Here is a 57147-nt window from a genome sequence, read left to right as displayed (position 1 = left end):
CGAAGATCGTCGAGCCGGTGGAGTCGACGCCGATGAGGCGCAGCGCGGGCCAGTGCCGGCGCAGCGGGCCGATGATGCCCGCGCTGTGGCCGCCGGTGCCGACACTGCACACCAGGATGTCCAAGTGATCGAGCTGTACGGCGAGTTCGGCGGCGAGCGAGGCGTATCCGGCGGTGTTGTCGGGGTTGTTGTACTGGTCGGGCCAGTACGCCCCCGGTAGGACGGCGAGCAGTTCCCGCAGCCGGGCGAGGCGTGCCGCCTGCCAGCCGCCCCGTGCCGCCGGGCGGTCCACCAGCTCCAGCCGTACCCCGTGCGAACGCAGCAACTGTCGCATGGACGGCTCCAGTTCGCTGTCGCCGACCAGCACGACCGGGTGGCCGAGGGCCTGCCCGGCGAAGGCGAGCCCGATGCCCAGCGTGCCGGACGTGGACTCCACCACCGGTGCGCCGGGCCGCAGTTCACCGCGCTCCCGGGCGCCCAGCAACATCGACACGGCCGCCCGTGCCTTCATCCCGCCGGCCGCGAGCCCTTCCAGCTTGGCCCAGAACCCCGGCTGCGGGCCGGGCAGATCGGCGGTGATGCGCGCCAGCGGTGTCCGTCCGACGAGGGACAGCAGCTCCGGCCGGGCGACGGTGCGCAGGACGGTCGAGGAGGTCACCGGCCGTCCCCCGATCCCGGGCTCTGCGCGCGGTAGCGGTGCAGCGTGCCAGCGCCCGCGTCCAGCCAGAAGAAGGGGTACGGCTCCGCGCACACCGCGCTCACCCCGTGCCCGAGGAACCGGGGCAGCACCGCGCTGCCCGTCTGCGCGAACATCACCAACTGCTTGCCGTACGACAGGGCGTGTCGCCGCAGCGGCTCGAAGGAACCGTTGCTCAGTGTCATCCCGGAGACCAGCAGCGCGTCACAGCGCTCTGCCGCGTCGAGCGCGTCGGTGACGACCTCCTCGCCCCACTCGGTGACCCCGCCCTTGAGATCGCAGGGCACATAGCGCAGTCCGCGTGAACGCAGCGCCTCCAGAAGGGAGTTGACGACCCCGACCACGAGCACGGTCGCGCCCGACGGCAGGTCGAGCAGCTCGACGACGGCCCGCGCCCGCGCCTGAGACTTCTCCAGCGACGTACCGGCCGGGAGGGGGAACGGCCGTGCCCCGTTCTCGGGGGTGTGCGGGCCGACGTGCATCAGATAGGCGTCCAGCGCGGCCACCCGCACCGGCGGCAGCGGATGCTCCAGGAGCCGGGCGACATCGGCGCCGACACAGTCGTCGATCGCCGCGTCCGGCAGGGCACCGGGCTCGACCGCGCAGGACCCCACGGCACCGGCGAGACGCAGACTGAGCACCTCGTTGCGGTAGCCGGTGCCCCGCCCGTCGTGGCGCACGGCCTGCCGGGTCACGAACGCCACCGCGATGCGCAGCGTTGCGGGGTCCGGCCCGAGCCGGCCGGCCCGGGCCCGCTCCAGCAGGTCTTCGTAGGTGACCGTCCCGGCCACCGGCGCGACGGCGCTCACCGGATCACCAGCCCGGCGCTCAACTCGCCCAACAGCGCCTCGACCCGCTCGCGCGCGCCCAGCCCGCCGGGGTCGCCCATCATGACGTGGCCGAGGTACTCGTTGTTGCTGCCGGCCGACTTGACCTGCCGACCCGGCTCGGCGAGCTGCACCTCCAGCACGTTCTCGGCGTCGGCGAGGTCACCGCCGTCCAGCGACGCGAGGGTCCCCGAGGTCTCCGGCACGAGGAACCCGACGGCCGCGCTGCGCAGGCCGGTCTCCCGCCGGCGCAGATCGGGTGCGCGGCCGAGGGCGACGTCCACGGCGGCCGCGGCGAGGTCGATGGCGGTGACGTGGCGGACCAGTTCGGTGATGCGGTTCCCGGCGGGCCGGGGGTTCACCTCGACCACACGCGGACCGGCCGGGGTCAGTTTGATCTCGGTGTGGGCGACGACGCCGTCGGTCAGCCCGAGCGCCTTGAGCGCGCTCAGCGCGGTCTGTTCGGCCGCCTCGGTGTCGGCGCCCGTCAGCGCCGCGGGGAACATGTGCCCGGTCTCGATGAACGCGGGCGCCCCGCCGATGCTCTTGTCGGTCACCCCCACGACGTGCACCGCTCCCGCGTGGGACACGGTCTCGACGCTCACCTCGGGTCCGGTCAGCAGCTCTTCGAGGAGGACGGCGGGCACCCGGCGCTGCCCGCGCGCGTTCAGCGGGAAGTCGCCCAACGCCCTTACGGCGGCGGCGAGTTCGCTTTCGTCGTCCACCCTCCGCACATACATGCCCGCGCACAGGTCGACGGGTTTGACAACCAGGGGGTAGCCGATCTCCCGTGCCGCGCGGGCGATGTCGGCCCACTCCTCGTGCAGGGCGAAGCGGGGGCCGGGCACGCCGGCGTCGGCGAGGACGCGGCGGGTGGCGTCCTTGCGGCAGGCGTCCGCGACGGCCTGCGGACCGGGCCCGGGGAGTCCGAGGTGCCCGGCGATCCGGGCCACGGTCGGCAGGTAGTAGTCGCAGGACGAGATCACCCCGTCGAAGCCGAACACCGAGTGCAGGCGCTCGGTCTCCGGCAGCAGGGTGTCGAGGTCGTTGGTGTCGGCCGTGACCACGTTCCGCGCGCCCAGCAGCGGATGGGACGTGCCCTCGGGGGCCGAGCGCAGGTAGTGGTGCAGGTCGCGGGTGAGGAACGTGAACTCGTGACCGCCCTCCCGGATGGCCCGTGGGAGCAGCCTGCTCATCGATCCGACCCAGCTCTCGACCACCAACAGATGAGCCACAGCTCCCCTTTTCGTGCGGTGCGTTCAGGCGTCAGGGCAGCCCGACGACACCTCGACAAGGAGGTGCCCGGCTTGACATGTGCACCTTATCGATAATCGTTTTCATTGTCATGGGGGCATTGTGAAGATGGTCGCGAGCGGATGACGAGGCGGCGGCGACGCGTGTCCGGCCTAACCGATGTGGACCACGCGGGCCCAGTCGGGCGGGGAGTCCGGTACGTAGTCGGGGTCGTCCTCGTCCCATGTGGTGTGGTCGTGGTGCCGGGGGAACAGGCCGACCACCGTCCGGCACGGCGGCCGGGAGCTGGGCCAGGGGGTCTGGCCGTCGGTCAGGACCACGACGACATCGGGCCGGGGGTGGCCGCGGAGCGCCCTGGCGAACCCCGCGCGCAGGTCCGTTCCGCCGCCGCCCAGCAGCGGGATGCCCTCCGCCCGGCACAGCGGGTGCGCGATCCGGGCCGCCGCGTCGCACGGGACGACGGTGACCAGGTCACGGCGCCCACCCACGGCCCGGGAGATCGCGGCGACCTCCAGCAACGCGCTGCCCAGTTCCGCGTCACTGACCGACCCCGAGGTGTCGATGATCACGGAGACATGGGGCGGGCGCCGCCGCAGGCTCGGCAGCACCGCGCCCGGCACACCGGCGGAGCGCCGCGACGGCCGGCCGTAGCTGTAGTCCTCACCGGCGCCCGGCGCGGAAGCCGCCGACCGGACCGCCGCACCCAGCAACGCCCGCCACGGCTGCGGCGGATGGAACGCCTCCTCCGCCCAGCGCTTCCAGCCCTCGGGCGCGGACCCCGGACGGCCCTTGATGCCCTGGGCCACCCGGAACCGCACCGCGTCCCGCTCCTGCTCGCTCAGGGCGTGCGCCCCGTCCGGACCCAGCTCCCACCCCCGCTCCAGGCCGTCGGCACCGCTGCCGCAGTCCAGCCACGCCAACTCCCTGGTGCGGGGCCCGAGCCGGAACTCCCACAGGTACTCCTCCATCAGCTGTCCCGCGGGCAGCTTCAGGGACGACGGCAGCACGGCCCCCGAGGGCGTGACCAGCCCGTCGCCGAACGCGTCGTCGTTGATCTCGCAGTCGGCGGCGATGTTCATCCGCAGCCGGTCCCCGGGGCCGGTCAGGTCCCGTTCCTTCGCGACCCGGTCGCTGCGCCCGTGATGGTCCCGCAGCAGATGCGACACCTCGTGCACCCACACCGAGGCCAGCTCCTCCACCGGAGTACGGTCCACGAAGTCCGGCGAGACGTAGCACCGCCAGTACCGGTCCACGCCCATGGTGGGCACCTGCCGGGTCTCGACGGTGTGCAGCGCGAACAGCGCCGACGCCAGATACGGCCGGGCCCGCGCCGCCTGGAGCCGGGCGGTGAAGAGCTTGTCGAGGTCGAGAGCGCCCTCGGGGTTCCGGGGCGGAGTCCCCCGGCCGGTGCCGGTGCCGGTGCCGCTGCCGGTGCCCGTGTCGGTGCCGTGCTCGGTGTCCGTGCTCATCGGCGGGCCTTCGTCGCCGTCTTCGCGCGGGCCGCCGCCTCGTCCGCCCGTCGGGAGAGCAGGACGACTCCGGCGAGGTTCTCGATCTCCGTCGGCACGTCCCAGTCGTCGCGGCGCAGCGAGGCCAGGGTGGTGGCGGGGACGACCACCAGATCCGGCGCCCCCGTCTCCAGCGCCCGGACCAGCACCGCCCAGGCCGCCTCCCAGCGGGCCTTGTCCGGCCGCGACCGGACCGCCGCCACCACCCCGTCCAGCACCGCCTGGCGCAGATCACCGCGCTGAGGCAGTTCCTCCGCCATGGGGTCGGCGAGCAGCACCTCGGGATCGGGCAGGTCCAGCCGGTCCAGGGCGGCCAGCAGCTCCAGCCCAGGACCGTCGCCCACGGTGCCCCTGACCAGCAGGGACAGCACGTCGCGCGAGACACCGGCGGCGGTCGCGAAGGCGATCAGACGCAGCGTCATCTCCCAGCTGCGCGGCGACGGCCACGGACCACCACGTCGGCTCTCGCTGTTGGGCAGCTGATGCACGAGCTTGGGCCGGGCCGCCAGCAGCGTGCACACCGCGCGCCGGGCGAAGTCCACCGCCTCCGCCAGCCGCTCCGGTGCCAGCAGCGGCAGAGTTGCCCGGGGCCACGTCCCCCCGAGCCCCCGTACGACGACCTCGTGGTCGTGCGTCCACTGGAGGTGCACGAACCGGTTGGCCAGCGGTGGGCTCAGCTCCCAGCCGTCGGCCGCCGAGGACCTGGGGTTGGCGGCGGCCACGATCCGTACGTCGGGCGGCAGTTGGAGCGCGCCGATCCTGCGCTCCAGCACCAGCCGCAGCAGGGCCGCCTGGACGGCGGGCGGCGCCGTCGACAGCTCGTCCAGGAACAGCAGCCCCCGGCCGGCCCGTACCAGCCGCACCGCCCAGTCCGGCGGAGCCATCGGGACACCCTGCTCGGCCGGGTCGTCCCCCACGATCGGCAGGCCCGAGAAGTCGGACGGCTCGTGCACGCTGGCGATCACGGTCGTCAGCGGAAGATCCAGGGAGGCCGCGAGCTGGGTCAGCGCCGCGGTCTTGCCGATCCCCGGCTCTCCCCACAGCAGTACGGGCAGATCCGCGGCGACGGCCAGGGTGAGCGCCTCCAGCTGGATGTCGGGGCGCGGTTCGGTGGTCGTGGACCGCAGCATGGTCAACAGGTCTGCGGCTACGTCCAGTTGGGAGATCGGTTCGGCGTCGGCGGGCAGGGCGAAAGGAGTGCGTGTGGGCATGTGTGATCACCTTGGGGTGTAGGAGGCGGAAGTCGAACGCGCGCGGTCGGTGGCGCGCCCGGTGTGGAGCAGAACAGGGCGTGCGGTCAGAACAGGACGTGCGGTCAGAACAGGACGTGCGGTCAGAACAGGACGTGCGGTCAGAAGAGGTCGTGGGGTCAGAAGAACGTCGCCATGCGGGGGCGGCGTTGACGGGACGGGCGGCGGCCGATGTTGGAGCGGACGCGGCCGGGCAGGGGTTCGGCGAGACCGGCCCGGTACAGGCCGTAGGCGATCCGTCGGCGTGCGGCGGACTCCAACTCGTCCCGCAGAGGGCCGTCGCGCAGGATCGCCTCGGGGCCCAGAAGCCCTTCGACGACCGCCAGCGCACCGTCGACGTCCCCGTGGTCCAGGCGCTCGCGCACACCGGACAGACAGTCCGGGCGACGATGCGCCTCGTCGATGACCCGCAGACAGGGGAGCGGGGTGCCGGTCAGCGCCACCAGCAGTTCCTCGCGCCGGAGTTCGGCCGGGTCGTGGTCGAGGGCCACCAGCACTCCGTCGACCAGACCGATCCGATGGCGCTCCCCTCGGCACTCCACGATCCGCGGCTGCCCCGCCCGGTCCGGTGCCTCGGCCGCGGCCCACGGCACGTGATCCGGTACGAGCGCCGACGCGACCAGCGGATGCAACCGCCCGGGGTCGATCGCGCCGGCACGGATCAGCTCCAGGTCGGGCAGGACCCAGGTCGCGGCGTCCGGCAGCACCGGCAGCGCGCCCAGGGCACCGTCGTCGCCGTGCACGGCCGTGATGCCCGGCGCGGCCTGCCGGGTGCCGTCGTCCGCGTCCGGCGCGGTGTCGTCGGCTGGGCCCCCGCCCGCCACGGCGTCCGGGCCCAGGTCCAGCAGGAGCCGCCGTCGGGCGCCGCACCGTACGAGAACGGATCCGGTGGACCGCCCTTCGGCGCGCAGCACGATCGCCGCCTCCTCCGCCCACCGGTCGACGGCACAACCGTGCTCCGCCGCCCACGCCCACAACTCGTCCGAAGCCGCTGACGGAGGCAGCGGTCCGCTCCCGCACGGGCCCGCAGTTCAGGGGCCCTGCGCGCGTCCCAGAGATGGCGGTGCAGATCGAACCGGTAACGACGGCTGGGCCGTGGATGCGGATGACCACGGGCGTCGGGCCCGGACCGGGAGCCCTCCCACAGGGCGAGCCCGATCCGCTGACCGGCGTCCGCCCAGGCCGGGGGAGTGCGGGCCACCAGATGGACGGGGCCCGGCCCGACCCCCTCCGCCGCCCCGTACGTGGCCAGGGTGAGGGTCAGGCCCGGTCGCAGCAGCCCGTCGGGGGCGATCCGCGGCATGTGCCAGCGCAGCAGATCGGGCGCCAAGTGCCGTAGGTCCGCCCGGACTCGGGACGCGAGCGCCGAGCCGTGACGGCCGGCCAGGGAACGCAGGTCGAAGTCGAGGTCGACGGCTGCGGCGGCGCACGCTCCGGCCCAGTCGCCGACGGCACGGCGGGCGGTCGCCGTCTCGATCATGGAGGGGGGCACGGCGAACTCGCGCACGCGCAACCAGAAGGAAAGCCGGGGATCCCCGTTCGCGACGTCGGTGAGCATCAGCACTCACCTTGCGCGGACGGGACCCCCATTCTGCTGAGGGAATGAGTAGTCATCGCGGGGATCGTAACGCCGCCCCGCTCCCGTGCACACCCGTTTTTCGACCAGGCGCACCCGCGCACCCCCGGGCCTCGGTCGGGCCACCGTCCGCGCCTGCTCCGCCAAGTGGTGCGGGACCGGGGGGCGGCGTACGGTCGAACAGTGAACGCGGCGGTGGACGCGACCGTCCGCCGCACCCTGCCTCGGTGACCCATCACCTTGCCTTTGCGAACACGTCATGAGCGACTCGCGACCCACCTCCCCAGCGCCGACCACCACCTCGGAATCAGGTGGTGGCGGCAGCGCGATGGCGCTGTTCGTCATCGCCTCGTGTCAGTTGATGGTGGTGCTGGACATCACCATCGTGAACATCGCGCTCCCGGACATCCAGCGGTCGCTGGACTTCTCCACGACGAGCCTGGCGTGGGTGGTCAACGCCTACACGCTCACCTTCGGCGGCCTGTTGCTGCTCGGCGGACGAGCCGGCGACATCCTCGGCCGGCGGCGGGTGTTCATCTTCGGTGTGCTGCTGTTCGTGCTGGCCTCCCTGCTCGGCGGTCTCGCCCAGAACGAGGCCCAACTCCTCGCCGCCCGCGCCCTCCAGGGCGTCGGCGGCGCCATCGCGTCCCCGACCTCGCTGGCGCTGATCAGTACGACGTTCCGTGAAGGCCCCGAACGCAACCGGGCGTTCGGGGTGTTCGCGGCCGTCTCGGCGGGCGGCGGCGCGATCGGGCTGCTCGCGGGCGGCATCCTCGTGGAGTGGCTGAACTGGCGGTGGGTGCTGTTCGTCAACGTGCCCATCGGACTGCTGATCGCGCTCGCGACGCCCCGCTGGATCAAGGAGTCCGAACGCCACCCCGGCCACTTCGACATCACCGGCGCCCTGACCTCGACCCTGGGCATGGTGCTCCTGGTGTACGGCTTCATCCGGGCCGCGCAGGAGGGCTGGCGGGACGGGCTGACGCTGGCGTCGTTCGCCGGCGCCGTCGTGCTGCTCGTGGTGTTCGTGCTGGTGGAACGGCGGTCCCGGCAACCGATCACCCCGCTGCACATGTTCGCCGACCGCAATCGCGCCGGCACCTACGGGATCATGCTGTGCCTGGCCGCCGCGATCTTCGGCATGTTCTTCTTCCTGACGCTCTTCACTCAGAACGTCCTCGACTTCAGCCCGCTGGCCACGGGCTTCGCGTTCCTGCCGGTCAGCGCCGTCATCGCGGTCGGTGCCGGACTGACCTCGCGGTTCCTGCCGGTGTACGGGCCCAAGCCGTTCATGGTGGTGGGCGCGATCCTCGCGGCGGCGGGCCTGGGCTGGCTGACCCTGACCGACGTCCACTCCACCTACGCCGGCAGCGTGCTCGGCCCGATGCTCGTCTTCAGCCTGGGCATGGGCATGGAGTTCGTGGCGCTGACCCTGATGGCGCTCTCCGACGTCACCCCCGCGGAGACCGGCGCCGCCTCCGGGCTCCTCAACGCCACCCAGCAGGTCGGCGGTTCCCTGGGTCTCTCCATCCTCGTGACGATGTACGGCACGGCCAGCGCCAACGAGGAGGAGAATCAACGCTCGGACTTCGAGTCCAGGGCAACCCCGGCCGAGCAACTGGAGTTCGAGCGGACCGGGCAGCTGCCGCCGCCCTGGTCCGACGAGGTGCTCACCGCAGGGGTCTCGGCCGCCTTCGTCATGGCCGCCATCTTCACCGTGATCGCGGCCCTGATCGCCGTCCTCGCCATCCAGGTCCGGCCCTCCGACCTGGAGCGGCTCAAGGGCGGGGCGGGCCCCGGCGTGCCACCCGGCTGAGGCGCGGCACACCGGCGCGATGCGCGCAGCCCGTGCGTGTCAACTCACTGTGCAGGCAACCCCGTTGAGTGTGAACGCGGTCGGTGCCGGGTTGGAGGAACCGCGGGTCGCCGTGAAACCGAGGGTCACCGAGCCCGCCGCCGGGATGTTCGCGGTGTACGAGGCCGCCGTGACCGTCACGTCCGCGCCGGCCTGGGTCGCCGTACCGCCCCACAGGTGGGAGACGCGCTGACCGCCGGCGAAGGCCCAGCGGAGGGTCCAGCCGTTGATCGCCGAGGCGCCGGTGTTGCGGAGGACGAGTTCGCCCTGGAAACCGCCGGACCACTCGCCAGTCACCCGGTAGCCGACGGCGCAGGCCGCCGTGGAACCGCCGGAGGCCGTCGTGACGGTCACCGTGCCCGAGCGCGGCGAGCGGTTGCCGGCCGCGTCACGGGCGTAGACGGCGAAGGTGTACGCGGTCGCGGGAGTCAGGCCGGTGAGCGTGGTGGAGGTGCCCGTCGTGGTCGTCGCGGCGGACTCGGCCGTGCCGTTGACGCGGACCACGTCGTAACCGGTGACACCGGTCGCGTCGGTGGCGGCGGCCCAGGTCAGGGTCGCGGAGGTGGAGGTCACCCCGGAGGCGGTCGGGGTGCCGGGCGCGGTCGGGGGAGTGGTGTCGCCGCCGGAGGCCGAGTAGATCGCGGCCTCCTTCGACGTGGCGGCGATGCCGTTCGCGCCGTTGAAGAGGCGCCGGCCCCAGGCGGTCAGCTGGTTCGGGTCGAAGCCCGTGACCATGTCCAGGTACTCGACGCCACCGCCGTTGCCGCTCCAGGACCAGCCGAGGTAGCCGAGGCCGAGGCGCTGCGCGGTGGCGAGGATGGCGTCCTCGTCCGGATTGCCGTCGGAGTGGTCGTGCCCGAACTCGCCGATCACGAGCGGGAGTTTCGCGGCGACGAACCGGTTGAGGTAGTCACTCACCTCGGCTGCCGTGTCGAAGACGCCGTACATGTGGATGGAGAAGACCGTGTTGGCGTCCGGGTCGGCGGCGAAGACCGACGCCGCGTTGTCGCGCATCGTGAACGCCCAGTCCTGGCCCCAGTTGGGGGCGTCGACCATGAGGGTGTGGCGGAATCCGGCGGCGCGCAGCTTCTGGATCGCCGCCTTGGTGTCGGCCGTCCAGCCCGCGTAGTTGTTGTTGCCGTACGGCTCGTTGCCGATGTTGACGATGACGTGATCCTCCTGGCCGGTGAGCGCGCTCTGCACCCCGATCCAGTAGTCGGCGGCCCGCGCGAGCGTGACCGCCCCGCTCTGCTCGCCGTAGCCCGTGGTGTCGTGCACCTCCAGGACACAGATGAGCCGGTTGCGCTTGCACTGCGCCACGACGTTCGCCACGTCGGCGGTGTCGTTGCGGGCCCAGCGGTCACCGCTGGCGAGCACCACGCGCACCGTGTTCGCGCCCTTGGCCTTGATGTGGGCCAGCGCGCCGATCTGGTTCGGGTACCAGGTGTGGGCGTGGTTGACGCCCCGCATCACGAAGTCGTTCCCCGACCGCTCCAGCAGCCGACCGTTCTCGACCCGGAATCCGGCGGGGGCCGCCGAGGCCGTCTGTGCCGTCTGCGCCGCCTGCGCCGGAGCGCCCAGGACGAACAGGGGGAGCAGCATGCCGAGCAGGGCCGAGGCGAGCGCGACGGCGCGTGCGGGGCGGGCGGTGCGTGCCGTGCGCCCGGCGCGTACGGGGCGTGCGGGAGATGGGCGGGCCGGTGTGCGCGTACGGGATCTCATGGCGGCTCCAGGAGAGGGTGACGGGGTGACGGGAAGAGAGGAGGGGGCGAGCGGGGAGTCCTGCGGGATGGGGCCGAGCGGGCCGCGTCGTCGCCTACGAAGCCGTTCGTGCCGTGCAGCCGACCGTCGCCGACGGCGTCCCGGCCGTCGAGGACGTCGTCGCGACGAACCCGAACGTGGTGCTCGCGCCCGGCGCGAGCGTGCCGTTCCACGCGGCGTCGGTCACCGTGGTCGTGCCGTCGGCCGCCGTGGTCGAGGTCCCGTTCCAGACCTGGGTGAGCCGGGCCCCGGCGGCCGGTGCGACGGTCACGGTCCACCCCGACACGGTCGCCGCGGACGTGTTGGTCACGGTCACCTCGCCCTGGTAGCCGCCCTGCCAGACGTTGGTGGCCCGGAAGACCGCGGAGCAGGTGGGCCGACCGCCACCCGGGTCGCCGGGGCCGCCCGGGTCCCCGGGATCACCCGGCACCCCCGCGTCCAGCACCGCGTCCAGCGCCGGGAACCAGCGGGCGGCGATCTTCTCGTCGCCGGCCGCGTTGGGATGCACGCCGTCGTAGGTGTCGGTCGCCGTGTTGAACCCCGTCCACTGGTCCACCACGGTCACGGGTGAGTCGGCGGTGCTCGTGGCGCGCGCCCACTCGGGGACCCGCGCGTTGAAGTCGACGACGCGCTGCGCGCAGCCCGTGCAACTGGCGGGGTTCATGGGGATGAGCTGCGCGACGAGGATCCGCATGCGCGGATGGGACGCCCGCATCTGCCCGACCAGCGTGGTGTACGCGGCGAGGATGCGGTCGGGGGAGATGCTGCTCCACACGTCGTTCGTGCCGAAGTGCATGACAACGATGTCCGGACGGGTGGCGGCCAGTCGGCCCGGCAGCAGGTTCTGGTCGGCGACCTGGGTCACCAACTCGCCGCCGTGGCCCTCGTTGTCGCCGTCGTGGGCGACCCCGCAGCCCTGCGGGCCGAGCGTGCCGACGAAGTCGATGTCCGTGTGGCCGGCGCTCTGCAGGCGGTTCCAGAGCGCGGCCCGCCAGCAGCCGGGCGAGCCGGTGATCGAGTCGCCGAGCGGCATGACGCGTACGGGAGCGGCGGCCGTCCCGGCCGCGGAGGCGACCGGCGTGAAAGCCGGTCCGAAGAGGAGCAGAGCGGCCAGCAGGCCGAGAAGCGGCAGATGCCGTGAGGGGGAGTGGCGGGTGCTGCGCATGGTGGTCCCTTCCCTGGTGAGATGGGAGCGCTCCCAGTTGAACATGCCATTGTTGTCATTCACACGTCAAGACAAGCGGCACGCCCTACTGTTCGTTCATGAATGAAAACTCATTCCATGTGCATGGATATTGACGCGCCCCCGGCGACCGCCCTAGCTTCCGAGTCGGAAAGCGCTTTCCCCCACCGCTGCCCCGGGAGACGACCCATGCGTCCACAGCGATTCACCGCGTGCGTAGGCCTGTTGAGCCTCCTCGCCGGCGGGCTCCTCGCCCTGTCCGCCCCCGCCGCCCACGCCGCCACGAGCCTCTATGTGGCAACCAATGGGAACGACGGCAACGCCGGCACACTGGCGGCGCCGCTGCGGACCGTCCAGCGTGCCGTGGACCTGGCGCAGCCGGGTGACTCGATCCTCATCCGTGGTGGGACGTACGCGCCGAGCGGCAGCATCCAGCTGCTCAAGAGCGGTACGGCGAGTCAGCCGATCAGGATGGGCAACCACAACGGCGAACGCGTCGTCATCGACGGCGAGAACATGCCGTACACGCCCGGCGCGGTGGGCTCCACCATCCCCCGGGCCCAGCGGGGCGCGATCCACATCGAGGGGGACCACTGGCGGCTGAGCGGCCTGGAGATCGTCAACGGGCCGTACGGGATCTTCGGCGTGGACACCAACGGCAATGTCTTCGAGCGGCTGGTGACCCGGAACAACTACGAGTCCGGGGTGCACATCCAGGGTGCGTCGAGCGGCAACCAGTTCATCCATCTGGACAGCCATGGCAACCGGGATCCGCGCAAGAACGGTGAGAGCGCCGACGGCCTGGCCATCAAGGAGGGCTCAGGGGCGGGCAACGTGGTGCGCGGCGCCCGGCTGTGGAACAACGCCGACGACGGGCTGGACTTCTGGGAGTTCCTCTCCCCGGTGACGATCGAGGGGAGCGCCGCCCACGGGAACGGCTACAACCGCTGGAACCTGCCCGACTACACCGGCGACGGCAACGGCTTCAAGCTGGGCGGTGGTGGTGACGAGGACCTGCCCGCCGCCCATGTGGTGCGGGGCAGCATGGCCTGGGACAACTCGGCCGGCGGGTTCATCGACAACGCCAACCCGGGCGCGCTGGTCGCCGAGCGCTGCACGGCGTGGCGCAACAAGGGCACCGGGTTCGACTTCGCCGACGCCGACGGCACGCTGACGAAGAACCTCTCGGTGGCGAACGGCACGAATGTCTCGCTCGGCGCGAACTCCGGTGGCAGCGGCAACTCCTGGAACCTCGGCGGCAGTTGGTCCTTCGTGAGCACCGACGCGACCACCCTCACCGGGCCCAGGGCGGCCGACGGCTCGATCCCGCCCTCGAACTTCCTGCGGCCCGCGAACGGCGCGGACGTCGGGGCCCGCCTCTGACGCGCGCTCAGCTCGCCGTCGGTTCGGTGCGCAGGCCGTCCATGACGAGGTCGAGGAGGCGGGTGGCGCGCGGCCGCCAGTCCTCGGGGTCGATCTGCCAGAGGCCGGCGATCGCGAGGAAGAAGTCGTCCACGGTGATCTCGGGGCGGACGGTGCCGGCCTCCACGCCCGCGCGCAGCAGGAGTTCGGCGGCTTCGGTGACCGGCGTGTGCCCCGGCTTCTCGGGGGCGCCGGGGCCGCAGGTGGCCTGGCGGATCGCCTCCGCCAGGCCCGCCTTGGTCATGGCGAACAGGGCGAGGCGGTCCATCCACTCGCGCAGCGCCCGGTCCGGCTCGCGGAGGGCGAGCAGTTCGGCGGCGGCGTCGGCGACCTGTCGCATCTCGTGCCGGTAGATCTCCAGGACGAGGGCCTCCCTGGTGGGGAAGTGGCGGTAGAACGTGCCCTGTCCGACGCACGCCTCCTTGGCGATCCTGCTCAGCGGTGTGTCCGCGGCGCGCGTCAGCTCGACCAGCGCGACCGCCATGATGCGCTCGCGGTTGCGCTGGGCGTCGGAACGCAGAGAGGCGTCCTTCTTCAGTCGCACGCGACCTCCTGGCGGATCGGTGTCCGAAACCCGTTCTTGTTAAGCGGACAGCTGTCCGTTACGTTTTCCGGAGCGGACAGCTGTCCGGTTGTTTCATCGTAGCGTCGGCGCGCCCGCGCCGACGCCCTCGCGGTCCGTTCTCCTGATGCGACCGCCGGCCGGAGCGAGTCCCTTCCGCATGCCCCGGATACGCGAAAGAAGGCTGACCATGTCCCCAGCCACCTCCTCGACGTACAGCGCCATCACCCTGAACATCAACGGCGAGAAGCACACGCTCTCCGTCGACCACCGCACCACGCTGCTCGACGCCCTGCGCGAGCGCCTCGACATGACCGGCACCAAGAAGGGCTGTGACCAGGGGCAGTGCGGTGCCTGCACCGTCCTCGTCGACGGCCGCCGGGGCCTCTCCTGCCTGCAACTGGCGGTGGCGGCCGAGGGGCGCGAGATCACCACCATCGAGGGTGTCGCCGACGGGCACCAACTCCACCCCGTGCAGCAGGCGTTCCTCGATCTGGACGGCTTCCAGTGCGGCTACTGCACGCCGGGCCAGATCTGTTCGGCGATCGCGGTCATCGAGGAGCACGCGGCGGGCTGGCCCAGCGCCGCCACCGACGACGTACGCCCGGAGGCGGGAGCGCCACCGCTGACACCCGAGGAGATCCGGGAGCGGATGAGCGGCAACCTGTGCCGCTGCGGCGCCTATGTGTCGATCGTCGAGGCCGTCGCCCGCGCCGCCGCCGACAGCTCCATGAAGGCCAAGGAGGCCGTGGCGTGAGGGAGTTCGACTACCAGCGGGCCCACGACGTCTCCGGCGCGGTCGCCCTGCTCGGCGCCGACCCCGAGGCGCGCTTCCTCGGTGGCGGCACCAACCTCGTCGACCTGATGAAGACCGGCGTGGAGCGGCCCGCCCGCCTCGTCGACGTCCGCGAACTCCCGCTCGACGGGATCGAGGCGACCGAGGACGGCGGACTGCGGATCGGCGCGACCGTCACCAACAGCGACCTCGCCGCGCACGCGGAAGTTCGCCGCCGCTACCCGGCGTTGGCCGAGGCGGTGCTGGCCGGTGCCTCCGGGCAGCTGCGCAACATGGCCACCGTCGGCGGCAACCTCCTGCAGCGCACCCGCTGCGGCTACTTCGCCGACGTCACCGGGCCGTGCAACAAGCGCCTGCCTGGCAGCGGTTGCCCCGCGATCGAGGGCGAGCACCACAACCACGCGATCCTGGGCGCCTCCTCGCACTGCGTCGCCACCCATCCCTCCGACATGGGCGTGGCCCTGGCCGCCTTCGACGCCGTCGTGACGTACGAGACGCCCGACGGGCCGGGCACGTCACCCCTCGCCGACTTCTACCTCCCCGTCGGCGACGCCCCGCACATCGAGACGGCCCTGCCGCCGGGCGCCCTGATCACCGGCGTCACCCTGCCGCCCACGCCCGTCGCCGCGCACTCCCGCTACCGCAAGGTCCGCGAACGCGCTTCGTACGCCTTCGCGATCGGCTCCGTCGCCGCCGCGCTCGACGTCCGGGGCGGTGTCGTTCGGGACGTGCGGCTGGCCTTCGGCGCGGTCGCCTCGCGGCCGTGGCGTGCCCACGCGGCGGAGCGCGTGCTGACCGGCGCGCCGGCCGACGCCGCGACCTTCGCGGCCGCCGCCGACGCCGAACTGGCGGACGCGAAACCACTGCCGCACAACGCGTACAAGGTGACGCTGATGCGCAACCTCGTCGTGGCCGTCCTGTCCGAACTCGCCGCCGCAGCCCCCGAGGAGGCCACCCGATGACCACCGCCCCCACCGCACGCCAGGGCGTTGTCGGCACCGCGCACACCCGGGTCGAGGGCCGCGACAAGGTCACCGGAGCGGCCCGCTACGCCGGGGAGGTCCCGTTCGCCGGGCTCGTCCACGGCTGGCTGGCGCTGTCGACCGTGGCACGCGGCCGGATCCGTGCGATCGAGTCCGCCGACGCGCTCGCACGGCCCGGCGTGCTCGCTGTCCTGACCCACGAGAACGCCCCGCGCGTCGAGACCGACTACACGGGCCTCATGGGGATGACCCCCGACCCGACCACGGCCGTCTTCCAGCACGACAGGGTCCCCCACGTGGGCTGGCCGGTCGCGCTCGTCGTCGCCGAGACCTCCGAGCAGGCCAGGGAGGCCGCCGAGGCCCTGGTCGTGCACTACGACCAGGAGCCGCACGACGTCGCGTTCGCCGCCGAGCACCCGGCTGCCTACGACGCGGGTGCCTTCGGCCCGGCGGTGACCGGGAAGGGCGACCTGGAGGCCGAACTCGCCGCGTCCGCCGCCGTCGTGGACGCCGAGTACAGCACCCCCGAGGAACACCACAACCCGATGGAGCCGCACGCCGTGACGGCCCGCTGGGACGGGGGCCGACTCGACGTCGTCGACTCCAACCAGGGCACCATGTGGGTCGCGGGCGAACTCGCCAGCCTGTTCTCCCTCGACCCCGCCTCGGTGCACGTGCGCTCCGAGCACGTCGGCGGCGGCTTCGGCAGCAAGGGCGTCCGTGCGCACCAGGTCGCCGCCGTCATGGCCGCGACCGTCCTGCGGCGACCGGTCCGGGTGGTGATGACCCGGCGTCAGATGTTCTCCCTCGCCGGATACCGCAGCCCCACCACCCAGCGCGTCCGGCTCGGCGCCGACGCCGACGGACGGCTGCGCGCGCTCGAACACCGCTCCCAGAGCCTCACCTCGACCGTCCACCAGTTCGTCGAGTCGGGCGCCGGACCGGCCCGCGTGATGTACGACGCCGACGCCCACCACACGGCCAACCGGGTCGTCCGGCTCGATGTGCCCACCCCGACGTTCATGCGGGCGCCCGGCGAGGCCCCGGGCTCCTTCGCGCTGGAGTCGGCCCTTGACGAACTCGCCGAGAAACTGGGCATCGACCCGATCGAACTGCGCGCCCGCAACGAACCCGAGCGCGGCCCGGTCTCCGGACTGCCGTTCGCCGGCCGGAACCTGCACGCCTGCTTCCGCGAGGGCGCCCGCCGGTTCGGATGGGCCGACCGCGACCCACGTCCCGGGGTGCGCCGCGACGGCCGCTGGCTGCTCGGCACCGGCACGGCGGCGGCCTCCTTCGGCGCGGGTGCGGCACCGTCCACGGCGGCGGTGACGGCCGAGGCCGACGGCACCTTCACCGTGCGGGTCAACGCGGCGGACATCGGCACGGGCGCGCGCACCGCGCTCACCCTGGTCGCCGCCGACGCGCTGGACGTCGCCACCGACCGCGTCCAGGTACGCCTCGGGGACAGCGACTTCGGCCCGGCCATGATCGCCGGTGGCTCGATGGGCACCCGCTCCTGGTCCTGGGCGGTCACCCTCGCGGCAGAGGAACTGCGTGAACGGCTCGCCCTCGGTGGAGCCGTCCCGCCCGAGGGCCTCACCGTCCGCTCCGACACCACCGCCGCCATCGGCGCCCTCTCCCAGAAGGAACGCCACTCCTACGGTGCCCAGTTCGCCGAGGTCGCCGTCGACCCCGCCACCGGCGAGGTACGCGTCCGCCGCATGCTCGGCATCTTCGCGGCCGGCACCATCGTCAACCCGCTCACCGCGCGCAGCCAGTTCATCGGCGGCATGACCTGGGGCATCTCCATGGCCCTGCACGAGGAGGCGGTGCGCGACCGGGCGTCCGGCGGCCTCTACGGCGCCGACCTCGCCGGCTACCACGTGACCGCGCACGCCGACGTCCCCGCCGTCGAGGCCGACTGGGTGGACGACGTCGACCCCGAGGACCCCGTCGGCATCAAGGGCATCGGCGAGATCGGCATCGTGGGCGCGGCGGCCGCCGTCGCCAACGCGGTCTGGCACGCCACCGGCGTCCGCCACCGTCATCTGCCGATCCGGCCCGACCGCGTCCTGACGGCGGCCCGGAATGCTTGACCTGGCCACCGAGCTGAGCGCCTGGGCCGAGGAGGACCGCGACTTCGCCGTCGCCACCGTCGTCGCGGTCGGCGGCAGCGCACCGCGCGGCCCCGGCGCGGCCCTCGCCGTCGACGGCGACGGCACGGTCATCGGCTCCGTCTCCGGCGGATGCGTCGAGGGCGCGGTGTACGAGCTGTGCCGACAGGCCCTGGCGGACGGCGAGACCGTCCTTCAGCGCTTCGGCTACAGCGACGAGGACGCCTTCGCCGTCGGTCTGACCTGCGGCGGGCTGATCGACATCCTGGTCACCCCCGTCACCGCCCGGTCTCCCGCCCGAGCGGTCCTGCGCGCCGCGCTCTCGGCCGCCGCCGAGGGCGAGCCGACGGCCGTCGCCCGCGTCGTCCGGGGCCCGGCCGAACTCCTCGGCCAGGCCCTGCTCGTACGGACCGCCGGGGAGCCCGGCGAAGCGCACGGCAGGGCTGACGCCGAGGGTCCCGGCCGGGCGGACGGCGCGATGCGTGCGGGTGCCGTTGCCTACGACGGCGGTCTCGGCGGCCGTCGGGAGCTGGACCGGACCGCTGCCGCCGAGGCGCGGGCCATGCTGGACGCCGGACGGACCGGCACGATCGAACTCTCGCCGGACGGGTCGCACTGTCCCGACGGGCTCACCCTCCTCGTGGAGACGCGGGTGCCACCACCCCGCATGATCGTGTTCGGGGCGATCGACTTCGCGGCGGCGCTGGTACGGGCGGGCAAGTTCCTCGGCTACCACGTCACGGTGTGCGACGCCCGGCCGGTCTTCGTCACGCGGGCCCGCTTCCCCGAGGCGGACGAGATCGTCGTGGACTGGCCGCACCGCTATCTGCGGCGCACCGGCACCGACAGCCGCACCGTCCTGTGCGTGCTCACCCACGACGCCAAGTTCGACGTTCCGCTGCTCAAGGAGGCCCTGCGGATGCCGGTCGCGTTCGTGGGCGCGATGGGCTCCCGCCGCACCCACGCCGAGCGTGACCGGAGGCTGCGCGAAGTCGGCCTCAGTGAGCGGGAGTTGGCCCGGCTACGGTCCCCGATCGGGCTCGACCTCGGCGCCCGTACGCCCGAGGAGACGGCCCTGTCCATCGCGGCGGAGATCGTCGCGGCCCGGCGCGGCGGCACGGGTGTGCCGCTGACCGGTTCGGGCACGCCGATCCACCGGGAGGCCGGGGAGCGGGAGGCCGTGGCGGCGGCCTGAGTACGTCGGACGGGGCGACTGAGTATGTGGTCGGGTGCCCGGCGACCCGGCCCGGTGATGCACTGTCGTCATGGACACGCACACCCCGCGCCCGCGCCCCCTCCGCCAGGTCACCGCCACGGCCACCGCCACCGGTTCGGCCCTCGCGGTGGTGCTGCTGCCGCTGGTGGTAGGGGCGTTGGTGGCGCGGTCGGCCGGTGCCGATCCGATGGCGTCGGTCAACGCCCTGATCGCGGGCGGTGGCGAACGGGCGAAGCTCACCCGGAGCCATCTGCCCGTCCTGCGGGACATGCGTTCGGCGCCCCGCAGGGTGGGCGCGCGGTGGGCACGGCGACGCCCGCCGGAGGGTCGTCCGGCGGGCCGCCTGCCGGGTCGTCTGCCGGGCCGTCTCGCGGGGCGGCTACTGGCCGGCCGTGAGGACGTACGTGTTGAGGTTCCCGACCGTCGTGAGCGGTGACGGCGAACCCAGCTCGTAGCGGTCCACGGCGAGGTAGTTGGGCTTCTTGCGCGCGGCCGGGGTGCAGAAGTTCTGCGCCCGGTTGCCCAGCTTGGCGTTGTCCGTCTCCGCCGTGCCGCTGATGGTGTAGTCGCGGAAGTGGTTCATCACGAACAGCGGACGGAAGGCGGACGGCTCCGTGGTGAGCGGTCTGGCCGTGCCCCAGCGGCTGTAGCAGGACCAGTCGGAGCCGCCGAGGCCGCCGCCCATGGACCAGTGGTTCTCGACCGTCCACTCGCGCTGGTACATCACGCCGAACGTGTCACGGGTGACGTGGCCGGCGGAGGTGTCGCTCGCGCGGGTGCGGTCGCTGAAGATCAGCAGCTGCTTGCCCCGGGCCGCGAGGTCCGCCATCCGCGGCCAACCGCTGGTCGCCACGCCCTCCTGGTCCGGCCGGTACAGCACGTCGGACAGACCGCTCACGGAAGCCAGCGACGACTTGAGCACGTCGGAGGAGGTGTAGTCCTCCAGGAAGACGGTCACGAACTGACCCGGGTTCGCCTTGAGGAAGGTGACCATGCGCTGGAGGTCGGTGGCGAGCGGGACCGGGCTGCTCACCCCGTCACAGCTGTTGTGGCAGAGCATCGCCTGTCCCGAGACGGTGTAGGCGTCCAGCATGAACCCCCGTACTCCGTCGGTGAGTTGCTGGCTCACACCACGCGCCTGGTTGGGGAAGAGGCTGACGGGGAACGACGCGAAGTTGCCGTCGACACCGTTCGCGTACGCGTTGTGCGAGGTGAGGAACGAGACCTGGTCGAGGGTGCGGGTGTCGGCGGGGGGCATGGCCGACGTCGCGTACGAGACCGGGGTGAGGTACCAGCGGGCGTAGGAGCCGCTCGACCCGAGCTGCACGAGGGAGGAGTCGGCGGACGCCCCCGTCAGGACCTGCGAGGTTCCTGGCACGCCGATGGTGTACGTGCTGTTCGCGGCCTCGGTGACCGTCCATGTGGTGCCGTCCGCGCCGCAGGACGCGGTCACCGCGGAGGTGCCGCTGCGTCCGAGGCAGACCCCCGACTGGTCGGCGCTGCGCAGCTGGTGGCCGCCGGTGACCGCGACCGGTGTCCACTGCTGGTGGTCCTCGTTGCCCTTGGGGTTGCGCGCGGCGACCGTACCGCCGGTGTCCGCCGCGTTGAGGCCGGTGACGGAGTTCTGCAGGTACACCGAGTACGTGGGGACCGCCGCGGCGGCGGGGCCCGAGAAGGCGACGGGCACGCCCAGGGCGAGCGCGGCGACCGCGCACAGGGCGCGGGCGCGGACACGGGGGTGGGGACGGGGTCGGGGACGGATCTGGCTCACGGGGTTCCTTCCACTCCGGGCACACCGGGTTGATGTCAGAGGCATGACACACCGAGGACGGGGTCGGGCACCAGCCCTGACGCATGAAGACCTGACGAGCGCGAACGCGCCGTTCTGTGGCGGGACTTGAGTCAGCCTCGCGCGCTGGTTCGGGTTTCAAGCAAGTGTGGGGGATTCCGTGGAGAAGATCTGTTTAAATTCTGAAACCCGTTCGAAGAGAGACCACGCGTGAGTGAACCGACAGCCCCCGTCTGCCCGCGATGCGCAACGCCCCGGGCGACGGACGGCACCCCGGCCTGCTCCTGCGGCCGCCTCGCCTCCGACGCTCACCGGGACGTCCGCGCGGCGCAGGCCGAGGCCGCGGAGGACTTCGACCCGGTGCGCATACGCCCGTTCGTGCAGGTCGGCGACGACAGCGAGCCGCACGGCACACCGCCGGTGGAGGAGGGGCGGGCCGCGGTCGAGGACGGGGACGGAGACGGGGCCGCTGTGCAGAGCGCGGAACAGGCCGTGGTCGAGGAACCGGACGCGGGCGGCGACGCGCACCTCGCGGGTGACGCTCGACGTCCGGACGGGCGTGACGGGGGCGGTCGGCGGCGGCGCAAAGTGGCGCTGGCCGCGGGGGCGGGGGGCCTCGCGGCCGCCGTCCTGCTGACGGGCGGGATCATCGGCGGCCTCTTCTCGTACGAAACCCCGTCGCGGGACGGCTCGGGCCCCGACGACATCCGGGCCGGCCTCCCGGAGGGGGCGGCCGCCCAGGAGGCGTCGCGGTCGGCGACCCCGTCCCCCACGGGGCCCACGGCGTCCACGGCGTTCCCGTCCGGCACCGCGGCCACCTCGCCCGAGGCGACGCCCACCGCGACCCGGGCCACCTCCACCCCGTCGGCTGCCCCGACCAGGGACCCCGCCGGGAGCGACGCCACCGTGCCGACGGCCCCCGCGCCGACCGTCTCCGACGGGCCGCCGCCCGTCCTCGGTCTCGGCGACCAGGGCGCGGAGGTCACCGAACTCCAACTGCGTCTTCGCCAGCTCGGCCTCTACAACGGCGATGCCGACGGCGACTTCGACCGTGAGGTCGAGAGCGCGGTCCGCGGCTACCAGCTGACCCGCGTCCTCCTGGAGGACGAGTCGGGCGTCTACGGCGAGCCCACGCGCACGGCACTCGAGTCTGAGACCTCGGAACCGTGATCGCGGCACCGTGAACTTGGAACCGTGACCCGCCCGGGAATTTCACCCCCGCCGCCCCTACCCGTCCCATCCCCAGGGGCTGCGCCCCTTCGACCCCCATGCGCGGGTCCGGTGGGGGCTTCTCGCGCAGTTCCCCGCGCCCCTGAAAGGCCTGCGGCCATTTCATAGGGGCGCGCAGCCCTACCAGTAGTCGGGCAGGCTGTAGCGGTCGGTGTTCGTGGCGTGCCATTCGTGGTTGCCCGCCACCCAGGCGGCGAGACCGGCGGCGTAGCGTCCGACCGGCGGCGAGGTCGCGGAGAGCGCCGCGGACTCCTCCTCGAACGCCTCCATGATCCGGTTGTGGATCTCGACGGCCTCCAGATAGGCCGCCTTCAGCCCGCGCCGCTCGCTCGCGGCGATGACGACGGGCAGATTGAGATGGCCAGGATGGGACAGCTCCTTCGTGAAGGAGTAAAGGTCGTTGACGATCGTGGCCGCGTTCCCGGCCAGCGCGGTGATCCGCTGCACCTCGGGCCGGGCGTAGAGGGCCTCCGGCAGCTCCCAGCCGTCCACGGCGTCGACCACCGACAGACAGGGCCGGAAGTTGTTGAACTGCCGCATCACCAGGTACTCCCAGACCTGCGGCATGTGGTCCGTCTCGGCCCAGGCCGCCTCACCGAGGTAGCCCAGGTGCAGCCGGGCGAGGTCGTGCACGAGCCGGTCCGTCTGGCTGGGCGTGGCGAGGGCGGCGTAGTCGCGCAGCGCGAAGTGGTAGGACCGCAGCGGCCCGTCGGCCCGTACGCCCCGCCCCCATCGCTCCTCCGTCCCCGGCGTGGAATGCAGCGGGTCGAGCGCCGACTGGGCCATCAGCAGCCGGCCCCCGAGGCCACGCGGCGAACCGCCCTTGCCCTCGTCGACCTCGCAGTAGACGTTGTCGACCAGATGCTCGGCCAGCAGCAGCTTCCCGGCGGCGGCGAGGTGGTCGAGGCCGGCCCCGCCCGGATGCGCCAGCACGATGGCCCGGCCCAGGCCGAAGCGGGCGAACTGCCCCCGCCACTCCCGGGGGAACAGATCGAGGCGCTCCGCCCACGCCTCCAGCCGCCGGTCCACCTCCGCCGCCCGCGCCGGATCCGCGGGCACGGCGGGCCGGTACAGCAGCCCGGGGATCGCGCCCGACCGCCGCGCCCGCCGCGCCCGCGCGGGACTCGACGGCCCCGGCAGCCGCGTACGCGCGGAACTCGACGGCAGCCGCGTACGCCCGGAACCTGGTGGCTCCGGTGGCCGGGCAGGGGCGGAACCCGGTGGCTCCGGTGGCTCCGGCGCCCTTTCGCGGGAGGGCGTTCCGGCCGGTGACGGCTCGTTCATTCCGGCGTCCACCCCACCTGCACGTTCTCCAGGATCCCGGCCGCGTCGGGCACCAGGACGGCCATCGAGTAGTAGGCCGTGACCAGATAGCTCATGATCGCGGTGGTGTCGACGCCCATGAAGCGCACGTTCAGCGAGGGCTCGTACTCCTCGGGGATACCCGTCTGGTGCAGCCCCACGACCCCCTGGTCCTTCTCACCCGTGCGCAGCGCGATGATGCTCGTGGTGTGCTGCGGGGTGATCGGGATCTTGCTGCACGGGAGGAGCGGCACCCCGCGCCACGCCGGCATCTCGTGTCCTTCGACGTTCACCGTGCCGGGCACCAGGCCACGCCGGTTGCACTGCCGGAAGAACGCCGCGATCGCCTTCGGATGGGCCAGGTAGAGACGCGTCTTGCGGCGCATCGACAGCAGTTCGTCCATGTCGTCCGGGGTCGGCGGCCCGGAGAACGTGCTGATGCGCTGGCCGTAGTCGATGTTGTGCAGCAGCCCGAACTCGCGGTTGTTGACCAGCTCCCACTCCTGGCGTTCGCGGATCTCCTCGATGGTCAGGCGGAGTTGCTGCTCCGTCTGGTCCATCGGGTGGTTGTAGAGGTCCGCGACCCGCGTGTGGACCCGCAACACCGTCTGGGTGAGTGAGAGTTCGTACTCGCGGGGCGCGAGGTCGTAGTCGACGAAGCCGCCCGGCAACGTCAACTCGCCCACATGACCGGCCTCCAGGGGGACATCGGCCTCGCCCTTGCGGTTCATGGGCTTGCGCTGCCGCTCGGCGAAGGCCTCGAACTGGGCCGCGAGGGAGGGCGTGCGCTCCACGAACGCCATCAGCGTGTCCCAGTTGAGCGCCAGCACCACCCCGGCCGTCTCGGCCCGTACCGAGCTGAGCCACAGCGGGTCGGCGTGTCCGATGGCCTCGTCGCCCAGCCCGTCGCCGTCGCTGATGACGCCGAGGACCTCCTCCTCGCCGTACTTGCCGGTGGTGTACCTGGTGAACCTGCCGTGCACCACGAGATACGCCTCGGTCACCGGCTGCCCGGCGTCCACGAGCACCTGGCCGGCGCGCACCTCCCGTACCCGGAACCGGGCGGAGATCTCCCTGAGGGCCGGGATGTCGGCGTAGCCGCGCAGCGCCGGGAGTTCGGTCAGGGTCTCCGGGATGACCTTGACGTCGTCGGCGCCGTTCTGGTCGAACTGCACCCGGCCCCGGCCGATCCGCAACTGGAGACGGCGGTTGACCCGGTAGGTGCCGCCCTTGACGTCGACCCACGGCAGCGTCCTCAGCAGCCAACGCGAGGTGATGGCCTGCATCTGCGGTTCGGACTTGGTGGTCGTCGCGAGCTGTCGCGCGGCCCGGGTGCTGAGACTGGTGAAATGCTGCTCGTCGGCGGGCTCCGGCGTGCTTTCGGAGGAGCTAACGGGGGCGGTCACATTCCCTCCCGAGAGGTGAGCGGACGTGCGTGGACGTACGGGGGCGCGCCCGGACAGGGGCGGACGCCGGATGCTGTCGGGGCACGGGACTCGGGTGGCGCGCGTACGACGTGGCCGTGGGCGGATTCCGAGGCGTTGGACGTCGGCGAGGCGGCGAGGCGGCGAGGTGAGGCGGCCCATGCGGATGGGCGGCGTGTTTCGCAGGTCAAGCCAAACAGGCGGGGCGGCCGGTCGGGCACCGCGTGAAAGGGGCGGCTTCGCGTCCCGGGGGTGCGGAAACCGCCGACCGAGGCAGAGCCCCGGCGGGCTCGCGCGTCCGCGCCCGCCACCCACCTCCCGCGCCCGCCGCCCACCTCCCACGCCCGTCGCGCAGGGCGCACGAGCCGGCCGACACGACGAGGGGCCGCCCGAAGGCGGCCCCTGATCAGCGGTGGTTCACCGGCGTCATCGTCCCGGCCGGGTCACCAGCGCGGCAGTCGCAGCTCGTACCCCGGCTGGATCCGCCGCATGTACCCGGTGTCGTCGCGGGAGCGCATCCCCGAGTCGACGTACAGCCGGTGCAGCCGTTCCAGGGCGTCGTGGTCCAGCTCCACGCCCAGCCCGGGCCCCGTCGGCACCGCGACCTCCCCGTCCCGGATCTCCAGCACGCCCGGCACGATCACGTCGTCCGCCGAGTTCCACGGGTAGTGCGTGTCGCAGGAGTGGTCGAGGTTGGGGATGGCGGCCGCGACATGGGTCATCGCGGCCAGGCTGATGCCGAGGTGCGAGTTGGAGTGCATGGACAGCGCGAGCCCGAACGCCTCGCAGACGGCGGCCAGTTCATGGGTGCGGCGCAGCCCGCCCCAGTAGTGGTGGTCGGTGAGCAGGACCTGCACGGCGTTCCGCTCGACGGCCGGCCGCAGATGCTCCCAGGCCACCACGCACATGTTGGTCGCCAGCGGCATCGGCGACTCCTCGGCGACCTCCGCCATGCCGGGGATGCCGGCGGTCGGGTCCTCCAGGTACTCCAGTACGCCGTCCAACCGGCGGGCGACGTACTGCGAGGTCTCCACCGTCCAGGCCGTGTTGGGGTCCAGACGCAGCGGCTGCCCGGGGAAGGCCTCCGCGAGCGCCTCGACGGCGGCGATCTCCTCGTCCGGCGGGAAGACCCCTCCCTTCAGCTTGAACGACCGGAAGCCGTACCGCTGTTGCATCAGCCGGGCCTGTGCGACGACACCGGCCGGGTCGAGGGCCTCGCCCCAGTCGTCGCCGACCGCCGGGCGGCCGTCGAGGGCGGGATGTTCGGCCCACTTGTAGAAGAGGTACGCGGCGAAGGGCACGGTGTCGCGGACCCGGCCGCCGAGCAGGTCGCTCACCGGGCGGCCGAGCAGCCTGCCCTGCGCGTCGAGACAGGCGACCTCGACCGCCGAGGTGGTCCAGCCGCGCTCGTGGGAGCTGGGCACGGTGGGCCGCAGCGCGGTGTCGATCGCGGCCGTGACGGCGGTCGTGTCGAAGACGTCCAGGCCGACCACCGCCTTCGCGGCGACGTCGAGCCGCTCCAGGCGGACGGTGCCGCCCGTCGACTCGCCGAGCCCCACCGTGCCGTCCTCCAGGACGAGTTGGAGGATCGTCCGCAGCGCGAGCGGCTCGTGCACGCCGTTGGAGTTCAGCAGCGGCGGGTCACGGAAGGCGATCGGGGTGACGATCAGCTCCCTGATCCTGGTGGAGGTCACGCGCCCACCACCCCCAGCCCGTGGTCGATCAGTTTCGCCAGCTGGGCCACGTGCTCCGGCGTCGGATCGACCAGCGGCGCCCGTACGCCGCCGACGTCCAGCCCGCGCAGCGTCACCCCGGCCTTGATCAGCGCCACGGCGTAACCGGGCACCTCGTCGCGCAGTTCCACGAGCGGGCCGTAGAACTCGTCGAGGAGCGTGGCGACCAGCGTCTCGTCGCCCTCGGCAAGGGCCCGGTGGAAGGCGAGGGCGATCTCCGGGGCGAAGGCGAACACGGCGGAGGAGTACAGGCCGACGCCGATGCCCCGGTAGGCGGGCGCGGTCATCTCGGCGGTGGGCAGCCCGTTGAAGAACTGGAAGTCCTCGGTGCCCGGCACGGCCCGTACCGCGCGGACGACGCGGTGCATCCGTTCGATGTCCCCGATGCCGTCCTTGAGGCCGACGACCCCGGGCAGCGCGGCGATCTCGGCGGCGGTGTCCGGGGTGAGCCGGGCGGTGCCGCGCTGGTAGAAGACGACGGGCAGGGAGGTGGCCTCCGTGACCTCCCGCACGTACCGGACCAGGCCCTGCTGCGGCGCGCTCACCAGATACGGCGGCAGCAGCAGGATGCCGTCGGCGCCGGCGCGTTCGACCCGGGCGGCCTGCTCGCGGGCGACCGGGGACGGGCCCCCGGCGGCGGCCAGCACCGGGACCCGCCCGGCCGTCGTCGCCACCGCGACCCGCGTGGCCCGCTCGATCTCCTCGGGCGTCAGCGCGTGGAACTCACCGGTGCCGCAGGCGACGAACACGCCCCCTGCACCAGCCGCGACCCCGGTCTCGATGTGCTGTGCGAGCCGTTCCTCGTCCACCGAACCGTCCGCGGCGAACGGTGTGACCGGAAAGAACAGCACTCCTTGGAACTTCATGTCTTCCTCAAACGTGGGGGTCGGATCAGCCCTTGGTGGCGCCGGCGGCGATGCCGGCGACCAGCGAGCGCTGGAGGAGCAGATAGACGACGAGGCTGGGCACGAGCGCGATGACCGCGCCCGCGAGGACGACGCCCGAGCCCACCTCGGGGTCGGTGCGCAGGATGGACAGGGCCACGGTGACGGTGTAGTCGGTCGGGTCCTTCGCGGCGATCAGCGGCAGCAGGTACTGGTCCCAGATCATGATGAAGCCGAGGACCCCGGCCACACCGAGCGCGGGCCTGCACAGCGGCAGGACGACCTGCCACAGCATCCGCAGCTCGCCGACACCGTCGAGGCGTGCGGCCTCCTCGATCTCGCGGGGGATGTCCTTCATGAACTCGGTCAGCAGCATCACCGAGAAACCCCACGCGCCGAGCGGCAGGATGACGCCCCAGACGGTGCCCTTGAGGTCGATGCCGACCACCGGGACGTGGCCGAGGACCAGCGACAGCGGGATCGCGATGACCTCCTCGGGGAGCATCATCGTCAGCATGAACAGGGTCATGATCAGAGCCTGGCCCCGGAACCGGTGCCGGGCCAGCGCGTACGCTGCGAGCACGCACACCACGAGCTGCAGGAGCAGTCCGCCGCCCGCTATGACGAGCGAGTTGGTGAAGTAGTCCCAGATGCCGCGCTCCCCGGCCACCCGGAAGTTGAGCAGCGTGCTGTCGTGCGGGAGGAACGTCAGCGACGAGCCGCTGGGGTGGGTGCTCAGGGCGCCCGAGAGGATCGTCAGGAAGGGCGCGGCGAAGATACCGAGCGCCAGCGCGCACAGCAGGATGCGCAGGACCCAGGAGACGCCGGGCCGGTCGTTCCAGCCGAGCGCGGTGTCGAAACGGGCGGGTGTCGCCCGGGCCTGCTTTCCGGTTCTCCCGGACGACGTGACGGCCTCGTCGGACGACGGCGTCCGGACGGGGTCGAGGGCGGGTGCGCTCATCGCACGTCTCCCCTCTTGCGGAAGTAGTTGACGGAGACGGTGAGCAGCAGCGTCACCGCGAGCAGGACGACGGAGGCCGCCGACGCGCCGCCGATGTCGTTGCGGGTGAAACCGAGGGTGTAGGCGCGGGTCATCCAGACCTCGGTGGACCCGGCGGGACCGCCGCCGGTGAGGACGTACACCTCGGTGAAGACCCGCAGACCGCGGATGGCGGCCAGCGTGAGGACGATGCCGACGGCCGGGCGGATCGCCGGCAGGGTGACGTACCGCAACCGCTGCCACAGGGACACCCCGTCCATCGCGGCGGCCTCGTACAACGTACGGTCCACGCCCGCGAGTCCGGCGAGGATGATCACCATGTTGTAGGGGGCGGCCATCCAGACGCCCATGACCATGGTGGCCCACAGCGCGGTGTCCGGGTTGTCGAGGAACGGCGTCGGGCCGAGGCCGAGGAAGCCGAGCGCGCTGTTCACCAGGCCGTCGGAGGTGGGGTAGTACATCAGCCGCCACAGCTCACCGACGACGGCGGTCGCGGTGACGACCGGCAGGAAGACGGCGGTGCGGATGATCTTCAGCGAGCGGGCCTGGCCTTCGAGCAGCAGGGCCAGGAGGAAGCCGACGGCGATCGCGCCGAGCGACTGCCCGATGCCGAGGAGGAGGGTGTGGCCGACCGCGTCCTGGAAGCGGTGGTCGGTCAGGACCCGGGTGTAGTTGTCGAGGCCGACCCACTTGTCGCCGAGGAAGGGCCGTACGTCGAAGAAGCTGAGCCAGATGCCCTTGCCCATCGGCAGGAACTTGAAGACGAGGGCGAGCAGCAGACCGGGGGCCAGGAACAGCCAGGGGAGGACGGTCTTCCTGCGGAAGAACCGCCCGACAGGGCCTCCGCGCCGGTCGGGCCCGACGGCGGACGCGGCCGACGCGGTGGTCGCGGTGGTGGCGGTCATTTCAACAGGTCCTGGTCCTCGAGGTCGCCGGCGAGGGTGTCGTTGAGTTCTCTGAGGCCGGAGCCGACGTCGCTGCCGCAGTACGTGAAGACCGCGTTGAGGGCGTCGGCGGTGTCCTGCTTGAGGGGCGCGAAGTCGGGCGCGTTCGGGAACTCTTCGGAGGCGTCCTCGTAGGCCTTCTGCACGACGCTCCAGCGCGGGTCGTCCCGCACCTGGGCCGCGTCGAGCGTGGCGTTGACGGGGATGCGGACCACGGGCTGGTTCTTGCCCGTCATGGCGAGGCGTTGGCCCTCGGGGGAGATCAGGAAGGCGGCGAGGGCCTGCTCCTGCTTCGCCTTGCCCGTCCTCGCGCCGAAGTAGATGTTCTCGCCGTCGGCCAGCACGGTGGACCCGGCCGGGCCCGCCGGGAAGGGAATGACGTCGTACGCGTCCTTGCCGGGCGTGGTGTCGTAGGTGGCGATGTTGTACGGGCCGGTGAGGTACATCCCGGCGTTTCCGTCCTGGAAGTCGGTGGCGGTGCCCGTGACGGCGCTGATGGCGCCGGGCTGGATGACACCGTTGTCACCGCAGAAGAGGTTGTCCTTCATCCAGGTGACGGTGCGTACGGCGGCGGCCGAGTCCATGGCGGGGCGGTAACCGTCGCCGTCCTTCTCGATGATCTTCGCGCCGCCGGACCAGAGGAAGCTGGCGCCCCACCAGGCGGCGTAGCCGTTCTGGGCGCTGCCGGGGACGACCATGCCGTAGGTGTCCTTCTTGCCGTCGCCGTCCGGGTCCCGCTCGGCGAAGGCCTTGGCCACGGAGAGCATCTCCGCCCAGGTGGTCGGCGCCTGGAGTCCGAGCTTCTTCAGCCAGTCCGTGCGGATCATCAGGGTCTGGGCCTGGCGGGAGTACGGGATGCCGTAGTGCCGGCCGTCGATGCCCACGGTGGAGGCCCAGGTCTTGTCGGTGATCTGGTCGTGGCCGTCGATCGAGGAGGGATCGATCGGCTTCAGCAGGCCCTGGCCCTGGTAACTGCCCATCAGTGCCGTGTCGTTGATCATCACGTCCGGGAGGTCCTTGGTGGACGCCCGGCTCTGGAGCTGCTGGTCGAAGTTGATGACCGGCTGATAGTCGATCTTGATGCCGGTCTTCTCGGTGAAGGCGGCGAACACCCGCTCGTACGTGGCGGCCGGGTCCGGGTTGCTCCGGGTCCACACCTCCAGCGTGTTCGGGTCAGAGCTTCCGGCGCTGTCGGATCCCGATCCGCAGGCCGCCGCCCCGAACGCGAGCCCCGCGGCGGTGATCATGGCGGCCAGGCGGCGACTTCGTCGGCGAACGCCCATGGGCACACTCCGTTGTTCCTCCGGGCCGTCCGCCCGGCTGTTCATATCCGTGAACGTGCTTCACGAATCTAAATGATCGGCCAAGCTACGGAGCGTTCCGTTTGCATGTCAAGACATGGGTAGGAGATTTCACCGGTGCCACACCCCGCCTCTGCGGGATCCTGTGGAGCGCCTGAGGAGATGGGAAAACGGGAGGTGGTCGACGTGGGCGAGCGCACGGCACCGAGTGCCCTGGCGGCCCGGCTCACCGGACGCCGGACGACCGGTGAACGCCGGCTGTCCGGCACGTTGACCGAGGTCACCCTCGACGACGGCCGGAAGGTGCTCGTCAAGCTGGGCGACGGTCCCGGCGCGGCCCGAGCCGAGGCGGCCGGACTGCGCTGGCTCGCCGAGGCGGACACGGTCCGCGTTCCGGCGGTCCACGGCCACGACGGAAACCGCCTGGTGATCGACCTGGTGGACCAAGGGGCACCGAGTGCCGGGGCGGCGGCCCGCCTCGGCGCCGAGCTGGCCGCCCTGCACGGCGCCGGAGCGCCCGCCTTCGGCGCCCCGCCGCCCGGCGGCCCCACGGAGGCGTACATCGGACGCGCCCCGATGCGGAACGTCCCCGGCGGCGACTGGCCCGCCTGGTACGCCGAGCACCGCGTGCTCCCGTATCTGCGCCGCGCGGTCGACGGCGGCACGATCCGCCCCGCCGAGTCCGCCTCGATCGAGGAGATCTGCGCACGGCTGCCGGAGCTGGCCGGTCCCGCCGAGCCGCCCGCCCGGCTGCACGGCGACCTCTGGAACGGCAATGTGCTGTGGGGCGCGGACGGCCGCGCCCGGCTCATCGACCCGGCCGCGCACGGCGGCCACCGCGAGACCGACCTGGCGATGCTGGCCCTCTTCGGCTGCCCCCACCTGGGCCACGTCCTGGAGGGCTACCAGGAGGCGGCGCCCCTCGCCGACGGCTGGCAGGACCGCGTCGGCCTCCACCAGCTCTTCCCGCTGCTGGTGCACACCGTGCTGTTCGGGCGGGGCTACGCGGAGCAGGCCCTGCGAACGGCTCGGGCGGCGCTCGCGCGATGAGCGCGGGCGCCGCCCGGAGCGATGTCGGCGGCGAGGAGAGCGAAGGAACTCGGTTTCATGTGGAGTGAATGAGAAGGAAGCCCCTCCATGGCCTCGCCGCGCATCACGCTAGCACTCAGCCCGGGATCAGGTCGCGCAGATTTTCGAGGGTGATGACCCGGGAGTCCGGGTGCAGCTCCTCGGGCCGTTCGAGACCGATGTACGTCACGGGCCCGTCCGGCACCGACGTGCCGTCCCACAGGTCCATGACCGTGGTCTCACGGCTCATCAGATCGATCAGGTACCCCACCGTCAGCTGCTCGCGCTCCATCACGGCACGCACCAGCCTGGACACCGAAGCCTGGTTCTCCTCGACCCGGTTGGCCGACGAGACGCCCTTCAGATACAGATGCAGCCACTTCGCACGCCACCGGCCGTCCTCGCCGCGCCGGAACGCCAGCGGCAGCGCCACCCGGCCCACCCCGCGCAGCTCCGACTTCATCCGCACCGTACGCGGCTCGAACGGGCGGCCCTTCTGCTCGCCGTCGCGCACCATGAACCCGAAGAACGACTCCTCGACCTCCTCGAAGCCCTCGCCCGCGTAGATGTTGACCTGCGGCACGATGAACGTGCTGCGCACCCGGTCCAGGGTCAGATCGATGAACTCCGAGGCCCCGTCGGGCGCCTCGGTGACATCGCCCGAGTGCCGGCCCCCGACGGCCGTGAGGGACGTGTAGGAGAGCCAGGAGTCGGTGCTGTAGTCGCTGTGCAGGAGCAGCGCCGACAGGTCGTAGTCCGTGCGGTGCTCGGTCTCCTTCCAGTACACGAAGAAGCGCAGCCGTCCGCCGTCGACCTCCGAGACCGAACCGCGCGGCAGCACACCGAGCCCGGCCGCCGTCGCCCGGCCGCTGAGCGGCAGCGCCACGTCCAGGACGTCCGGGTCGACCAGCAGCCGCCCCGGCACCGGAAGCCGGCCCCGCAGCTCGGCGTCGAGGGCGGCGATCAGACGACGACGGTCGGCGGCGGGAACGGGCGGCCGGTCGTCGGGGGCGACCCAGGCGCGGCCCCGGCGGTTGACGAAGACCCGGGGCGCGTCGGTCTCCCGCTCCCGGTTGTGGAGGTGCTCGCGGACCGCCAGCACGACCCGGCCGGAGACCTCGGGGGCGACCTCCACCGCGGCGGCCAGGACCGCGTCCCGCTCCTCCTGGTCGGCGGCGATGCGCAGCAGGAGGTCCAGGGCGCGGAACAGCTTGCCGGGAGCGGACTTCAGCAGCCGCGCCGCGCCGGCGACGTCGAACTCGTCGAGCAGCTTCTCCACCCGGCTGTCGAAGGACCGCGCCTCCTTCTCGCCCCGCGCGACCGCGAACACGTCGGCGGCGTGGGGCCAGCGCGGGTACTCGTGCGGGTGGAGGCGCTCGCCGAGCCGCTTGAACGGCTCCCGGTGCGCGTGCACATCGGCCAGCTTCGCCGGGTTCGCCGCGACCACGGCGTCGAGGCCCGCGAGCAGCGCCCGGCGCACCGGACGCGACAGGGACCGGAACCGGGTCGGCTCCTGGAGCGTCACGTCGCCGCCCGACAGCGCCGCGGCCAGCCGCAGCACATCGGTGACGGTGTCCAGAAGGAGATCCGCGCCCACGCCGAGCCGGGCCTCGTTGACGACCGCCCGGTTCTCCCGCACCGGGATCCGCTCCGGCCGGGGGCCGAGCGCGCACCGCTCGGCGAGCACCTTGAGGTCCGCCAGGTGCTCCTCGCCCAGCGGGGTCGTGCTGCCCGCCAGGGCCAGGTACAGGGCGGTCAGTTCGTCGTCCAGGTCCCGGCCGAGGTGCAGCACGGTGATCCGGTCGCCCGCCGAGGCGATCAGCTCGTCCTGTGCCGCGAGCATCTCCTCGTAGGTGTGCTGGTACCGGCCGTACGTGGGGAGGCTGAGCAGGTCCAGCACTCCGTTGGCCAGCTGGGTCAGCACGCCCTCGCGCGCCTTCTCGTCGCCGAGGGCCCGCGCCACGCACCGCGTCCAGAACTCCTCGGTGCTCGGGACGTGCGCGGGGAAGTCGATGAAGTAGGAGTTGTGCCGGACGTGGTCGCCGACCATCTCGGCCACCGTGCGCAGGGTCCGCCGGGCGGTGTGCAGGACGGCGGCCCGGGACAGCCCGGACAGCCGCTCCAGCAGCTCCGCCGACAGCTTGAAGCCCACCTCCATCAGCGCGGCGTCGAACTGCCGCGCGGCGGCGGCGCCGTCACCGGGGGAACCCTTCGGGACGGGCAGACGATGCGTGTGCCGGAGGACCAGCGATTCGAGACTCTGCGCCATTCCCGGATGATCGCAGAGGTGTACGAATCGACGCACGGGAGTTTTCCGTACGCCGGGGCCCCGCGCGCGTCCCGCCGAACCTGTGCGTGTGACTCCAGCCGACGCCGCGCGCTCGCCACCGGTGAACGGATCGACGGCTGGGTCATCGGCCACGGCCTCGACCACGACCTCTTCGGCGGCCGGACCGTCGACCGCGCCCCTCGTCGAGGACGTCCTGGACGGCGCGCCCGCCTTCCTGCGCCTGTATGACGGCCACTGCGCTCCGACGAAGGGGCGGTGCGGCTGGGGGAGGAGCGGGCCTGGCGGCTGCGGGATCCGCGGGACGCGGGCGCGGTCGTCGCGCTCGGGTCGCCGTGGGCTGCGAGCCGAACTGGGATCGCGCGGTTCCCCGCGCCCCCGACGGGGCGGGGGTGTCAGATCGCGGCGTCGCGGAGGTCACGCACCCGCTTGAGTTTGCCGACCGAGCGTTCCAGGGTCTCCGGGGCGACGATCGTGGTCTCGACGGTGATGCCGATGCCGTCCTTGACCGCCTGGGTGATCGTCGAGGCCGCCGCGTCCCGCTGCTCGGGGCTCGCCTCGGGGCGGGCCTCCACCCGGACCGTCATGTGGTCCAGGCGGCCCCGGCGGGTCAGCTGGATCTGGAAGTGCGGGGCCACGGCGGGGGTGCGCAGCACGATCTCCTCGATCTGACTGGGGAAGACGTTCACCCCGCGCAGGATGATCATGTCGTCGCAGCGGCCGGTGACCTTGCGCATCCGGCGGAAGGCGGGGCGGGCCGTGCCGGGGAGCAGACGGGTCAGATCGCGGGTGCGGTAGCGGATGATCGGCAGGGCCTCCTTGGTGAGGGAGGTGAAGACGATCTCGCCCTCCTCGCCCTCGGGCAGGACGGCGTCCGTGAGCGGATCGACGACCTCCGGGTAGAAGTGGTCCTCCCAGATGTGCAGACCGTCCTTGGTCTCGACGCACTCCTGGGCGACACCCGGGCCGATCACCTCCGACAGGCCGTATATGTCGACCGCGTGCAGACCCGCCCGTTCCTCGATCTCCCGGCGCATCTCCTCCGTCCACGGCTCCGCCCCGAAGATGCCGACCTCCAGGGAAGTGGTGCGCGGGTCGACGCCCTGCTTCTCGAACTCGTCGAGGAGCGTGAGCATGTAGGACGGCGTCACCATGATGATCTCGGGACGGAAGTCCTGGATGAGCCGCACCTGGCGGGCGGTCATGCCGCCGGAGGCCGGGATCACGACGCACCCGGCGCGCTCGGCCCCGTAGTGCGCGCCGAGGCCGCCGGTGAACAGGCCGTACCCGTAGGAGATGTGGACCTTGTGACCCGGACGGCCGCCGGCGGCCCGGATCGAGCGGGCGACCACGTCCGCCCACATCGACAGGTCGTTCTCCGTGTAGCCGACCACCGTGGGCCGCCCGGTGGTGCCGCTGGAGGCGTGGACGCGTCGCACGTCGGCCATGGGCACGGCGAACATGCCGAAGGGGTAGGTGTCGCGCAGATCGGCCTTTGTGGTGAAGGGGAACCGGGCGAGGTCGTCGAGCGAGCGGCAGTCGTCGGGGCCGACTCCGGCCGCGTCGAACTTCTTCCGGTACAGCTCCACGTTGTCGTAGGCGTGCCGCAACGTGGCCCGCAACCGGCGCAGTTGGAGGCCGCGCAGGTCTTTCGGGGTGAGGCGTTCGCCGGCGTCCAGGAGGTCGCGGGGGAGGGGCTCGCCCAGGGTGCTCATCGCGACTCCTTCGTGCTCACCGCCCGGTGAACCGACCGACCATTCGGTTGCTGTGCGTCACGGTCATGTAACCCAGCCGTGGCCACGCCTGTCAAGGAGTCGCCGGGGGGTGTGAAGGGGTGTGCGGGTCTTGCCCGGCCGCTCGAATCGCGTCACACTGGTACCGAACGAATGGTCGGTTGGGAAGCTGGTATCGATGACGACGACAGACTCCGCCGGGGAGCCGTCCCGGGGCACCGAGGGGACGCCGGACGCCGAGGACGCCCTCCGGCAGCACTTCGACGCGACGATCGCCCGGGACCAGCGGATCGAGCCCCGCGACTGGATGCCCGACGGTTACCGCAGGACGCTCGTCCGGCAGATCGCGCAGCACGCGCACTCGGAGATCATCGGCATGCAGCCGGAGGGCGAGTGGATCACGCGTGCCCCGTCGCTGCGCCGCAAGGCGATCCTCTTCGCCAAGGTCCAGGACGAGGCGGGCCACGGGCTCTACCTGTACTCGGCCGCCGAGACCCTCGGCGCCGACCGCGCGGACCTGACCCGACGCCTCATCGAGGGCCGCCAGAAGTACTCGTCGATCTTCAACTACCCGACGGCGAGCTTCGCCGACGTCGGTGTCATCGGCTGGTTCGTCGACGGCGCGGCGATCTGCAACCAGGTCCCCCTGTGCCGGAGTTCGTACGGGCCGTACGCGCGCGCGATGGTGCGGATCTGCAAGGAGGAGTCCTTCCACCAACGGCAGGGCTACGAACTGCTGCTGACGATGATGCGCGGCACCGACGCACAGCGCGAGATGGTCCAGGACGCGGTGAACCGCTGGTGGTGGCCCTCGCTGATGATGTTCGGCCCGCCCGACGACGCCTCGCCCAACTCCGCGCAGTCGATGGCCTGGAAGATCAAGCGCCACAGCAACGACGAACTGCGGCAGCGCTTCGTCGACATGACCGTCCCGCAGGCCGAGAAGCTCGGCGTCACTCTCCCCGACCCGGAACTGCGGTGGAACGAGGAGCGCGGCCGTCATGACTTCGGCACCCCCGACTGGGACGAGCTGAAGCGCGTGATCTCCGGCGACGGACCGTGCAACGACCAGCGGATGGCACGGCGGCGCACCGCCCACGAGGAGGGCGCCTGGGTGCGCGAGGCGGCCACCGCCCACGCGGCGAAGCGCGACGAACGAGCCCGGAAGGGGACGGCGGCATGACCGGCACGAACAAGGGCGACTGGCCGCTGTACGAGGTCTTCGTCCGCGGCAAGCGCGGCCTGAACCACGTCCACGTGGGCTCACTGCACGCCGCCGACGACCAGATGGCCCTCACCCACGCCCGCGACCTCTACACCCGCCGCAACGAGGGCGTCTCCCTCTGGGTCGTGCGCTCCGAGCACATCGCCGCCTCCACCCGCGACGAGAAGGACCCCTTCTTCGAGCCCAGCGCCGACAAGGTGTACCGCCACCCCACGTTCTACGACATCCCCGACGACGTCCCGCACATCTGAGGAGCAGGGTATGAGTGACGACCACGTCTACCTGACCCTCGCCGAGGGACACGAGGACGACGCCCGCTGGGCGTACGGCACCGGCTTCGAGGACCCCCTGCACGGCGTCGACACCACGGTGCCCGAGGGCGTGGACGCCGCCGAACTGGCCGCTGACTGCGTGGCGTTGGCCGACGACGCCCTGGTCAGCGCCCAGCGGCTCGCCGAGTGGACCACCCGCGCGCCCGAGCTGGAGGAGGAGGTCGCCCTCGCCAACATCGGCCTCGACCTCCTCGGCCAGGCCCGTCTGCTGTACTCCCGCGCCGGGCAGGTCGACGGCACCGGGGGCGACGAGGACGCGTACGCCTACTTCCGGGACGCCGCCGACTTCCGCAACGTACGCCTCGCCGAACTCCCGTGCGGAGACTTCGCGTTCTCCATCGTCCGGCTGCTCGTCCTGTCCAGCTGGCGCCTCGCGCACTTCGAGCGGCTGGTCACCCACCCGGACCCGGTCCTCGCGGCGATCGCGGCGAAGGGCGTCAAAGAACTGACGTACCACCGGCAGTACGCCGCCGAATGGGCCGTCCGGCTGGGCGACGGCACAGGGGAGTCGCACCGGCGGATCCGCAAGGCGATGGAGCAAGTGGCCCCGTACTTCGGTGAGTTGTTCACCGCCTGCGACGTACGGGACGAGGTCGCCGCCGTGCTCCGCCAGGTCACCGAGGCGGCCGGCCTGCCGATGCCGGTCTACCGGCCGCTGGCGGGCGCGGGCCGCGCCGGAGACCACACGGAGCATCTGGCGCCGCTGCTCGCCGAGTTGCAGAGCGTGGCCCGCGCCCACCCGGAGGCGACATGGTGACCACCCTGACCGACCCCGCGCGGCGCGCCCGGCACATCGCCGAACAGGTGCCGGACCCCGAGTTGCCGATGCTGACCCTGGCCGACCTGGGTGTCCTGCGGGAGGTGCGGCTGACGGCCGACGGCACGGTCGTCGCGAGCCTGACCCCGACGTACTCCGGCTGCCCCGCCATGGCCGAGATGCGCGCCGACGTGGCGGCGCGGCTGCGCGCCGCCGGCTACGAACGCGTCGAGATCCGCACGGTGTTGAACCCGCCGTGGACCACCGACTGGATCACCGACGCCGGCCGCCGCAAGCTGACGGAGCACGGCATCGCCCCGCCCGGCGCGGCCCCCCGGGGCCCTGTCCCCCTCGTGCTGGCGCCCACCCGACGGTCCGTCGCCTGCCCCCGCTGCGACTCCGCCGACACGGAGGAGACGTCCCGCTTCGCCGCCACGTCCTGCAAGTCCCTGTGGCGCTGCCACACCTGCCGCGAGCCGTTCGAGCACGTCAAGGAGATCTGATGGAAGGCCTCAGCGAGAGCCCGACGAGAGGGGTTCCGGCCTCGGCCGCTCTCCGGGGCGGGGCGGGGCGCGCAACGGCGCGGCGACGGCCGGGATTCCACGTCCTGCGGGTCGCCGAGGTACGCCCGCTCTGTGAGGACGCGGTCGCCGTCGGGTTCGAGGTTCCGGCGGAGCTGGCGGAGGAGTTCGCGTTCTCGCCGGGGCAGTCGCTGACCTTGCGGCGCGAGATCGACGGGCGCGACGAGCGGCGGTCGTACTCGATCTGCTCCCCGGCCGGGACGCCCCCGCGCATCGGTGTACGGGTCGTACCGGGCGGACTCTTCTCGTCGTGGCTGGTCAACGACGTACGGCCCGGCGACACCGTGGAGGTCATGGCGCCCACCGGCTTCTTCACCCCGGACCTCACCGCCCCCGGCCACCATGTGCTGATCGCGGCCGGCTCCGGCATCACCCCCATGGTCTCCATCGCCGAGTCCGTGCTCGCCGCCGACCCCCGCTCCACCGTGACCCTGTTCTACGGCAACCGCCGCACGGGCACGGTGATGTTCGCCGACGAACTGGCCGACCTGAAGGACCTGTACCCGGCCCGCTTCCACCTCGCCCACGTCCTCTCCCGCGAACCCCGCGAGGCCGAGGTGCTCTCCGGCCGCCTCGACGCCGAGCGGCTCTCGGCACTGATCGGCTCCCTGGTCGACGTCGGGACGGCGGACCACTGGTGGCTGTGCGGCCCGCACGGCATGGTCCGCGACGCCCAGCGTGTCCTGGACGGACTCGGCGTCCCCGCCGACCGCGTCCACCAGGAGCTGTTCTACGCCGACGACGAACCGGTCCGGGAGGCGCGGCACGAGGAGGTCGCCGCGGAGGGGCCCGTCAGCGAGGTCACGGTCGTCCTCGACGGCCGCACCACGACCGCCGCGCTGTCCCGCGAGCGCAGCGTCCTCGACGGCGCCCAACGCACCCGCCCCGACCTGCCCTTCGCCTGCAAGGGCGGCGTCTGCGGCACGTGCCGCGCGCTGGTCACGGACGGCCGGGCCGAGATGCGCCGCAACTTCGCGCTGGAGCCGGCGGAGGTCGCGGCGGGGTACGTCCTGACCTGCCAGTCGTATCCGGTCACGGACGCGTTGACGGTGGACTTCGACACGTGAGGTCGGGGGCCGGGGGTGCGTTGTCGGGTGCGGGTGCGTGGGGGTTGCTCGCGCAGTTCCCCGCGCCCCTGAAAGGCAGGGGCTGCGCCCCGTGCTTTTCATCCCGCAGCCCCGTCGCTTTTCCGGCCCGCAGGGCCGTGGTCTTTCAGGCCCGTAGGGGCCTGATGCTTTTAGGGGCGCGGGGAACTGCGCGAGAAGCCCCACCCACCCGCACCCGAACAACCGGCCCCCGAACCCCCCTCACCCCTGATGCAACCGATCCACCAAAATATCGATCACCAACGGCGTACGCGGCCCGAAGCTCAGCAGCACCCCGTCCTCCAGATCCACCACCCGGCGGTCCATCCCGGCCGGCGTCTCCCTGATGCCGGGGATGTCCACCAGACCGTCGACCCCGCCGACCGACTCCAGCCCCTTGCTCATCATCAGGATCACCTCGGGCTGCGCCTTGACGAGCGCCTCGCTGGTGATCGGGGTGAACGGCTTGTCCAGCCCGGCCGCCACCCCCGCATCCTCCGCTCCGGCCGCGTCGATGAGGGAGTCCGCTCCCGACCCCTTCCCGCCGATGAGATAGACCGCGGCCGACCCCCGCATGTACAGGAACGCCACCTTCGGCCGACTCCCCTCGGGCACGGCGGCCCGCGCCGCCTTCAACTCGTTGGCGAAGCGCTCGTTGAGGGCCTTGCCCGCGGCCGGAACACCCAGTGCCTCCGCCACCCGGGTCGTCCGCGCGGTCACGTCGGAGAGTTCGTTGGCCGGATCGAGGACGACCACGGGGACCCCGGCGTCACGGATCTGGTCCACGGCCTCGCTGGGCCCGGTGTCGGTGTCGGCGAGGACCACGGTCGGCTCCAGCGAGAGCACGCTCTCCGCGCTCACGTCGTGCGCCTTGGTCACCTGGGGAAGGTCCGCGGCCTCCTCGAAGGTCGCTGTGATGTCCCGGCCGACGACCTTGTCGCCGAGACCGAGTGTGAACACGATCTCCGCGATGCCCCCGTTGAGCGGAAGGATCCGTGAGGCGTCCTCGACGGTGACCTTCCGGCCGTCCGACGAGTCGACCGTGACGGGCAACTCGGGCGTGGGCGCCGCACCCTTCAGCGGCACGAGGGAGTTCGTGCTCAACTGCTTCCGGGCGGCGGCCGCCCGCTCGCTAGCGGACGGCGCCGACGACTTCGCCCCCGCTGCTTCCCCGCCCCCGTCGCCGCCTGCGCATCCGGCCGCCAGCATCGCGAAAGCAACGGCCAGTGCGGCAACTCCCCTTCGAGGGATGGTGAGTTGAGGTCTTCCGGGCCTTCGCATCGAACCGCCTCCCATGTCTACCGTTCGAACCAAGTGTTCGTTACTTTAGGTTAGCCTTACCTGAGTTACCTATGGTGGGAGTGCTGACCCCGATGCACAGATGTGGCCTACGAGCCCTGCGCGCAGCCCCGGCGGCCATCGCCGTCGCGAGTGCTCTGATCCTCTTCCCGGCCCCCTCGGCGATGGCAGCCGGCGGCTCCGCGACCGGACCCGAGGGCCAGAAACTCACCGTCTCCAAATCCTCCGGACTCGCCCCGGACGGCGAGACGGTCACCGTGTCCGGCACCGGCTACAACACCGAGAAGGGCATCTACGTCGCCTTCTGCGTGGACAACGGCGCGGGCAAGACCCCCACGCCCTGCGTGGGCGGCGTCGACATGTCCGGCGACTCCGGCGCGTCGGTCTGGGTCTCCTCCAACCCGCCCTCGTACGGGGAGGGGTTGGCGAAGCCGTACCAGGGCAGCGGGCACAAGGGCACGTTCTCCGTGCAGATCAAGGTGCGGGCCAAGGACGCCAACACCGACTGCGCCAAGTCCGGCGTGACCTGTGCCGTGATCACCCGCAACGACCACACCAGGGGCGGCGACCAGAGCCAGACGGTCCGCATCCCGGTGACCTTCGCCGGAGCCGGGGGCGACAGCGACGCCGACGACCCGGGCACCGGCAACTCGGCGACCCCGTCGGCCGGTACGAGCACGACGACCACCGGCGGCACGTCGAGCGACACGGGTGCCTCGGATGAGCCGCTGGCCAGCACCGGCAGCGCCGCCGTACCGCTCGGCATCACCGCCGCCGGACTGGTCGCGGCGGGCGGGGCGGCCTGGTTCTGGGCGCGCCACCGCCGTACCGCCAGCGCGACCGGGACCGTGTCCGGGGCCACGTCCGACTCCACGGACCCGAACTGACGGCGTGTCGAGAACAGCCGTCCACAGATCATTCGACGCTTCCGAGTCGGGGTGTCCGGTCGGCCGCGCGGTCGACCTTTCAGGGAGGACTTCGAGGTGATGAACAGACCTGGTGTCGCCGTGACGGCGGCGGGCGCGTTGCTCGCCCTGCTGTGCCAGGGCACGGCGACGGCGCGCGACGGGGCCGAGACCCCACGCGAGGTGTCCGGCGGATTCGCGAGCTGGGGACCGGCGTTCGAGGCGTCCACCGGCGCCGACGCGACGGTGACGGCCGGGGCGCCCGCCGTGCGCGGCTCCGGCGGGCGGACCTGGTTCCCGGTCGACGGCGGCACCGCGACCCCGGGTGCGGGGGACGCGGACATCGCCCTCGACGGCTCGATCCGGCTCGGCGGAGCCGGCACCGACCCCCTGACCCTCGACGAGCTGCGCCTGCGGCTCGACGGCGGCACCGGCACCCTCCGGGTGCGGGCCGAACGGGCGGAGGAAAGCGATGACCTGACGCTGGCCGAGGTCGGCACGGGTGCCACCACGCCGAACGTCCGTAGCGGCGGCGCCACTTGGTCCGGCCTACGGGTGTCGCTGACCGCCGAGGGCGCCGCACTGCTCACCCGATGGAGCGGGCGTTCGTACGCGGCGGGGGACGAACTCGCCCCGCTCGACGTGACCGTGGGAACCGGCGCGTCCGGGACCGCCGATCCGCAGGACGGGTCGCCCGGCGAATCCGACGCTTCCTCGTCACCGCCGGGCCCCAACGACACACCGACGGGCCCCGCCGACACCGATACGGGCGCCGACGCGGATGCCGGTGCCGAGCGGGAGACGGGGGAGTCCCCGTCCGCGGCGGTGGACCGCACGAGCCTCGCGGCAGGGGACGGTCAACAGGTCACCGGCGAGGGCTTCGCGCCGGGCGAGGTCGTGCTCGTCGCGATCGACGACGACACCCGCTATCAGGCCGTGGCCGACGCGTCGGGCCGGGTCGCCCGTGACTTCCCGGTGTACGACACCGCGACCGAGGGCGCGCACACTGTACGGCTGTACTCCGTGACCGGGGGTCGTGAGGCGGTCGCGGAGTTCGCCGTGGTCGCCGACGAGGCGGTCTCCTGAGCCCCGCCGGCCGGGTCAACGCGGGCCGCGCGCAGGCCCGTTGCAGGTTCTTTGCGTTCTGTTGACAAAGAGATCTCGATCAAGGTTAGGTAAGCCTTACCTAAGTACGCCTCCTCGTGCTCGAGAAAGGTGCTCTCCGATGAGAGTCGTTCCCTCCGCCCGTACCGCCGCCCGCGCCGGTCTCGCCGTCGCCGCCTCCGCCGCCCTGACCCTCGGTCTCGCCACCTCGGCCTCCGCCGCCACCTCGACCCGCACGATCGTCGACGGCACCACGACCTACAACCTGTCCCTGACCGCGCCGAACACGGCCGCCGCGTCGGGCCAGGTCATCACCGTCACCGGCTCCGGCTACAACACGAGCCAGGGCATCTACGTCGGCCTCTGTGTCGTCAACGGCACGCAGGGCGCCAACAAGCCGACCCCCTGCCTCGGCGGCCAGGACGAGTCCGGCTCCACCGGCGCCTCGCACTGGATCAACAACACCTTCGGCGGCCTCTTCGCCAACAGCTCCAAGTTCGGCACCGGCGGCACCTTCAGCGTGAACATCTACGTCCAGGCCACCCTCGAGGACGGCAGCGTCTGCGGCGAGGACGTCACCTGCGCGGTGGTCACCCGCGCCGACCACTTCGACAGCAACGACCGCAAGTACGACGTCCACGCCCCCCTCGCCTTCCAGTAACCACCCACCAGGCCGGGCCCCTTCGCCACGGGGCCCGGCCCTCGGCGTCCCCCGGGTGCGGGGCGCACCCGACGAATGAGGTACCCATGAGAGACGACACGACGGGCCGGCGGCCGGGGCGTGCCGCCGGACCGCGGCTCGGACGCCCCGCGGCGCTCCTCGGAGCGATCGCCCTGGTGGCCGCCACGGTCACCGCCGTCACGGTGAGCACCGCGGCGCAGGCCGCCGACACCCCGAAGACCGGCCTGGGCGCGCACGGTCAGAAACTGACCGTCTCCGCCTCCGCGAACCTCGATCCCGACGGCGAGAAGCTCAGGGTCACCGGCTCCGGTTACGACACGACCAAGGCCATCTACGTCGCCCTGTGCAAGGACAACGGCGACGGCAAGATCCCCTCCCCGTGCATCGGCGGCGCCGACGAGACCGGTACCGGCAGCTCCTCCCACTGGATCGTCCCTAAGGGCGACCCGTACGAGGGCAGCCTCGCCATCGCCTGGGGCGACGGCGGCACCTTCGACGTCGAGATCGACATCGAGGCCGAGGACAACGGCGTCGACTGCGCCAAGGTGGTCTGCTCCGTCGTCACCCGCGTCGACCACCGCAACTCGGGCGACCGCTCCCAGGACGTCCGTATCCCCGTCCGATTCGAGGGCCAGGACACCGGTGGCGGCGACGGCGGCGAGGGCGAGGACGTGCCCGCGGGAACGGTCGAGTACGTGGAGTCCGCCGCGTTCACGGCGGCCGGCAAGGTCAACGACTTGATGTTGCACCCCACGACCGGGCAGCTGTACGCCGGTTCGGACAACTTCGCCGCCTCGGGCACGGTCGACGAGCGTGGTCTGCACATCCTCGACCCGGTGGACGGCAGGAGCCGCGGCCACGTCGCGCAGGCCCCGGGCAGCACCGGCACGCTCGCGCCCCGCGCCGTCGTGCGGATCGCCGCCCCGCTCGCCGGCGACGGCGCCGTGTTCCAGTTCGCGCTGCGCGGCATCGGCACCGCCGAGACCGGTGACGCGGCCGCCGCCGGCAAGTGGATCGCCGGCGCCAACATCACCGGGATCGGCCCCGGCACCAAGTCCACCACCGTCCTGGTCGCCCAGGGCGCCACCCTCTCCGAGGTGGACATCGCCACCGCCGTCCCGCTGGAGAACCGCACCCTCACCCTGGAGGGCGGCTCCGTGCTCGGCGTCGACAGGGCCCACAACGCGGCCTGGTCCGCGGGCTCCACCGGCGGCACCCTGCGCCGGATCGACACCGGCTCCTTCACCGTGACCGCGTCGGCCGAACTCGCCGCCGACGTCCAGTTCATCGAGGCGGACCCGGCCACCGGCAACGCCTGGGTGGGCAGCGGCAACACCGTGCGCGTCTACGACAAGGACGCCAAGCTCCTGAAGACCATCGACGCGCCGACCGGGGCCGAGGCGGACCAGGCCGCCGACCTCGCCTTCGACACCGTCACCGGCCGGGCCTTCGTCGTCTGGCAGGACAACGGCGACTCCGGCAACGGCGGCGACCGCACCAGCCATCTCGCCGTGTACGACACCACCTCCTACGCGCAGGCCGCGGTGCCCACGAAGCTGGTCGACAACGAGTCCCAGAACGGACTGGCCTCGCTCGCCGTCGCCCCCGGCGGCACCACCGTCTACGTCAGCAGCCCCAGCGAGGGCGAGATCACCAAGCTCGACCGCCGGATGTCCCCGAAGGTCACCCAGTCCCCCACCGACCGGACCGTGGCACCGGGCGACGAGGTCTCGTTCGTCGCGGCGGCCGAGGGCACCCCCCAGCCCACCGTGCAGTGGGAGGTCAGCACCGACGGGGCCCAGACCTGGTCGGCGGTCGAGGGCGCGACGAAGAACACGTACACCTTCAAGGCGAAGGCGGCGCACGACGGTTACCAGTACCGTGCCGTGTTCAAGAACACCGTGGGCACGACCCGCACCCCTGCCTTCACCCTCACCGTCACCGAGGCCGACGACAGCACCGGCGGCGGCGACGGGGGCGGCGACGGCGGTGACGACGAGCCCTCCGGCACGAAGACGGTCACCGGTTCCGACGGCCAGAAGCTCACCGTCACCCCGGTCAACAACCTCGCCACCGAGAACCAGACCCTGAAGGTCACCGGCTCCGGCTACGACGAGAAGAAGGGCATCTACGTCGCCCTCTGCGTCGACAACGGCGCGGGCGAACTGCCCTCCCCGTGCGTCGGCGGCGTCGACATGACGGGCGAGTCGCACTCCTCCGCGTGGATCTCCTCCAACCCGCCCGACTACGGCGAGGAGTTGGCCACGCCGTACGAGGACGGCGGCGCGTTCGAGGTCGAGCTGACCATCGACGCCAAGGACGAGTACACCGACTGCTTCAAGGCCCGGTGCGTCCTCGCCACCCGCGCCGACCACACCCTGTCCGGCGACCGCTCGCAGGACGTCAAGGTCCCGGTCGCCTTCGTCGGCCAGGACCCGGTGGACACCGACGACGGCGGTGGCGACACCGACGGAGGCACCTCCACCGGCGGTGACTCCGGCGGCGGTTCGACGTCCGGGAGCACCGGCACGACCGGCACGACCGGCACGACCGGCGCCTCCGGCAGCACGGGCGGCACCACGACCACCGGAGGCGGCGGAAGCCTCGCCTCCACCGGCCTGACCGTCCTCGGCGCGGTCGCCTCGGCCGCCGCGCTCACCGTGACGGGCTGGATCCTGCACCGACGGGCCCGCAAGGCGGGCCAGGGCACGACCGCCTGAGCCGCCCGACCCCGGAACCCTCGACCGGAGCCCGGTCCGCCGACACCCTAGGCGGACCGGGCTCCGCCGTCACGAGCCGCCCGCCGTCACGAGCCGCCCGCCGTCAAGAGCCCCCCACCGTCACGAGCCACCCGAGGCCACGACCCAGTCGTACGCCTCCCGCGCCGTGAACGCCCCCTGCCCGCCCCGCACCAGCAGCCCCGCAGTCGCGAACGCCGGGTCGTCGGCCTGTCCGGCGAGGTACGGCACCGCGACGCACCGCATCCCGGCCGCGTGCGCGGCGGCCGCGCCCGGCGCCGCGTCCTCCAGGACGACACAGTCGGCCGGGGCGGCCCCCAGCCGCCGGGCGGCCTCCAGGAACACATCCGGCGCCGGCTTGCCGCGATCGACCTCCTCCGCCGACACGACGGTCCGCAGCCACGCGTCGAGCCCCGTCGCGCCGAGGATCACCTCGATCGCCTCGCGCGAGGACCCCGAGGCCACGGCCATGGGTGTGCCGGCCGCCGCGAGCAGTTCCACGAACGCCCGCATCTCCGGGTAGACCCGGGTACCGGCGCGGGCCAGCTCCAGATAGTGGCGGTTCTTGGCGGCGACGATCGCCTCGACCGGTGCGGCGAGGTCGTACCGCTCCTTCCAGTCCGAGACCGTCTCCTGGACGCTGATGCCGACGTACCGCTCGTGATCCGCCCAGGTGAAGTCGGTGACCCCGTGCTCGGCGAGGATCCGCACGCTCGCCTCGTAGTAGTTCGGCTCGCTGTCCACGAGCGTTCCGTCGAGATCGAAGATGACCGAAGTGCTTCGGGTGGTGTGACGGGTAGTGCTCATGAACGCCAGGATGTCATCGCTCAGTTCCGGGCCGGCCGGCCCGCCGCCGAGCCGATCGACTCCACCAACGGGCCCAGCCGGTACGGCACCCGCTCCCGCAGCGCCACCTCCGTACGGGTGCGGACCACACCCGGCAGACTGATCAGCGCCTGGATGACGTCCTCCAGATGCGCGTTGTCCCGGGCCACGACCCTGGTCAGGAGATCACCGCCGCCGGTGATCGAGAACGCCTCGACGATCTCCGGCACGGCCGCCAGCGCGTCGCCCACGTCGTCCAGGTGCCCCTGGGTGACCTCGATGTGCACGAAGGCCAGCACCGGGTGGCCGAGCGCGGCGGGGGAGAGCGACGGACCCGTGCCCGTGATCACACCGTCCCGCTCCAGCCGGTCGAGGCGGGCCTGCAACGTGCCCCGGGCGATGCCGAGCACGCGGGCGTACTCCCGCACGCTCGTGCGCGGCTGCTCCAGCAGCAGCCGCAGGATGCGGGTGTCGAGTTCGTCCACGGCCATGGTCCGTCAGCCTTCCCGTGTCGGTGCAGATCATGGGAACTGTGCCGATGGCCCAGTGAACCGCACGTCCGGAGAACCACCTCACCCAGGACCCCACCGCCGGAGTCCGCTGATCCGTTGGCCCACCGGGCATCGACCGCCCCCTGCCCGGGACTGTGCCAATGGCCCAGTCCCGAAGGGCGCTGTTGAGCCATGGTGGCACGGGATGGTACTTCTGCCGTATCCATGTAACTCAGGGCGCCGCGCGGTGCCGGAGCGGCGACGAGGCCGGATCCGGAGCGCGGCGCCTTCGCCGTGCCCGCCCCCGCCGGAGACCCCGGCCGGGCCGTGGGCGGGGCGGGCACCACGCCAAGGGGGCGGCACACCGTCATGAAGAGGATGTTCACGGCTCCCGATCCAGGGCTGCTGCGGCTGCGGACCGCACTGCGCGCCGTCATCGGCGTGGGCGCCGCCGTGACCGTGTCCGAACTGTGCGGCCTCTCGCTCCCCGCGTCGATCACCGGAGGCCTGGCGGCCCTCCTCGCGCTGTTCACCGTCACCGACGCGACCGTCCCCGCCCAGCGGATCACCACCGCGCTCCTGCCGGCCGCCGGGTTTCCCGTCCTCGCCCTGGCCGCCGTCCTGCACGACGTCGGCGCCGCCCGTGACGCCGCGTTCGTGGCCACGGTCTTCTGCGGTGTCTACGCCCGCCGCTGGGGGCCGCGCGGCCAGGCGCTCGGGATCTTCGCGTTCATGAGCTACTTCGTCGCGCAGTTCCTCCACACCGTCCCGGCGGACCTGCCCGGGCTGTACGCCGCCATGACGCTCGCGCTGCTGGTCGCGGGCGTGGTCCGGTTCCTCGTGTGGCCCGTCGAGCGCGCCCTCCCGCCCGTCGCGCTCCCCGCCGGGCCGTCGGGCAAGGGGCTGGCGCGGCCCACCACCCGACAGGCGTTCCAGGCCGCGGTCGCCTGCTGCTTCGCCCTGCTCGTCGGTCAGGCCTTCTCCGAGGACCGCTGGTACTGGGCCGTCGGCACCGCATGGTGGATCTTCGTCAACACCGCGTCGCGCGGCGAGACGCTGGTCCGCGGCTTCCGCCGGGTCCTGGGCACCGTGATCGGTGTCGCCGTCGGTCTGCTCGTCGCCGTGCCGCTGGACGGGGCGCCCGCGCCGTCCGCCGCGCTCGTCGCGGTCTGCGTCTTCGGGATCTTCTACACGGCGGCGGTCTCGTACTCCTGGATGATGCTGGCGGTGACCGTCATGGTCAGCCTCCTCTACGGGCTGCTCGGAGTGCTGGACCCCGGTCTGCTCGCGCTCCGTCTCGTCGAGACGGGGGTGGGCGCGGTGTGCGCCGTGCTGGCGGTCGTCCTCGTCCTGCCGGTGACGACGCACGCGACCAACGACGCCTGGATCCAGCGGGCCCTGCACTGTGTGCACGCCGCCGCGACCGCCACCGCCGCGCGGCTGGAGGGCGTCCCCGGGGCCGACCCGGCTCCCCACGCGGCCGAGCTGGAACTGCTGCTCGGGCGGGCGCGGATGGCGCTCGCTCCGCTGGTCCACCCCCTGAACCCCTTCCGCGCCCGCAAGGCCCGCGCCCACGCGGCCCTGCGACTCCTGGACGACTGCGTCGGCGAGGTGCGCGCCCTCGTCTCCGCCACCGCCACCGCCGACCCGGCCGGTGCGCGCGAGGCTTCTTTGATCGCCGCCTGCTGGAGGGTGAAGGCCGCGGTGGAGGCGCTGACCACCCCCGGTGCCCGGGCGGCCGTCACCGGACCGGAAGGGCTCGCCCCCGCGGAGGCCGGGGCCGCCCTGGGGCATCTGCACAACCTGGAGCGGGCGCTGTCGGAGCTGGCCATGCCGCTCGGGGCGGCTCCGGGCTCGCGTACGGCCGCTCCCTAGCCGCCCACCCGCCGGTCGTCCGTCGCGCGCCCCCACCGTGCGTCCCGGACGTCGCGCGCGAGGGAGCCGAAGGCGCTCCTGGGGCGCGCGCGTCCGCACCTCGCACCACTCGCGGGCTTTGGTCTAGACCTACTGCTACTGTTCGCCCGCACACCGGGCGAGCGGGAGGGGACGGCAGTGACAGCAGCGCAAGCGGACGCGACGGACACGGACGCGACGGACACGGGCATGGTGGACGGGCCGCGACCACGACGGGCGTACATCGGGTCGTTCACCTCGGCGGGGGGTCCCGGCGTCCTCGTCGCCGACGTCGACGAGAAGAGCGGCGCGCTCACCGTCCTGTCGGGCGCGGACGACGTCCCCGACCCGAGCTATCTGGCCCTCGCACCGGACGGCCGCACGCTGTACGCGGTCAGCGAGCGGCCCGAGGGAGCGGTGGCCGCCTATCGGGTGACGGGCGACAGAGCCGAGTTGACCGGGCCCCCGGTGGCGGTCGGCGCCGGACCCACCCACCTCACCGTGTTCGACGGTCACGTCCTGACCGCCGACTACGGCTCCGGCAGCGTCACCGCCGTCCCGCTGCGCCCCGACGGCACCCTCGGACCCGCCGCGTCCGGGACTCTCCGGCACGCCGCGTCCGGGTCCGACTCCGGCGACCGACGGCCGCGCGCCCACCAGGTGGTGTCCGATCCGACCGGGCGCCGGTTCCTCGGGGTCGACCTCGGCACGGACTCGGTGCGGGTGTGCGCCGTGGAGGACGGCGTCCCGGTCGCACTCCACGAGACGGCGCTGCGGCCGGGCTCGGGGCCGCGCCACCTCGCCCTCCACCCGGGCGGACCGGGCGGACCGTACGTCTATGTGCTGAACGAACTGTCCCCCACGGTCACCGTGTGCCGCTGGAACGCCCCTGACGGCCCGCTGGAGCCGCTGGGGGAGACCCCGGTGCTCCCGGACGCCCCGGAGGGCGACGCGTACCCGTCGGGCCTCGTGGTGTCTCCCGACGGTCGTTTCGTGTGGACGGCCACCCGTGGCACGGACGTGCTCTCCGTGCTCGCCGTCGAGGGCGACGGGCTGCGCCTGGTCACGACGGTGCCCTGTGGCGGCCACTGGCCCCGCGCCCTCACCTACGCGGCGGGCACGCTGTACGTGGCCAACGAGCGCTCCGGCGACGTCACCTGGTTCACGGCCGACCCGCTCACCGGCCTACCGGTACGGTCCGGCTCGATCGAGGTACCCGGGGCCTCCTGCGTCGTCCTGCACGACTGAGACCACCCCCGCAGGGGGAGAGAGACGTACGGCCGGCACGCATACGCCCGAGGGCCCGCTCCTGCGAGAGGAGCGGGCCCTCGGCCGTACGGGTCGCGGTCCTGGGCGGTGCCGGACTCAGCGGACCGGCATGCCCTGGGGCTGCTGCGGCGCGATGCCGAGCGCGGTCGTGTACTTGCCGAGCGCCAGCTTGCCGATCGCCGGGTAGGGGCCGAGCGCCTCGGCGGCGGAGCAGCCCGCCTCGTTCGCGGCCGCCTCGATCAGACCCGCGTCGATCTCCGGCCCTATCAGGTACGGCGCGAGAGCCAGCTGCTGGGAGCCCGAGGAGCGCAGCTGCTCGGCCACGGAGGTGATCGAACCCTCCTGGTCGAGCGCGGCGGCCATCACCGGCACGGCGAGCCGCGCGGCCAGCAGCATGCCCGTGATCCCGGCGGCCTGCACGGCCTCCTCGCCGCCCACGGTCGCGAGGACGATGCCGTCCGCGGCGGTGGCGACGGTGAACAGCCGGGCCCGGTCGGCACGTGCCAGTCCCGACTCGGACAGGCGCACGTGCAGCGCCTCGGCGAGCAGCGGGTGCGGGCCGAGGACGTCGGTCAGCTCGGCCGCGATACGGCTCTCCATGACGGCCTGGCGGACCTGGCGGAGCGTGGCGCTGTCCGGACCGGCGAGCAGGGGCACGACGACGGCGACGGGGCCGTCCGGCTCCTTGACGTCCAGGCCGCCGGCCCGCGCCTGCTCGTAACGGGCGGTGCGCTCCTCGGCGGCGCGCGTGAGCACCGACTGCAGGGTGGGGAACTCGTCGGCGCCACCGTCGACGTAACCGATGCGGGCGTCGAGGCCGGGCAGCTCGGAGCGCGCGATGCTCACGACCTCCTCGGCGAGGCTGCGCGTGGCGGCGCTGGGCGTGCCCGGCACCGCGAGGACGAGCGCGGGCGCGCCCTCGGGAGCCGCCAGCGGCTCGGGGCGGCGGTGCCGCCCGGGCTGGCGGGGTCGCGGCATTCGTACAGGCAGGCCGGACGCGGGCCCAGTGGGGGAGCTCATGGCGCCGCATGTTACTGGCTTCTTGGGCTCCCCTGTTCGGGGAGGGTGCAGGTGAGCGGTATCCGTCCTGATTTGTCTGATGAGTTACGTGCCGATCAGGGCCGATCGGTACCGCATTTATCTGCTGAGTGGTGCACTTGGGTGATCACGACGGCTCTTGTCCGACAGGCTGGATTACTCCCTGTTTCAGGTACTATTTTTCGGCCACCACGTACAACATCCGCTCGTCGTACGGCAACCCGAGCCGGCCGCCCGCCAACGCGGCCGCGATGCGCACGGCACCGGCGAGCGGATCCCCTTCCGCCGGTACCAGCGGCGCGTGCGGCAGCCGCTGTGCCAACTCCGCCTCCAGCGGGCCGAGGAGCGGGGTGCCCAGCCTGAACAGGCCCCCGGTCAGAGCCACTCGGGGCTCGCCCGAGGCCGGGCAGACGGCGGCCGCAGCGTCGGCCATGTGCCGGGCGGCCTCGCGCAGGATGCCGGCCGCCACCGGGTCGTCCCCGGCGCAGGCGGCCACCTCCGGCGCGAACGACGCGAGGGCCGCCGGGCGGTCGTCCCTCGGGTAGATCCGGCCGGGAATCCCGGCCGGCGGGCCGAACACCCCCTCGGCGTGTGCCAGCAGCGGGGCCGAACCACCGCTCCGCCCGTCGTGCGCCCGCATCGCCGCCTCCAGCCCGGCCCGCCCGATCCACGCGCCGCCGCCGCAGTCCCCGAGGAGATGGCCCCAGCCGTCGGCCCGACGCCAGCCGGTCAGATCCGTACCGATCGCGATCAGCCCCGTACCGGCGGCGATCACCGCACCCGGCCGCGTCCCCAGGGCGCCGGTGTAGGCGGCGACCGCGTCGGCCACCAGTGCGACCCGGCGCACTCCCCACTTCCGAGCCAGCGCCGACGGCAGTTCGGCGCGCAGGTGCTCGCCGAGCGACGCGAACCCGGTGGCCCCGACGGCCACCGCCGCCGGACGCGCGCACCCGGCGTCGGCGAGCAGCCGCTCCGCCATGGGCGACAGCCGCTCCAACAGCCGGTCCGCGTCGATGCCGCGCGCACCGGTCGGCACCGCCTCCGCGGAGACCACCGGCTCTCCGAGCACCTCGGTGCCCCGGGCCAGCACCGCCCGCAACCCCGAACCACCGGAGTCCACGGCGAGCACGACGGGTGCCTGGTCCTCGGCGGGCCGGGAAAGGCCCTCGTGACGGAGCAAGCTCCGCTCCTTCCTGGCTACTGGCTTCCTGGCTTCGGTGACGGGCCGCGTGGGGTGGCGCGATGGTGCCCGTCCGGTTCGAGGCCTGGACGAGGAGGAAGGGTAGCGCCTGCGGAAGGGGCCCGTGGGTGGGGCTTCCCTGGGCATGCGGGGTGTCTGTGTGTGCCAGTAGAGTGACGCGCCGTGGCACCACGACCTTTGCATGAACTTGTTGAAGCGGGCTGGGCGAAGGCTCTCGAGCCGGTCGCCGAACGTATCGCCGGGATGGGCGACTTCCTGCGGGCCGAGATAGCGGCGGGCCGGACCTATCTGCCGTCCGGGGCGAATGTCCTGCGGGCCTTCCAGCAGCCCTTCGACGACGTCCGCGTCCTGATCGTCGGTCAGGACCCCTATCCCACGCCGGGCATGGCGATCGGGCTGAGCTTCGCGGTGGCGCCGGAGGTGCGTTCGCTGCCGGGCAGTCTGGAGAACATCTACCGCGAGATGCACTCCGACCTCGGTCTGCCCCGGCCGTCGAACGGCGATCTGACCCCCTGGACCAGGCAGGGCGTGCTGCTGCTCAACCGCGCGCTGACGACCGCCCCGCGCAAGCCGGCCGCGCATCGCGGCAAGGGCTGGGAGGACGTCACGGAGCAGGCGATCAGGGCGCTGGCCGGGCGGGGGAAGCCGCTGGTGTCGATCCTGTGGGGCCGTGACGCCCGCAACCTCCGCCCGCTGCTCGGCGATCTGCCGGCGATCGAGTCCGCACACCCGTCCCCCATGTCTGCGGACCGGGGCTTCTTCGGCTCGCGCCCCTTCAGCCGCGCCAACGACCTGCTGCTGCGACAGGGCGCTCAGCCGGTGGACTGGCGACTGCCGTAACCCACGCCGGACCTGACGGCCGCGCCTGGAAGGAGTCACCCGGCCCTGCGACGAGCCGGGTCTGCCAACACGGCAGGTCGTCAGCTGCCCTGCTCGGCGAACTGATCGCTATCGCGCAGTCCGGGACGGTCGTCATGCCGTCGGTAGCGTGCAAGATGACCTGATGACCTGACCGGGGCGTTCACAGCTTTCCGGTCCTGAGGTCCGCGCTGCTCTTGAGGACGGCGGATTCCATGCTCCAGTTCTCCGGCTGGACCCTGTCCCAGAGGCTTCCCTTGCCGGATTCCCTGCCCAGCTGGTCCTCGCGGCGGAACCACTCCTCGGCGCTCCTGATCCTGTGGGGGTGGATTTCGTCGAGCAGGGCGTAGTCCCGGGTGATGATCCCGTGCTTCCACACGTTCCAGAAGCCGGTGAAATTGTCACGGAAACTCATGGTGCTCTTGTCGTCGGGGTCGGCGTTGTACCCGGCGGGGTGATCGGCGATCCCCTGCAGGTCCGGGCTGTTCCAGTACGTGTCCAGGTCGGTGTCGATGTACCGCGCCGGATGCCCGGTGACCTTCTCGAACGCCGCGGCCATGTCGGCATAGGTCATGTGCTCGATGGCGACTTCCAGATCCATGCCGTTGGCCCGCTCCGGGTTGTCGAAGAGCCAGCGGACGTAGAACCCGCAGTCGTCGAGAGCCACGTGCGGAACGGCCCCCTCGCCGAGCGGGACTCGCCACGTGACGACGCCGTCCTCGACGCTGGGCGTCATGGGCGTCAGTGGTGAGATCACCATCTCGATGTAGGGGCCCGACGTGAAGACCGCGGCTCCCATGCGGTCGCTGTTCTTCTCGTTCTGGAACAGCACCCATTCGGCCATGCGGCCTTTTCCGTCGTAGTGGCCGGTGCGGAACCTGGAGTCGTAGCCCGACTTCTTGAGGGCGTAGTCCAGGTTTCCGTAGACGAAGAACTTGATTCCTTCCTCGATCGCTATCTCATAGGTGCGGATGGCCCAGTAGGTCTCGGTCTTCTCGCCGGTGTTGAACCCGTCGATGTTCACGAAGGCCCCGTCGCAGCCGCGGAACCCCTCTCGCAGCACCTCCTCGTCGGCGAACGACCCTTCGAGGATGGAGACGTTGCCCAGCGCGAGGAGAGCCTGGGCCCGGGGCGAGGTGGCATCCCGGGTGAGGACCCGCACGGAGTACTTCTTGTCGGCGACGAGAGCCCGGACGATGGGCATTCCCTGAGCCCCTGTACCGCCGATGACGAAGATGGTGGAGGTGGCATGAGATGACATGGTTCTTGACTCCAGAAAGAGGGGGGACGCAGTCACCGCGCGAACGGGCGGGAGCGTCGGAGCACCTTGGAAACCGATCGGTTTCACCACCGTACACCGATCGGTTTCCGACTGGCAAGTGTGCTTCTGGAAGTCCGGGACGAAGCCGGCGCCGGGTCCGCGTTCGGCGGGGCGGATCAGACGTCGAGGACCAGGCGGTCGCCCTTGGCTCGGGAGACGCAGATCATCATGGTGTCGCCCGCGGCGCGCTCCTGGTCGGTCAGGACCGAGTCGCGGTGGTCGATCTCCCCGGACAGCACCTTCGTCTCGCAGGTCCCGCAGATCCCCTCCTCGCAGGAGGTCATCACGGGCACCCCCGCGGCTTCGACGGCCTCAAGAACGGACATGTCCTCGGAGACCAGCAGCGTCCGGCCGGACTGGGCCAGCTCGACCTCGAAGCCGCTCCGCGGCCCGGCCGCGAGGTCCTGCTTCGGGGCGAAGCGCTCCAGGTGCAGAGATCCGCTCGGCCACTTCTCGCAGCCGGCCTCGACCGCCGCGAGCAGCGGTTCCGGCCCACAGCTGTAGACGACCGTCTTCCGCTGCGGCTTGCCCAGGAGCGAGGGCAGGTCCAACAGGCCGTACTCATCCTGCGGCCGCAGGCTCACCCGCTCCCCGTAGGCCTGCCGCAGAGTCTCAGCGAACGCCATCGAGGCCCGGGTGCGGCCCCCATAGACGAGGCGCCAGTCCGCGCGAGTCGCGTCGACAGCCGCCAGCATGGGAAGAATCGGTGTGATGCCGATCCCGCCCGCGATGAACAGGTAGTTCTTGGCCTTCACGAGCGGAAAGTGGTTGCGCGGCCCGCGGACACGCACCGACTCGCCTTCCCTGAGTACGTCGTGCACATGGCTCGACCCGCCACGGCTCTCCGGTTCACGCAGCACCGCGACCTGAAAGCGGGACCGATCTGCCGGGTCCCCGCACAGGGAATACTGGCGGACCAGGTCGGCGCGCAGGACCAGATCGATATGCGCTCCCGGCTGCCATTCCGGCAGTGGACGGTCTTCCGGGTGGCGCAGCGTCAACTGCACGACACCTTCGGCCATTGTCTCCTTGTGTTCCACCACGAGATCGAGTTCGACTTCGGTGCTGAGATTGCTCATGATCGCCTTTCATTCATCATGGATGATGCGGTGACGCGTTCTTCCTGACCGATCAGGACGGGAAGCAACGGCCGAAGTCGCGCAGCAGTCGGGGGGATCCGTTCAGCTTGATCTGCCGACGCACCAGTGCCCACGCCAACATCGAGGGCTTCGCGAGGAATCGCAGCCAGGTGCGGGTGTCGGCGGTGATCCTGAGGTCCGGATCACCGTGATGCCCGTCGGCGACCTCGAGTTCGCGGTCGCGGATGGTCACGGTGATCTGCCGGGATTCCTCACCGGTGAAGGTGAAATGGTAGGAGGCGGACATGTCCTTGGCCTGCTCGCGCTGAAAGATCAGCGGCAGGCCCTCCACCAGACCGTCGATGCTGTCCGCTCGCAGACTCATCGCCACATGCTTCGTGCGCTTGTTGGGGAAACGGTCGGCCACGTGCTGCTCGGCGTCGGAGCCAGGGACGACGTAGACGGTCTCCTCCTTGTCCATCAGAGGGCGCACGACCTGGGTCAGATGGGTCTTGCGACTGTCCAGCCAGGGGCCGATGACGTCCTCGCCGGCCGGGCAGACCGACATGCAGTAGGCGGCTTTGTAGTTGGCGCCGAAGGACAGGCTCTGCCACATCGAGGCGCTCTCGCTGTCGCTGACCCGTGAACGGTAGTCGTGGGCGTCACGGCTTTCGGCGACCTGCTCGGCCCAGTCACCGAAGCCGCCCATGAACTCGCGGTAGTTGTGGGTGTAGCAGGCGGAGAAATTGAAATGACCGTCGGAGG

Annotated in this window: 47 protein-coding genes and 1 pseudogene (2 of these 48 running past the window's edge); 21 read left to right on the top strand and 27 right to left on the bottom strand. The window is 72.2% G+C overall.

Annotated elements, in window-relative coordinates; translation table 11 throughout:
• From L3078_RS05485 to L3078_RS05460, 6 genes and pseudogenes are all read right to left on the bottom strand, one after another.
• Nucleotides 1–658: the 5' portion of a PLP-dependent cysteine synthase family protein gene (locus tag L3078_RS05485; protein ID WP_239751335.1), read on the bottom strand. It extends 431 nt beyond the left edge of the window; only the first 658 of its 1089 coding nucleotides appear in the window; its start codon is at nt 656–658; the stop codon falls past the left edge of the window.
• Nucleotides 655–1506 (bottom strand): Rossmann-like domain-containing protein, encoded by an 852-nt coding sequence (locus tag L3078_RS05480; RefSeq protein ID WP_239751334.1) that lies wholly within the window; start codon nt 1504–1506, stop codon nt 655–657. The genes L3078_RS05485 and L3078_RS05480 overlap by 4 nt, the downstream gene beginning before the upstream one ends.
• Nucleotides 1503–2759: an ATP-grasp domain-containing protein gene (locus L3078_RS05475; RefSeq protein WP_239751332.1), complete on the bottom strand. Its 1257-nt coding sequence runs from the start codon at nt 2757–2759 to the stop codon at nt 1503–1505. The genes L3078_RS05480 and L3078_RS05475 overlap by 4 nt, the downstream gene beginning before the upstream one ends.
• 171 nt (nt 2760–2930) lie before the next feature.
• Nucleotides 2931–4247, bottom strand: coding sequence for a vWA domain-containing protein (locus L3078_RS05470; RefSeq protein WP_239751330.1), 1317 nt, complete (start codon nt 4245–4247; stop codon nt 2931–2933).
• Nucleotides 4244–5497, bottom strand: coding sequence for an AAA family ATPase (locus L3078_RS05465; RefSeq protein ID WP_239751327.1), 1254 nt, complete (start codon nt 5495–5497; stop codon nt 4244–4246). The genes L3078_RS05470 and L3078_RS05465 overlap by 4 nt, the downstream gene beginning before the upstream one ends.
• A gap of 158 nt (nt 5498–5655) precedes the next feature.
• Nucleotides 5656–7094, bottom strand: a pseudogene (locus L3078_RS05460) (hypothetical protein).
• 346 nt (nt 7095–7440) lie between these two features.
• Between L3078_RS05460 and L3078_RS05455 the strand changes: the two are divergent.
• Complete coding sequence (locus L3078_RS05455; protein WP_239760220.1) at nt 7441–8928, top strand: MFS transporter; 1488 nt, start codon at nt 7441–7443, stop codon at nt 8926–8928.
• A 39-nt stretch (nt 8929–8967) separates the two neighbouring features.
• On the opposite strand, the gene L3078_RS05450 is transcribed toward L3078_RS05455, so the two are convergent.
• Nucleotides 8968–10569 (bottom strand): cellulase family glycosylhydrolase, encoded by a 1602-nt coding sequence (locus tag L3078_RS05450; RefSeq protein WP_239760219.1) that lies wholly within the window; start codon nt 10567–10569, stop codon nt 8968–8970.
• Between the two features lie 214 nt (nt 10570–10783).
• Nucleotides 10784–11893, bottom strand: coding sequence for a GDSL-type esterase/lipase family protein (locus L3078_RS05445; protein WP_239760218.1), 1110 nt, complete (start codon nt 11891–11893; stop codon nt 10784–10786).
• A gap of 207 nt (nt 11894–12100) precedes the next feature.
• Between L3078_RS05445 and L3078_RS05440 the strand changes: the two genes are divergently transcribed.
• Nucleotides 12101–13294, top strand: a complete 1194-nt coding sequence (locus L3078_RS05440; protein ID WP_239751324.1) for a right-handed parallel beta-helix repeat-containing protein — start codon at nt 12101–12103, stop codon at nt 13292–13294.
• Between the two features lie 7 nt (nt 13295–13301).
• On the opposite strand, the gene L3078_RS05435 is transcribed toward L3078_RS05440, so the two are convergent.
• Complete coding sequence (locus tag L3078_RS05435; RefSeq protein WP_239760217.1) at nt 13302–13817, bottom strand: TetR/AcrR family transcriptional regulator; 516 nt, start codon at nt 13815–13817, stop codon at nt 13302–13304.
• Nucleotides 13818–14085: 268 nt separating this feature from the next.
• On the opposite strand from L3078_RS05435, the gene L3078_RS05430 reads away from it, so the two are divergent.
• The 5 genes from L3078_RS05430 (at nt 14086) to L3078_RS05410 (ending at nt 19440) form a co-directional block, all read left to right on the top strand.
• Entirely contained in the window at nt 14086–14652 is a 567-nt protein-coding gene (locus L3078_RS05430; RefSeq protein ID WP_239751322.1) for a (2Fe-2S)-binding protein, read from the top strand.
• Complete coding sequence (locus tag L3078_RS05425; RefSeq protein WP_239751319.1) at nt 14649–15653, top strand: FAD binding domain-containing protein; 1005 nt, start codon at nt 14649–14651, stop codon at nt 15651–15653. The genes L3078_RS05430 and L3078_RS05425 overlap by 4 nt, the downstream gene beginning before the upstream one ends.
• Complete coding sequence (locus tag L3078_RS05420; protein WP_239751316.1) at nt 15650–17770, top strand: xanthine dehydrogenase family protein molybdopterin-binding subunit; 2121 nt, start codon at nt 15650–15652, stop codon at nt 17768–17770. Before L3078_RS05425 ends, L3078_RS05420 begins: the two co-directional genes overlap by 4 nt.
• A complete protein-coding gene (locus L3078_RS05415; RefSeq protein ID WP_239751313.1) occupies nt 17763–18983 on the top strand; it encodes an XdhC family protein in 1221 nt (406 codons plus the stop codon). The genes L3078_RS05420 and L3078_RS05415 overlap by 8 nt, the downstream gene beginning before the upstream one ends.
• Before the next feature lie 70 nt (nt 18984–19053).
• Nucleotides 19054–19440, top strand: coding sequence for a hypothetical protein (locus tag L3078_RS05410; RefSeq protein ID WP_239751310.1), 387 nt, complete (start codon nt 19054–19056; stop codon nt 19438–19440).
• Here the strand turns inward: L3078_RS05410 and L3078_RS05405 are convergent.
• A complete protein-coding gene (locus tag L3078_RS05405; RefSeq protein WP_468164576.1) occupies nt 19384–20820 on the bottom strand; it encodes a phosphoinositide-specific phospholipase C-related protein in 1437 nt (478 codons plus the stop codon). The genes L3078_RS05410 and L3078_RS05405 overlap by 57 nt on opposite strands.
• Nucleotides 20821–21003: 183 nt before the next feature.
• Here L3078_RS05405 and L3078_RS05400 point away from each other — a divergent pair, with 183 nt between their 5' ends.
• Nucleotides 21004–21963 carry a peptidoglycan-binding domain-containing protein gene (locus tag L3078_RS05400; RefSeq protein WP_239751307.1) on the top strand — a complete coding sequence of 320 codons (960 nt, stop codon included), beginning with the start codon at nt 21004–21006 and terminating at the stop codon, nt 21961–21963.
• Between the two features lie 180 nt (nt 21964–22143).
• Here the strand turns inward: L3078_RS05400 and L3078_RS05395 are convergent, their stop codons facing one another.
• From L3078_RS05395 to L3078_RS05365, 7 genes are all read right to left on the bottom strand, one after another.
• Nucleotides 22144–23307: a family 2 encapsulin nanocompartment cargo protein terpene cyclase gene (locus L3078_RS05395; protein ID WP_420864041.1), complete on the bottom strand. Its 1164-nt coding sequence runs from the start codon at nt 23305–23307 to the stop codon at nt 22144–22146.
• Nucleotides 23304–24731, bottom strand: a complete 1428-nt coding sequence (locus L3078_RS05390; RefSeq protein WP_239751305.1) for a family 2B encapsulin nanocompartment shell protein — start codon at nt 24729–24731, stop codon at nt 23304–23306. Before L3078_RS05390 ends, L3078_RS05395 begins: the two co-directional genes overlap by 4 nt.
• Before the next feature lie 461 nt (nt 24732–25192).
• A complete protein-coding gene (locus tag L3078_RS05385; RefSeq protein ID WP_239751303.1) occupies nt 25193–26443 on the bottom strand; it encodes a glucarate dehydratase family protein in 1251 nt (416 codons plus the stop codon).
• Nucleotides 26440–27348 carry a 5-dehydro-4-deoxyglucarate dehydratase gene (locus L3078_RS05380; RefSeq protein WP_239751301.1) on the bottom strand — a complete coding sequence of 303 codons (909 nt, stop codon included), beginning with the start codon at nt 27346–27348 and terminating at the stop codon, nt 26440–26442. The genes L3078_RS05385 and L3078_RS05380 overlap by 4 nt, the downstream gene beginning before the upstream one ends.
• A 25-nt stretch (nt 27349–27373) precedes the next feature.
• On the bottom strand, nt 27374–28327 hold the full coding sequence (locus tag L3078_RS05375; RefSeq protein ID WP_239751299.1) for a carbohydrate ABC transporter permease: 954 nt from the start codon (nt 28325–28327) through the stop codon (nt 27374–27376).
• Nucleotides 28324–29271, bottom strand: coding sequence for a carbohydrate ABC transporter permease (locus tag L3078_RS05370; RefSeq protein ID WP_239751297.1), 948 nt, complete (start codon nt 29269–29271; stop codon nt 28324–28326). The genes L3078_RS05375 and L3078_RS05370 overlap by 4 nt, the downstream gene beginning before the upstream one ends.
• Nucleotides 29268–30593, bottom strand: a complete 1326-nt coding sequence (locus L3078_RS05365; protein WP_239751295.1) for an ABC transporter substrate-binding protein — start codon at nt 30591–30593, stop codon at nt 29268–29270. The genes L3078_RS05370 and L3078_RS05365 overlap by 4 nt, the downstream gene beginning before the upstream one ends.
• Before the next feature lie 180 nt (nt 30594–30773).
• Here L3078_RS05365 and L3078_RS05360 point away from each other — a divergent pair, with 180 nt between their 5' ends.
• A complete protein-coding gene (locus L3078_RS05360; RefSeq protein WP_239751293.1) occupies nt 30774–31661 on the top strand; it encodes a fructosamine kinase family protein in 888 nt (295 codons plus the stop codon).
• Nucleotides 31662–31776: 115 nt separating this feature from the next.
• Here L3078_RS05360 and L3078_RS05355 read toward each other — a convergent pair whose 3' ends face one another.
• Nucleotides 31777–33948, bottom strand: a complete 2172-nt coding sequence (locus tag L3078_RS05355) for a TerD family protein (protein ID WP_239751291.1) — start codon at nt 33946–33948, stop codon at nt 31777–31779.
• Nucleotides 33949–34361: 413 nt separating this feature from the next.
• Nucleotides 34362–35681 carry a phenylacetate--CoA ligase PaaK gene (gene paaK, locus L3078_RS05350; protein WP_239751290.1) on the bottom strand — a complete coding sequence of 440 codons (1320 nt, stop codon included), beginning with the start codon at nt 35679–35681 and terminating at the stop codon, nt 34362–34364.
• A 196-nt stretch (nt 35682–35877) separates the two neighbouring features.
• Between paaK and paaA the strand changes: the two genes are divergently transcribed.
• Genes paaA through paaE form a run of 5 tightly spaced genes read left to right on the top strand, consistent with a single transcriptional unit; the run spans nt 35878 to nt 39661 of the window.
• On the top strand, nt 35878–36882 hold the full coding sequence (gene paaA / locus L3078_RS05345) for a 1,2-phenylacetyl-CoA epoxidase subunit PaaA (protein WP_239751288.1): 1005 nt from the start codon (nt 35878–35880) through the stop codon (nt 36880–36882).
• Entirely contained in the window at nt 36879–37175 is a 297-nt protein-coding gene (paaB, locus tag L3078_RS05340) for a 1,2-phenylacetyl-CoA epoxidase subunit PaaB (RefSeq protein WP_086785833.1), read from the top strand. Before paaA ends, paaB begins: the two co-directional genes overlap by 4 nt.
• A gap of 10 nt (nt 37176–37185) precedes the next feature.
• A complete protein-coding gene (gene paaC, locus L3078_RS05335; protein WP_239751285.1) occupies nt 37186–38013 on the top strand; it encodes a 1,2-phenylacetyl-CoA epoxidase subunit PaaC in 828 nt (275 codons plus the stop codon).
• Nucleotides 38007–38516, top strand: coding sequence for a 1,2-phenylacetyl-CoA epoxidase subunit PaaD (gene paaD, locus L3078_RS05330; protein ID WP_239751282.1), 510 nt, complete (start codon nt 38007–38009; stop codon nt 38514–38516). The genes paaC and paaD overlap by 7 nt, the downstream gene beginning before the upstream one ends.
• Nucleotides 38516–39661: a 1,2-phenylacetyl-CoA epoxidase subunit PaaE gene (paaE, locus tag L3078_RS05325; RefSeq protein ID WP_239751281.1), complete on the top strand. Its 1146-nt coding sequence runs from the start codon at nt 38516–38518 to the stop codon at nt 39659–39661. Before paaD ends, paaE begins: the two co-directional genes overlap by 1 nt.
• Before the next feature lie 240 nt (nt 39662–39901).
• Here the strand turns inward: paaE and L3078_RS05320 are convergent, their stop codons facing one another.
• The gene (locus L3078_RS05320; RefSeq protein ID WP_239751278.1) at nt 39902–40960 is read right to left on the bottom strand and encodes a heme/hemin ABC transporter substrate-binding protein; all 1059 of its coding nucleotides are present in this window, start codon (nt 40958–40960) and stop codon (nt 39902–39904) included.
• Nucleotides 40961–41052: 92 nt separating this feature from the next.
• Here L3078_RS05320 and L3078_RS05315 point away from each other — a divergent pair, with 92 nt between their 5' ends.
• The 4 genes from L3078_RS05315 to L3078_RS05300 all read left to right on the top strand — a co-directional run bounded on the left by L3078_RS05315 (nt 41053) and on the right by L3078_RS05300 (nt 46389).
• Complete coding sequence (locus L3078_RS05315) at nt 41053–41865, top strand: neocarzinostatin apoprotein domain-containing protein (RefSeq protein ID WP_239751275.1); 813 nt, start codon at nt 41053–41055, stop codon at nt 41863–41865.
• Nucleotides 41866–41964: 99 nt separating this feature from the next.
• Nucleotides 41965–42969, top strand: a complete 1005-nt coding sequence (locus tag L3078_RS05310) for an HtaA domain-containing protein (RefSeq protein ID WP_239751273.1) — start codon at nt 41965–41967, stop codon at nt 42967–42969.
• Nucleotides 42970–43108: 139 nt separating this feature from the next.
• Nucleotides 43109–43648, top strand: a complete 540-nt coding sequence (locus L3078_RS05305; RefSeq protein WP_239751267.1) for a hypothetical protein — start codon at nt 43109–43111, stop codon at nt 43646–43648.
• 86 nt (nt 43649–43734) lie between these two features.
• On the top strand, nt 43735–46389 hold the full coding sequence (locus L3078_RS05300) for an immunoglobulin I-set domain protein (RefSeq protein WP_239751265.1): 2655 nt from the start codon (nt 43735–43737) through the stop codon (nt 46387–46389).
• A gap of 120 nt (nt 46390–46509) precedes the next feature.
• Here the strand turns inward: L3078_RS05300 and L3078_RS05295 are convergent, their stop codons facing one another.
• Nucleotides 46510–47214 carry an HAD family hydrolase gene (locus L3078_RS05295; RefSeq protein ID WP_239751263.1) on the bottom strand — a complete coding sequence of 235 codons (705 nt, stop codon included), beginning with the start codon at nt 47212–47214 and terminating at the stop codon, nt 46510–46512.
• A gap of 20 nt (nt 47215–47234) precedes the next feature.
• Complete coding sequence (locus L3078_RS05290; protein ID WP_239751251.1) at nt 47235–47723, bottom strand: Lrp/AsnC family transcriptional regulator; 489 nt, start codon at nt 47721–47723, stop codon at nt 47235–47237.
• A gap of 378 nt (nt 47724–48101) precedes the next feature.
• Here L3078_RS05290 and L3078_RS05285 point away from each other — a divergent pair, with 378 nt between their 5' ends.
• Both L3078_RS05285 and L3078_RS05280 read left to right on the top strand, forming a co-directional pair.
• Nucleotides 48102–49598: an FUSC family protein gene (locus L3078_RS05285; RefSeq protein WP_239760215.1), complete on the top strand. Its 1497-nt coding sequence runs from the start codon at nt 48102–48104 to the stop codon at nt 49596–49598.
• A 228-nt stretch (nt 49599–49826) separates the two neighbouring features.
• On the top strand, nt 49827–50864 hold the full coding sequence (locus L3078_RS05280; RefSeq protein ID WP_239760214.1) for a lactonase family protein: 1038 nt from the start codon (nt 49827–49829) through the stop codon (nt 50862–50864).
• Between the two features lie 117 nt (nt 50865–50981).
• Here L3078_RS05280 and L3078_RS05275 read toward each other — a convergent pair whose 3' ends face one another.
• Nucleotides 50982–51905: a sirohydrochlorin chelatase gene (locus L3078_RS05275; protein ID WP_239751249.1), complete on the bottom strand. Its 924-nt coding sequence runs from the start codon at nt 51903–51905 to the stop codon at nt 50982–50984.
• Between the two features lie 193 nt (nt 51906–52098).
• Complete coding sequence (locus L3078_RS05270; RefSeq protein WP_239751246.1) at nt 52099–53103, bottom strand: N-acetylglucosamine kinase; 1005 nt, start codon at nt 53101–53103, stop codon at nt 52099–52101.
• A gap of 183 nt (nt 53104–53286) precedes the next feature.
• Here L3078_RS05270 and L3078_RS05265 point away from each other — a divergent pair, with 183 nt between their 5' ends.
• On the top strand, nt 53287–53964 hold the full coding sequence (locus L3078_RS05265) for a uracil-DNA glycosylase (protein WP_239751244.1): 678 nt from the start codon (nt 53287–53289) through the stop codon (nt 53962–53964).
• A gap of 181 nt (nt 53965–54145) precedes the next feature.
• On the opposite strand, the gene L3078_RS05260 is transcribed toward L3078_RS05265, so the two are convergent.
• The 3 genes from L3078_RS05260 to L3078_RS05250 form a co-directional block, all read right to left on the bottom strand.
• Complete coding sequence (locus L3078_RS05260; RefSeq protein WP_275593123.1) at nt 54146–55243, bottom strand: NmrA family NAD(P)-binding protein; 1098 nt, start codon at nt 55241–55243, stop codon at nt 54146–54148.
• A gap of 176 nt (nt 55244–55419) precedes the next feature.
• On the bottom strand, nt 55420–56382 hold the full coding sequence (locus L3078_RS05255) for a PDR/VanB family oxidoreductase (RefSeq protein WP_239751240.1): 963 nt from the start codon (nt 56380–56382) through the stop codon (nt 55420–55422).
• A 52-nt stretch (nt 56383–56434) separates the two neighbouring features.
• Nucleotides 56435–57147, bottom strand: partial view of an SCP2 sterol-binding domain-containing protein gene (locus L3078_RS05250; protein ID WP_239751238.1) — the 3' portion only. 631 nt of this gene lie beyond the right edge of the window; the window shows 713 of its 1344 coding nt (coding positions 632–1344); its start codon lies off the right edge, out of view; its stop codon occupies nt 56435–56437.

The sequence above is a fragment of the Streptomyces deccanensis genome (assembly GCF_022385335.1).
GTDB lineage: Bacteria > Actinomycetota > Actinomycetes > Streptomycetales > Streptomycetaceae > Streptomyces > Streptomyces deccanensis.
Note: the sequence above shows the minus strand (reverse complement) of the source record. Positions and strands in the feature narration are given on the sequence as shown.

Excerpts from the sequence above, each read along its gene's own strand:
- L3078_RS05365 (WP_239751295.1), bottom strand. The coding sequence starts at position 30,593 with ATGGGCGTTCGCCGACGAAGTCGCCGCCTGGCCGCCATGATCACCGCC.
- L3078_RS05305 (WP_239751267.1), top strand. The coding sequence starts at position 43,109 with ATGAGAGTCGTTCCCTCCGCCCGTACCGCCGCCCGCGCCGGTCTCGCC.
- L3078_RS05440 (WP_239751324.1), top strand. The coding sequence starts at position 12,101 with ATGCGTCCACAGCGATTCACCGCGTGCGTAGGCCTGTTGAGCCTCCTC.
- L3078_RS05285 (WP_239760215.1), top strand. The coding sequence starts at position 48,102 with ATGTTCACGGCTCCCGATCCAGGGCTGCTGCGGCTGCGGACCGCACTG.
- L3078_RS05310 (WP_239751273.1), top strand. The coding sequence starts at position 41,965 with ATGAACAGACCTGGTGTCGCCGTGACGGCGGCGGGCGCGTTGCTCGCC.
- L3078_RS05360 (WP_239751293.1), top strand. The coding sequence starts at position 30,774 with ATGGGAAAACGGGAGGTGGTCGACGTGGGCGAGCGCACGGCACCGAGT.
- L3078_RS05375 (WP_239751299.1), bottom strand. The coding sequence starts at position 28,327 with ATGAGCGCACCCGCCCTCGACCCCGTCCGGACGCCGTCGTCCGACGAG.
- paaB (WP_086785833.1), top strand. The coding sequence starts at position 36,879 with ATGACCGGCACGAACAAGGGCGACTGGCCGCTGTACGAGGTCTTCGTC.
- L3078_RS05435 (WP_239760217.1), bottom strand. The coding sequence starts at position 13,817 with ATGGCGGTCGCGCTGGTCGAGCTGACGCGCGCCGCGGACACACCGCTG.
- L3078_RS05395 (WP_420864041.1), bottom strand. The coding sequence starts at position 23,307 with ATGAACGAGCCGTCACCGGCCGGAACGCCCTCCCGCGAAAGGGCGCCG.
- paaE (WP_239751281.1), top strand. The coding sequence starts at position 38,516 with ATGGAAGGCCTCAGCGAGAGCCCGACGAGAGGGGTTCCGGCCTCGGCC.
- L3078_RS05295 (WP_239751263.1), bottom strand. The coding sequence starts at position 47,214 with ATGAGCACTACCCGTCACACCACCCGAAGCACTTCGGTCATCTTCGAT.
- L3078_RS05420 (WP_239751316.1), top strand. The coding sequence starts at position 15,650 with ATGACCACCGCCCCCACCGCACGCCAGGGCGTTGTCGGCACCGCGCAC.
- L3078_RS05470 (WP_239751330.1), bottom strand. The coding sequence starts at position 4,247 with ATGAGCACGGACACCGAGCACGGCACCGACACGGGCACCGGCAGCGGC.
- L3078_RS05320 (WP_239751278.1), bottom strand. The coding sequence starts at position 40,960 with ATGCGAAGGCCCGGAAGACCTCAACTCACCATCCCTCGAAGGGGAGTT.
- L3078_RS05450 (WP_239760219.1), bottom strand. The coding sequence starts at position 10,569 with ATGCTGCTCCCCCTGTTCGTCCTGGGCGCTCCGGCGCAGGCGGCGCAG.
- paaD (WP_239751282.1), top strand. The coding sequence starts at position 38,007 with ATGGTGACCACCCTGACCGACCCCGCGCGGCGCGCCCGGCACATCGCC.
- L3078_RS05275 (WP_239751249.1), bottom strand. The coding sequence starts at position 51,905 with ATGAGCTCCCCCACTGGGCCCGCGTCCGGCCTGCCTGTACGAATGCCG.
- L3078_RS05315 (WP_239751275.1), top strand. The coding sequence starts at position 41,053 with ATGCACAGATGTGGCCTACGAGCCCTGCGCGCAGCCCCGGCGGCCATC.
- L3078_RS05280 (WP_239760214.1), top strand. The coding sequence starts at position 49,827 with ATGGTGGACGGGCCGCGACCACGACGGGCGTACATCGGGTCGTTCACC.
- L3078_RS05370 (WP_239751297.1), bottom strand. The coding sequence starts at position 29,271 with ATGACCGCCACCACCGCGACCACCGCGTCGGCCGCGTCCGCCGTCGGG.
- L3078_RS05300 (WP_239751265.1), top strand. The coding sequence starts at position 43,735 with ATGAGAGACGACACGACGGGCCGGCGGCCGGGGCGTGCCGCCGGACCG.
- L3078_RS05380 (WP_239751301.1), bottom strand. The coding sequence starts at position 27,348 with ATGAAGTTCCAAGGAGTGCTGTTCTTTCCGGTCACACCGTTCGCCGCG.
- L3078_RS05430 (WP_239751322.1), top strand. The coding sequence starts at position 14,086 with ATGTCCCCAGCCACCTCCTCGACGTACAGCGCCATCACCCTGAACATC.
- L3078_RS05405 (WP_468164576.1), bottom strand. The coding sequence starts at position 20,820 with ATGCCTCTGACATCAACCCGGTGTGCCCGGAGTGGAAGGAACCCCGTG.
- L3078_RS05465 (WP_239751327.1), bottom strand. The coding sequence starts at position 5,497 with ATGCCCACACGCACTCCTTTCGCCCTGCCCGCCGACGCCGAACCGATC.
- L3078_RS05355 (WP_239751291.1), bottom strand. The coding sequence starts at position 33,948 with ATGGCGCAGAGTCTCGAATCGCTGGTCCTCCGGCACACGCATCGTCTG.
- paaC (WP_239751285.1), top strand. The coding sequence starts at position 37,186 with ATGAGTGACGACCACGTCTACCTGACCCTCGCCGAGGGACACGAGGAC.
- L3078_RS05455 (WP_239760220.1), top strand. The coding sequence starts at position 7,441 with ATGGCGCTGTTCGTCATCGCCTCGTGTCAGTTGATGGTGGTGCTGGAC.
- L3078_RS05415 (WP_239751313.1), top strand. The coding sequence starts at position 17,763 with ATGCTTGACCTGGCCACCGAGCTGAGCGCCTGGGCCGAGGAGGACCGC.
- L3078_RS05445 (WP_239760218.1), bottom strand. The coding sequence starts at position 11,893 with ATGCGCAGCACCCGCCACTCCCCCTCACGGCATCTGCCGCTTCTCGGC.
- L3078_RS05410 (WP_239751310.1), top strand. The coding sequence starts at position 19,054 with ATGGACACGCACACCCCGCGCCCGCGCCCCCTCCGCCAGGTCACCGCC.
- paaK (WP_239751290.1), bottom strand. The coding sequence starts at position 35,681 with ATGAGCACCCTGGGCGAGCCCCTCCCCCGCGACCTCCTGGACGCCGGC.
- L3078_RS05260 (WP_275593123.1), bottom strand. The coding sequence starts at position 55,243 with ATGTCATCTCATGCCACCTCCACCATCTTCGTCATCGGCGGTACAGGG.
- paaA (WP_239751288.1), top strand. The coding sequence starts at position 35,878 with ATGACGACGACAGACTCCGCCGGGGAGCCGTCCCGGGGCACCGAGGGG.
- L3078_RS05255 (WP_239751240.1), bottom strand. The coding sequence starts at position 56,382 with ATGAGCAATCTCAGCACCGAAGTCGAACTCGATCTCGTGGTGGAACAC.
- L3078_RS05290 (WP_239751251.1), bottom strand. The coding sequence starts at position 47,723 with ATGGCCGTGGACGAACTCGACACCCGCATCCTGCGGCTGCTGCTGGAG.